Here is a 57,671-nt window from a genome sequence, read left to right on the forward strand (position 1 = left end):
AGGCTGAGGTTTTGCCATTAAACTACACCCGCAATATATAATGATTGGAATTGATTTGGTGCGGCCGAGAGGACTTGAACCTCCACGGGATTTCTCCCACTAGGCCCTCAACCTAGCGCGTCTGCCATTCCGCCACGACCGCTGGCAAAACGCAATAATCTATTGATTATCGAGAACAGTATTTATTGTAAATGATTTGTAATAAAAAGTCAATAACTTTTTAATATTATTTTAAACAAATTTACTATTTTTTAATGTTTACGTCATTCATTAATACAACGATAACTATAATACATACTTTTTAAACATAAGTCAATAGTTTTTATTAAAAAGTTTAAAAACCTACAACATTGTAGGTTTTTAAAGGACATTGTTATATTAGTAAAGTCTTATTGTTCATATTTAAATTTATTTATAAATACATCTTTAATTTCAATTTACTTCCACATTTACCACATCTCATTTTATCAGTATTAACTTTTCTAATTCTTAGATATGTAGTTTTACATTTACAACATTGATATATATAATTTGCTCTTTCTTCATAGCTTTGAATCGGCTGACAAAATCTTGGTGCTTGAACTTTATTGCTTAGCATTTTAAAGTCATGATCCTTATGTTGATAACCTTTTCCGGATAAATGTAAATGATAATGACATAGTTCATGCTTTATGATATTTATTAAAGCCTCTTTTCCAAAACGAGAAAATTGCTTCGGATTAATCTCAATATGGTGTGTAGATAATACATATCGTCCGCCTGTTGTTCGTAATCGAGAATTAAAATACGCTTTATGTTTAAAAGGTTGTTTAAAATACTCAAGTGAAGTTGTTTCTACTAACTTTTGAAGCATTTTATTATTCATTAGGATTAATCATAGTCAATGATACTTTTTCTTTATTTTTATCAATATTTAAAATCCAAACATCAACTATATCTCCTACACTAATAACATCCATAGGATTTTTAACATATTTCTTTGATAATTTTGAAATGTGAACTAAACCATCTTGTTTAACACCTATATCTACAAATGCTCCAAAATCTACTACATTTCTAACCGTTCCACTTAACTTCATACCTTTAGACAAGTCTTCGATTGATAATATGTCAGATTTTAACTGTGGTGTTTCATAGCTATCACGAGGATCACGATTTGGCGCTTTAAGAGATTTTATAATATCTTCTAGTGTTGGTTTGCCTATTCCAATTTCGTTTGATTTTTCTTCAATATTAATATCGCTAAGTGTTTGTTTAAGTTTATCTGAACCTAAATCATCAATTGATAGTTGTAAACTTTCTAAAAACTGATATGTCGCTTGATAACTTTCTGGATGAATAGATGTATTATCTAATGGTTCTTTACCATTAACTATTCTTAAAAATCCGATACTTTGTTCAAACGTTTTACTACCCAAACGTTTTACTTTGCTTATTTCGGAATGATGCTTTATAGATCCATTTTCTTCACGATAATCAATTATATTTTGAGCAATGGTACTTGATAATCCCGAAACATATTGAAGTAAAGATTTTGAAGCGGTATTTACATCTACACCTACTTGGTTAACTGCAGTTTCTACGACAAATGTGAGAGCTTGTTCAAGTTCTTTTTGGTTTACATCATGTTGATACTGTCCTACTCCAATAGATTTAGGATCAATTTTCACTAATTCACTAAGCGGATCTTGCACACGTCTACCAATAGACACTGCACTTCGTTCTTCAACTTGAAACTCTGGAAATTCATTTCTTGCTATTTCAGAAGCAGAATATACAGAAGCTCCTGCTTCATTTACGATAATAAATTGAGCATTTAGTTGATATTTTTTTATTACATTTGCTACAAATTGTTCCGTTTCACGACTTGCTGTACCATTACCAATTGCAATTAATTCAACATTATTTTCAGTTATCATTCTAACTAATTCTTTTTCTGCCAATTCTATTTTAGATTTTGGAGGATGAGGATATATAACACTTTTAGCAATAAATGTTCCAAAAGGATTAATAACAGCTAATTTACATCCAGTTCTAAATGCTGGATCGACACCTAAAATTTGTTTACCTTTCATAGGAGGCTGTAATAATAAATGTTTTAAATTTTCACTAAACACTTCTATAGCGTGATGCTCTGCTTTTTCAGTTAAATCATTTCGAATTTCTCTTTCAATTGAAGGCAAGATTAAACGTTTTAAACTGTCTTTAATTGCAGACTCAATATATTCAACTAGTTGATGAGCTTTTTTTACTTCTTGCGATTGTATAAATGTTTCTATTGAAGTAGTATCAAATTCAATTTTAATTGACAATACTTTTTCTTTTTCTCCACGATTCATTGCTAAAATTCGATGATTAACTATTCTTTTTATAGGCTCAGAATAATCATAGTACATACTAAATATCTCTTTTTCATCATTTGCTTGTTTTTTCTTTGTTGTCACAATCTTTCCTTGATAATAAACGTCTTTAAGTAAACGTTGTCGATACTTAGGATTATCCGAAATACGTTCAGCAATAATATCTTGAGCACCTTGAATTGCCTCATCAACTGTTTTAACTTCTTCACTTAAATATTTTCTAGCTTCTTCATTTACATTCATACTTTGTCCTTCTATTAAAAAATGAGCTAATGGTGCTAATCCTTTTCGTTTTGCTTCAGTTGCTCTAGTTTTCTTTTTTTGTTTAAAAGGACGATATAAATCTTCTACACGTTGTAATTTTGTTTGTTGAAGAATGTCTTGCTTTAATTCATCAGTAAGTAAACCTTGTTGTTCAATATTATGTATAACTTCTTCTTTACGTTTTTGAAGATGCGCTACATATTGATATTCATCAGATATTTGTTTAATTTGAACCTCATCTAAACCACCAGTTGCTTCTTTTCGATATCTGGCAATAAAAGGTACTGTGTTATTTTCCTCTAATAGATTTAATACAGCTATGACTTGTTTTTCTAAAAATTGATATTTTTTTACAATATCATTAATTAATGTCTTTTCCATGTTATAACCACTCTTTGTATATAAATTCTCTTTAATTTTAACATATCTTTATTTTTACATAACATTTTTAACAATAAAAGGAGCGCCATAGAATTCAATATGAACTCATTGGTCGCTCCTCAATTTCATTGCTTAGCAGCTTGTTGTAATTTTCGTATTGCAGTTCGTTGTAATCTAGATACATGCATTTGACTAAGTCCAATACGTTCACCAGTTTCCTTTTGACTTAATCCTTCAATGAAAGTACATTGAATAATTTCTCTTTCTCTATCAGATAAGATTGGTAAAATACGTTCAAGAATCATTCGTTTTTCAGTAAGGTCGTAATTATCATCTTGTTGACCCATAATATCTAACAATGTAACTGTAGATCCATCCTTATCTGCTTCAATTGAATGATCTACGCTAAGTGCGTTATAGCTTTGACCCATTTCCATGGCTTCTAATACTTCTTCTTCATTTACTTCTAAACGGTTCGCAATTTCTAAAATTGAAGGAGAACGTCCGAGTTCATTCGTAAGTTCATCGCCCACTTTTTTTATTCTTGGACCAATTTCTTTAATTCTTCTAGGAACATGAACGCTCCATGTCTTATCTCGTAAATATCTTTTAATCTCACCAATAACAGTTGGCACTAAGAATGCTTCAAATTTGCGATCGAAAGATATATCAAATCTGTTAATAGCACCTATTAAACCAACCATACCCACTTGAACTAAATCTTCATGATGTGATTGTCCTTTTGAATACTTATATGCTAATGATTCAATTAGTTTGCGATAATGTTTAACTAATTTATCTTGCGCATGAGGATTTATATTGTCTTGGTGTTCTTTAATCCATTGGTTAATTTGTTCAGGTGATATCTCATTAACTGATTTCGACTCTTTCGTCATTATTTGGCACCTGCTCTTTTTTTATATACTTAATCATACTAATTGTTACACCAGACTCTTTTGAAACTTTTACTTCATCCATTAATGATTCAATCAAAAATAGCCCTAGCCCACCTTCACGTAAGAAATCGATATTTTCGTTTTCTTGGTAAGGCCCTAATTTTGATTTTGTAGATTCGTAGTCAAAACTTTCACCTTGATCTGAAATAATAATCTTAATTTTGTCATCAAATAATTCAAAACAAATATTAATCATACCATTTTGTTCACTATGTTTATACGCATGTTTGACAGCATTAGTAACCGCTTCACTTACTGCAATTTTTGAATCTTCAATATCATCGTATGAAGCACCTGCTCTTGTAAATACTCCTGATAAGGTAAGGCGAATTAAACTTACATATTCTGCTGAGGCAGGTAACTTCATTTCAATATAATCATTTTTGAGTGACAAATTACTCTACCTCCGTTCCTTCATTAACGTGCATTAAATCTTTTAAACCAGTAATATCAAATAATCTACTAATTCTATCTGTGACACCTAAAATATATAATTCTTTATCATTTTGATTTAGAGCCTTTAATGTTCCTACAAATAAGCCTAAACCCGTTGAATCCATATAACTTACATTTGCTAAGTTCACGTGAATATCATGATTTCCTTCTTGGCGCATAGGCACAAGTACTTCTTCTAACTCGGGTACTGTATATACGTCTAACTCTCCACCAACAATAACTTCATAATAATCATCATGGGTTATCGTTTCTATATTAAGATTCATTTACTTACACTCCTAATCTTTTTCGATATGTATACTATAGCAACTATACCCATTATTATTATAATATAATCAAAAAATTAAATAATTAATTCACTCTTTTTATTACTAAAATTGTCATGTCATCTCTTTTTTGCGTATTTTGTATTTTTAAAATGGCTTCATATAAGATTTGAACAATATCTTGGGGATGCATATGCTTATATTTTCTAATTAAATTAAGAACAGTATCTTTTGCAATAAACTCCCCCTTTTTATTTCTAGCTTCTGTTACACCATCAGTAAAAATAATAATTAAATCATCTAAATATATTGGAATTTCTTGTTGACTATATCGCGTATGTTGACTTACACCAAGTACTCTTCCTCGAACTTCAATTTCTTCAAATGTTTCAGTTTCAGCTCTATAAATGTATCCTGGTTCATGACCTGCTGAACTACAATATAATAAGTGATTCATTTCTTCATATAGTCCATAAAACATCGTGACGAACATATTTTGATTAACATTTTTTTCTACCACACGATTGAGTCGTTTTAAACCATCACTTGGTAATTGTGAATGACCATAGGAATCCATTCCAAATTTAATCATACTCATTGCTAATGCTGCTGGAATCCCTTTCCCTATAACATCTGCTACAGCAAAACTCATCGTACCATCTCTATGATCAATTAAATTAAAATAGTCTCCACTTACTTTTTGAGCAGCTACTGAAATAACACCTATTTGTATACTATCAAACTGTGGAATGTCTGTTTTTAACATCGTTTGTTGAAGTCTAGAGGCTAAGTCAATTTCTTTATCGTGGAATTGCATTTTATCAACTAAATTTTGATAATCTCTATAGCTATATCCAAAGCCTTTTACTACTTCTTCTAATACATCTAATGTATCTAAGATTTGAGATGTTTTTAAATTTAAAGAAGCAATATACGTTTTATGTAAATCAACAACATCTTCTGGTAGAATATCCTTTTTGATTACTTCTTCAGTGAATTCATCGCACTTCTTTAAAAATTGTTCTTTATTTTTAGTAACCAAGCTCTCATCTATAAGTTGCTTATAGTTTTTTTTAAATTCTTCCACGAATTTTGCCTCCTTACTTCATAGCTGATTAAAATATGTTTAAATATTGTCTGACACAATACAACATTTTAAATTTATTCATTAATATCAAATGTATATTATTCTAAAATAACTCTTCTACTTAAAAAGGGAGCAAGACAGTATTCATTTTGTGAATATGCTGTCTTACCCCCGCAAGGTTAATTGAAATTGAAAACTTGAGTTAAATATTTTCAATTCAGTTAACTACTGCGATATCTCTAAATAGTCATAAACTTACTCAATACTATCATTGAATTCAACTGAATTTAGTCTAATTAAAACTTTTCAAAAGTACAATTGATTTATTTCAAAAGTTTATTTCATATTTTTTGGATTATACATATAAAATACTAATTTTTTTGAGGACGAACATCGTGTAAACCTAAACTGATATCCAATGCATCGTCAACTTCTTTCATTTTATCTTCTGATAAATATGTAAGTTTCTCTTTCAATCTTTTTTTATCTAATGTTCGTATTTGTTCTAAAAGAATGACTGAATCTTTATCTAAACGATATTTTTTCTTTTCTATTTCTACATGTGTTGGTATTTTCGCTTTATTAATCCTACCAGTAATCGCAGCAACGATTACTGTAGGACTATATTTATTACCAGTATCATTTTGAATGATAACTACAGGTCTTACTCCCCCTTGTTCAGACCCTTGAACTGGTGATAAATCAGCTAAATATACATCGCCTCTTCTAATCATTCACTTTTATAATTAGATGTAAGATATGATTCGTTACAATCACAAGCTTCACATTCTAATGGAAATGCTTCTGTTGCTAGGGAGAGGTTTAAATCGGCCATTTGGACATAGCCCTCTTTTAATGATTGTTCAAGACTATGGCTTCTATTCTGATTAAAAGTTAACATACTATGAACCTCCAATTGATACAAACAAGACATTATAAACTTTAATTTAGTTTTATAATAACAAATTTTGTAACAAGTGACTATACTAATTTAATAATTCATTTGTAACTTCAAATTTTTTATTTAAATAATATATTCTTGGAAGTCTGCGTCCTAAATTACATAAAACTTCATAATTAATTGTATTTTGTTTTACAGCTAATGCCTCTACTGCTTGTGAAGAATTTAAATTGTTATCTATTAAAATAACCTCATCTCCTTCTTTCACATCATCTGGTACACTAATAATCATTTGATCCATGCATACTCTTCCAATGATTTCACATTGCTGTTGATTGACATTTACGGCAAATCCTTGCATAGATCTTAAGAAACCATCTGCATATCCAATTGGTAAAACCGCTATTTTCATTTTTTCAGTTGCAGTGAATGTACTTCCATAACTTACAGAGTCTCCAGGATTTAAATATTTAGTTTGAACAACTTGAGTTATTAATTTAGCACTTGGTTTTAATTGAACATCAACTTCATTTCTAACATATTCAGAAGGATAATAACCATATAGTGAAATTCCAAGTCTTAACGCATTGCATAATTTACAATTTGCTAATAAAGCGCCCGCTGAGTTTTGAGCATGTATATATTTTGGTCGCTCTGCTTTTGTTACCAACTCTTCAAAAAATGCATATTGCTGTTTCATTGAATCACCAGGTTCATCTGCATTGGCAAAGTGAGTAAAAACGCCGTCAAAAATAAGATTTGGATGTTCTTTAATAAGATTAATGACTAACTGATACTCTTCAAGCGTTTTAATCCCTAGTCTTCCCATTCCTGTATCTAATTTCACGTGAAGATATACATGATCTGAGTTATCTTCTATATAATGAATCGCTCGTTCTAACCAAAACTGTGAAGGCACAGTTAAGGTAATGTCATATTGAATCGCTTTATTTATATCTTTCGGTGATATCGCACCTAAAACTAATAGTTTAGCATTTATATTATGTAAGCGTAATTCAATGGCTTCATCTAAAGTAGCAACTGCAAAAAATTGAGCCCCATTATTTTCTAAAATTTCTGCTATTTTTACACTTCCTAATCCATATCCATTCGCTTTAATTACAGGAATCACCAACTTATCACTTTGAAGTGTTTTAAAAATATTATAATTGTATAGAATGGCATCAAGATCTACATTTAAATATGTCGGTCTATAAGCAACATCTGACATATGAAGTCCTCCTTATTTAAACTTATAAAAAATTGATATGATTTACTTTTCTAATATTACTTCACTCATTGCGTAATGTTGTGTATGCGTAATCGAGACATGAACAATAAAACCAGGATATTCGATGCAAGGTTTCCCCTTTTCATCGTTATAACAATCAATATCATTAAATGCTACCGTTTTTCCTAACCCTGTTCCTAATGCTTTACTAAATGCTTCTTTAGTTGCAAATCGTCCTGCTAAAAATTCTAATTTTCTTTTATCATTTTTAAAAGAGTTAAATTTTTGCTGTTCTTGCTCTGTTAGTATTCTATGTATTAATTTATCACTTTGTTTAATATACACGTCTTTTATTCGGTCAATTTCAATTAAATCAATACCAATACCATGTATCATATCCACACCTCACTTAATTATCCTTTATCATTCATATAGTTCGTGTTTTCTATTTTGAATCATTTGTTTTAAATAAATCGCTTCTTTTTTTGCAATTAGTTCTATATTGCATTCTCCACCTGCAGTAGATAAATGAAGATGTGCTAATTTATATTTTCTCATTATGAATCCTTCTATGACTTCTATATTTTGTATTCTATAAAACGGTATCATATCTGTTTCAACAGTTATGATACCTTTTCTAATATGAATCTCGTTTTCATCATAGTAATAACTGAAATAATGATATCTCAGAAGCGGAATAACAATAATAAATAGTATGATATAAAGCAATATAATGACTATAGAAATAATGATATTAATTGAAAGTTTTGATATATGAGTAAAATAAACATCTATCATATTGAGTAGAAATAAAAAAACAGTAATAATTATAAGCCCTATCAATGATGTGATTCTCATCACCTTTAGACCACTCGTGTTCATAAAACTATGTTCATTCAATCTTAGACCCTCCTAAATAGGTCTCAATATTTAATTGAAACTGTTTTTCAGAAGCATATTTAAGCTTAATATCTTCATTTACCGCACCCTTAGCTATAATAAAATGTAAATGTGCTAAATGGCTCTTTTCTAACAATGGATTTTGATTAACATTCATACCAATAATTTTATCCTTTTTAAAATAATAAGAATTAATATGCATGATACTTACTTGACGAAGTGCAATTTCATTTTTTCTATTGCATAATCCAGAAACAGATATATACACATACGCATGAATTGCCATAAAGATAATCATAATTATCGCTATCATATAACTCCATATACTCCAATAGTAAGCACCTATAGTTGCACCAAGAATTAATATGATACTAGGTATAAAAAAATGTCGATGATATCCTCGTTTTGGTACATTTTCAGTAATAGAGTTAAATTGCATTTCAGGAATTAATTTTCTAATAATAGAATATGCCTCTTTTTTATTAATAAATGGAAGAATCATAATTTTTCCATTTTCACTTACATCTTCATTAGATTTAACTTCTAAATCACTTGTAATAATAAAGTATATAGAGGTATATCCAAATAACTTTCTAATAAATGACTGTTTTTCTATAACTGCTTGTAATCGTTCAGTAGGCACTGTGATATTTTTTACATTTAGTAATCCATAAGTAATTTTCAACTCATTATCACGTTGTGTGATTGTATAGTTATAATAACGGAGAAAAACAATTAGAGTACCTATAACATAACAAAATATAAGTACAGTCAATATAATAATAGTCACTAAAAACGTCACTGACTGTATCCATTGAAAAAGACGAGACGTCCATTTTTCCCACGGGATAACATCTTCAAATGCACCTATAATAGGGGAAATAGTGGCGAATGCTACACCTATAACGCCACTGGTCAATGACATAAAAATCAACAGTTTATTAGACATTTTAAAAATTACTTTATTATTACTATTATCTTCAGATATTAATTCTTGTTCGCTATTATTGGGCTTATGATTAGTCTCTATTTCTTGACTATCTAACTGAAGTTGTCTTTTTTTAATTGTACGTTCAATCAATTCACTTTGTTGTTTCGAAATCGTTTCAAGTTCAATACCATCACTCGGCGTTTTAATTTGTAGTCGTACTCCACCTACTAATTGATTAATCAGTCCTTGTGTGGTATCTAAGGATTGAATTCGATTCAAATTTAATTCTTTGCGTTTTTTATTTAACCATCCAGATGTGACTATAAATTGATCATTTTCTATCCAATAACGCGTTAGACGTACTTTTTGAAATTGATTAATCATAGAAAAAAGAATAATCAATAAAAAGATACCTGGTCCAATATAATGTCTGATATTTGTAAAATCAAAATTCCATATATTAAATCCAATAAACACGATAATGACAAAAATGTTTTGCTTTATAACATTTATTAGACCCGTGAAATAAGAAATCGGATGTAGTTTTTGAGGTTTAAATATCATCATTACTACCTCGCATTTGTGATAAGATATGTAATATTAATCGTTCTGCTTCTTTATTAGAAACAACAGGTGTTGTGAGTTCATGACCTGCAGTTACAACAATGATTCTCTTAAGATTAAACTGTTTCAATAACGGATTTGTTTTAACCTTTAAAAGTTGTAACCTTTCAATTTTTGTTGTTTTGTACCTTTTAAAAATAAAAGTATTTAAAATTTCTATGTTCTTATTTTCTATATTATAAAATCTATAAGAGTATCTATTGATAGGTTGGAGAATAAAACGAATAAGAGAACAAATAGTTAACACAAGTAGAATATAAAAAATAAAATGTGGCCAGTGAAATGCTTTCCAACAACACAACCCACCACCCAAAATAATGAGCTCTATTAGTAACGTGACTCCACTTACTAACCAATGATATAAAAATGCGGATTTAGGACTTTTATGAAAAGAGTGATGTAATTGCACAATAAACTCCTTAACAATTTTTTTATATTATATCATACTATTTTTTAAAAATAATATGATAGATATTAATGTAAAAACCAAAACTGAATACTATCTATTTAAATACGATCAATTATCCTCTTTTTCTTTAAAATAATATTAGTATAAGCATTTATAAATTTAATAGGTAACTTATAATCAAAAAGAGCTTGAGACATATGTTTATACCTCAAGCTCAATCAAGCAAATTTATTCTTATCTATAACAACTATTTTTGTAAATCAGCAAACGTACGACCTTTGATAGATGTTTTTCTTTTATCTTGTCTATCTCGACGATCTTGTTTTTTACCTTTTTTCTTGTTGAAATTACCTTTTGATCGTTTATTTTTGTTATCAAATTTATTATTTCGTTTACCACCACGTCTTGATTGATTACCTTTATTATTACGACTCTTTCTTGCAAGTGGCTTTTCGAAAGTTAATTGAACTTCAACTTCATCGTTTGCTTCGACAAGTTCTTGTAATAATGAAGCTACTAATTCAGTACTATCATATTCTTCTAATAATTCACTAGAAATACGTTTTAAACGATCTTCACTCTCACGTGACATCCAGTTTTTAACTTTGTCTTTAATATCTTCTTCACGTGCTTTAAGCACTTCTTTACGATGAGGTGGTCTTAAAGCTTTCATTCTTCTGTCATTTACTTCTTCAATTTGACGAATGTAATCCATTTCAATTGGGTTAACAAACGTAACAGCAATTCCTTCTTTACCTGCACGACCTGTACGTCCAATTCTATGTGTATAACTTTCAGTATCTTGAGGTATATCAAAATTATATACGTGACTTACACCTGAAATATCAAGACCACGTGCTGCAACGTCTGTGGCAACTAATATATCAATTTGATCGTTTTTGAATTTTTTAAGTACTTCTAAACGTTTGGCTTGTGTAATGTCTCCATGTAATCCTTCTGCTTTGTAACCCTTAGTAAGCAATGCACTTGTTAACTCATCCACACGACGTTTAGTTCTACCAAATACAATAGCTAACTCAGGTTGATGTACATCTAAGAAATTAGTAAATGTATCAAATTTTTCTAACTCTTTAACAATTGTATAGTATTCGTCGATTTGAGGATCAGACATTTCATTGTTTATTGTTTTAACAATTTGTGGTGACTTCATAAATTGTTGTACTAATGTCTGAATAGCTTTAGGCATTGTCGCTGAAAATAACATTGTTTGTCGTTGTTCAGCAGGGATTTTATCCATAATAAATCTCATATCATCAATGAAGCCCATGTTCATCATTTCGTCCGCTTCATCTAAAATTAAAGTATGAATATCATTCGTTTTTAATGTACGACGATTTAAATGATCGATAACACGTCCTGGTGTTCCTACTACAATTTGAGGCCCACGTTTTAACGCTTTAATTTGTCTATCAATTGGCATACCACCAAAGACAGTAACAACTTGAATATTTTGTCCACGACTGAATTCGCGTAATTGTTCAGCAACTTGCATTGCTAATTCTCTTGTAGGTGCTAAAATTAAAGCTTGAACGCCTGATTTTCCAACAACTTTTTCTATTAAAGGGATACCAAAAGCTCCTGTTTTACCCGTACCTGTCTGAGCTTGACCAAGGATATCTTTTCCTTCTAATGTATAAGGGATACTTTCTTTTTGGATCGGTGTTGGTTCTTTAAAACCCATTTCTTCTAGGGTTTTTACCGTTTTATCCGAAATCCCTAATTCTTTAAAATTTTGCAATATAATTCTCCTTTTAATTCTTTTATTTATCAATATACGTTTTTGTATATAAGGTCTTCTTATTACGTCAACTTCTATATAGTACCACCTAAAAATAGTTATAGCAATAAAGCAATTTTCATATCTACAGCAAATAACATTTTTAAGTAGAGTATTGGTTCTATTAAAATAATAAAAAGAAGTTGCTTTGAAACCTTTCATTTCTAAGCAACTCTTAATTATTATTAATAATTAAATTAAAGCATTTACTACTTCTTCAAGTTTATTACCACGTGACCCTTTAATTAACACTTTGTCATCAGGTTGTAAAATAGACTTTAAATAATGAGTCAGTTCATTTTTATCTGAAAAATAAGCTACATCTTCCACAAACTGGCCACCTGTACGACTTATAAACTTAGCATCATTACCGTAAGTAAGTAACGTATGAATACCTTTATTGTCCAAATAAGCACCTACATCTTCATGCATACGTTGACTATTTTCACCTAATTCTAAAGAATCAGCGAGTACAATGATTTTACGTCCATTCATATTACTTAATGTATCAATAGCAGCTTTCATACTTGTTGGACTTGCATTGTAAGCATCATTAATAACCGTAATTTGATTATTAGTAACATGTCGTTCCATACGCATACCTGTGAGTTGTACATTACTTATATTCTTTTGAATTGTGTCGTAATCTAAACCAAGTTCATGTCCAATTGCAATAGCGATAGTAGCATTTTTCATGTTGTGAATACCTAAAATTGGTAATTCATAATGTTCCTTGTTATTTATCGTAAATGCTATACCATCATTTTTACTATTTTCCACTTTACATACTAATGTATTGTCATGATTTAAACCAACACTAACAAGTTTAGCATCTTTCACATTTTCAACATGCGGTTTTAGAAGTGGTTCATCTCCATCATATATAAATGTGCCATCAGATTTAAGACCAATAGTAATTTCAGATTTGGCTTTAGCAATACCTTCTCTAGAACCTAAATCTTGCATGTGAGATTCACCAATATTTGTGATAACCGCAATATCAGGTTCCGCAATTTTAGATAACAATTCAATTTCATGGAATCCTGACATACCCATTTCCAAAATAGAAATTTCTGTGTCTTTGTCTAATTGAAGAATGGTTAAAGGTAAACCAATTTCATTGTTATAGTTACCTTGTGTTTTTTTGACTCTAAATTCGGTATGTAACACACTTTCAATCATATCTTTTGTTGTGGTTTTACCATTAGAGCCGGTCACTCCAATTACTTTTGGATTAACATGCTTTAAGTACGCTTTAGCTAATTGTTGTAAAGCAGTTAATGTATCATCTACCCATATAATAGGTCCTTGAATTGAATCGCTAATATCCTGTCCTTTTTCATAAAATGAAGCACCAGCACCATCTTTTAGTGCTTGTTCTACAAAACGATGACCGTCTACATTTTCACCTTTAAATGGAACAAATAACATCTCTTTTTCTACATGACGAGAATCGATAGTGACTCCTTTAATTTGATGTTCTAAATATGCTTCATCAATATCGCAAGATATCCATTTTTGAATTTGTTTTAAAGAAACTTCAATCATACTTAGGCTCCTCGCTTAATCGATAGTATATTTATTTTTCTTTTTATCTTCGTAACGTTCTTTAGCTAAATCAATTAGTTTAGTGATTAAATCAGAGTATGATAATCCCATATTTTCCCATAAACTTGGATACATGCTAAATGCTGTAAAACCAGGCATCGCATTTGTTTCATTAATGTAGATTTGATTATCTTCCGTCACAAAGAAATCGGCACGTACTAATCCAGAACAATCTGTAGCTTTAAATGCTTCTAATGCCATATTACGTAACGTCATTTGAACCTCTTCATCTAAATCTGCTGGAATTTGTAAACTGATTTTACCGTCTTTATATTTTGACTTATAGTCATAAAATTGAACATCTTTAATTACTTCTCCAGGCCATGTTGTTTCAGGATAATCATTACCTAAAACTGCGACTTCCACTTCACGTGCAATAATACCTTGTTCAATCACTAACTTACGATCAAATTGAAATGCTTCTTCAATCCCTTTTTTAAGTTCATCTTCATTATTACATTTACTAATACCCACACTAGATCCAAGGTTAGCAGGTTTTACAAATACTGGGTATGTTAATTTATCATTAACGAGTTTAATAATATTACCTTCATATTTTTCATATTCACTTCTTAAAAAACTAATATAAGGTAGTTGTGGTAAACCGCGATGTTCAAACAATTGTTTCATTACTAATTTATCCATCGAACTTGATGCAGCTAATACACCATTTCCTACATATGGTAAATCTAGCACTTCAAATAAACCTTGAATGGTACCATCTTCACCATTTGGTCCATGTAATAATGGGAAAATAGCATCATATTTACTTCCTTCCCCATTTTCTTTTAAAAGTAATGTAATTTCTCCAGGACTTATGTCTTCTAAATGTAATTCTTCAACAGTTTTAATATTTTTTGTAATATTTTCTTTTTTCTTCCATTGACCATCATTTGTAATATATATAATATCTACAAGATACTTGTCTTTATTAATCGCATTTAATACATTTTGTGCTGTTAAAATTGATACATCATGCTCAGCACTTTTACCACCATATACGATACAAATATTTTCTTTTACCATGTTTTATATCCTCCATCGAGAAAAATAATGACAAAAGCCATTTATAAATTGAAGTTTAATTACGCTTTTGTTTCTCTCATCATAATTATAATACTATAATGTATTAAGTTTAAATTGTTAATTATACTTTTCATTAACGATATGTAATTTAAATTATTCTTTCTAAATGTCCATATTATCACAGTATCAGTGTTTTTTGCATTTACCAATAAATAAAAATATGTATATTTCTTAAAGAATAGTCCATTCATGTTAATTGTTATTTTTTAGATTAAACTGCTTCGACTTTATATCATCTTCTATATTTTGTAGCATAATCATATAAAGTCATGTAAAATCTATATATACTATTCCATAGAATTTAAGGAGTTTTTTATGAAATATTCATCCCGTCAACAGCCTACAACACATTGGCTTCGAAAAATTGACTGGATACTTATAGCATTAATAATGATTTTAGCCATCATTAGTGTGACTACAATCAGTTCTGCTATGGGTGGCGGCCAATATAGTGCCAATTTTGGTATTCGTCAAATTATCTATTATATTTTAGGAGCAATACTAGCACTTATTGTGATGATTTTTTCTCCCAAAAAAATAAAAAATAATACATATATATGGTATATCTTCTTTTGTATCTTACTACTAGGTTTATTAATCATTCCTGAAACACCTATTACGCCTATTATTAATGGCGCTAAAAGTTGGTATGCTTTTGGTCCAATTAGTATTCAACCTTCAGAATTTATGAAGATTATTTTGATACTTGCATTGGCTAAAATCGTTTCTAATCATAATCGATTTACATTTAATAAATCTTTTCGTACTGATTTAATCTTATTTTTTAAAATCATTGGCATATCCCTGGTACCTATGATATTAATTTTACTTCAGAATGATTTAGGAACTACATTGGTTCTGTGTGCCATTATTGTTGGAATCATGCTAGTGAGTAGTATTACATGGCGCATTCTTGCTCCTATCTTTATTACTGTAGCAGTATTAGGAAGTAGCATTATTTTAGCCATTATATATAAACCCTCTCTGATTGAGAAAACGTTACATATCAAAATGTACCAAATGGGTCGAATCAATTCATGGTTAAATCCTTATGCTTATAGTAATGGAGATGGCTACCATTTAACGGAATCGTTAAAAGCTATAGGATCCGGTCAATTATTTGGTAAAGGTTATAATCACGGAGAAGTATACATTCCAGAAAACCATACCGATTTTATTTTTTCTGTCATTGGAGAAGAAATTGGATTTATTGGAGCAGTGATATTACTTCTTATATTCCTAGCTTTAATTTTCCATCTTATCCGTTTAGCCATAAAAACAACTTCATCATTTAATAAGGTATTTTTAATTGGTTATATTTCTTTACTCGTCTTCCATATTTTGCAAAATATTGGTATGACAATCCAACTTTTACCTATTACAGGTATACCACTACCGTTTATTAGTTATGGTGGTAGCGCATTATGGAGTTTAATGCTAGGTATTGGTGTTATACTTTCTATTTATTACCATCAAAAGCCAGCGTCCAAAGATGCTTAGTAATAAATATATTTTAATTCAGTTAATAACATGAAAATAGTATAAAAGAGAATGAGACAAAACTCATTTTGACATTATCGTTCCACTTCGATAATGTATCTCCAACATATAAAAAAGTCTGAGACAACTAATAATGTCTCAGACTTTTTTCAATCACATATTATTTAAGTTCTTGAGTAACGGTTTTTGTGGTAGGCAAAGTATTAATAATGTCGAAACGAGATTTTGTTTTTTTGATATTGACGCCTAAAGATGATAATAATTTGACTACATTTTGTAACTTATCTGATTTGTTCATGGTATCTCACCTCGTTTTTTGACCTTCACTGATATACTACCCTAATTAGTCATGCTTTACTACCATATTTGAAAATTATTTTAAATTATTTAAGTTACACTAAAGCTTTTTATTATGAAAGTACTTTAAATCCAGCGTCATAAATTTCTTTTTCAATACTATTTAAATTAGTAGGTGTTTCATATTCAACATTAACCATATTTCTTTCTATATCGATTGATACCGTATGTACTCCAATCATATTTAACAAACGTTCATTTAACATTTGTGCTTGTTCCTTTGTTTCAATGTTATCTATAAATACAATATTACGGTTTAACATATTACAATCTCCTAACTAATCTTTCACTAGTTTTTGAAATGTCACTAGTAGTTCTTCCATTGCTTCTTCTTCAGTACCTTGATTTATTTTTTCCATAATACAACTTTTCATGTGATGTTCTAGTAACTTAGTAGCAACACTATTAAGTGCTGAACGTGTTGCTCTTATCTGAGTTAATACATCATCACAGTAGACGTCTTCATCAATCATTCTATTAATTGCTTTAACTTGTCCTTCTATTCGATTTAATCGAGATTTTAAATTTAATTTAACTTGCTCAGAATGATGGGCATGATTTTGATTTTCCAACTAATTCACCCTTTCAATAGCTTCTATATCATCGTATAATCTCCTCTTTATTACGTCAATTATACATTTTTATTTTAAAAATTAATCATACCATTTATTATAGTGCATGGTACAATATTTGTTAGTACATTAATTTTAAACGATTTAGGAGGTTCAATTAATATGGTAGAGATCGTGCAATTATCTTTCTCATATTCTTCTTTAATTATTAACATCATATTAATCACTGCCTTTATATTAAACTTGATTTTCGCATTTATCATTATCTTCATGGAACGTCGTAGTGCAGGTTCAATTTGGGCGTGGCTTTTAGTTCTTGTATTTCTACCGATAGTAGGATTTATTTTATATCTATTATTAGGGCGTCAAATACAACGCAAAAATATTTTTAAATTAAAAAAAGAAGATCGTAAAGGTTTAGCTATGATAGTTGATGAGCAATTAAATGCGCTTGAAAAAGATGATTTTTCTAAAGGTAATCATCAAATTGTTAAGTTTAAAGAAATGGTGCACATGTTACTCTATAATAATGTTGCATTCTTAACTACTGATAACAGTATAAAAATCTTTACAGATGGTCATGCTAAATTTGACGCATTAATTGAAGATATTCAGAATGCTAAAGATTATATACATATTCAATACTATATTTTCAAAAGTGATGGTCTTTGACGTCGTATTTTAAAGGCACTCGAAGACAGACTTGAAGATGGTATAGAAGTTAAAATGTTATATGATGATATGGGTTCAAGAACATTACGCAAGAAAGATTTGAAACAGTTTAAAGACAAAGGTGGACACGCAGAAGCCTTCTTCCCTTCCAAATTGCCCTTAATCAATTTAAGAATGAATAACCGTAATCATAGAAAAATTGTAATTATAGATGGCAAGATTGGCTATGTTGGGGGTTTTAATGTTGGTGATGAATACCTTGGTAAAGATAAAAAATTTGGTTATTGGAGAGATACTCATTTAAGACTTGAAGGTGATTCTGTCAATGCATTAGAATTAAGATTCATCTTAGATTGGAATTCACAATCAACACGTGACAATATCAGATATGAAGATAGATATTTTCCTGATGTAGATTCAGGCGGCGAGATTGGTGTTCAAATCGCTTCAAGTGGTCCTGATGAAGACTGGGAACAAATTAAATATGGCTATTTAAAAATGATTATGTCAGCAAAACATTCTATTTATATTCAATCACCTTATTTTATTCCTGATCAAGCTTTTATTGATGCCATAAAAATTGCCGCTTTAGGTGGAGTTGAAGTTAATTTAATGATTCCTTGTAAACCCGATCATCCTTTTGTTTATTGGGCTACATTAAAAAATGCCGCTTCTTTATTAGACGCAGGTGTTAAAATTTATCAATATAATAATGGATTTCTACATTCAAAAACACTCATTGTCGATGATGAAATCGCTACTGTAGGTACAGCAAATATGGATAATCGTAGTTTTACATTAAATTTCGAAGTGAATGCGTTCATTTATGACGAAGATATTTCTCTTCAACTTAAAAAAGCATTTATTAAAGATATGAAGGTCTCATATGAGTTGACTAAAGAATTATATAATCAACGTAGTACTTGGATTAAGTTTAAAGAAGGCATATCTCAATTATTATCACCAATTCTTTAAACTCATTCAATACATGTTTTTAAAGGAGTAGTTTATGAATCAAGCAGAACAAATATTATTAGCTAAAGAATATATGTACCAATTTCATAAAAATGATTACTCTGGACATGATATTGCACATATTGAACGTGTCACATTATTAGCTAAATATATTGCCAAACAAGAACATCAAGGCGATTTTCTTACAATAGTATTGTCAGCTCTATTGCATGACGTCATAGATGATAAATTGACTGATAAACACCATGCTTTAAGCGAATTACATCAATTTTTTAAAAAAATAGAATTGGATGATACTGTTCAAAAGAATATTATTTTTATTATCAAACATTTGAGTTATCGAAATGGTAGAAATAACGATGTTACACTTCCAATCGAAGGACAAATCGTTAGAGATGCTGATCGCTTAGATGCAATTGGTGCTATAGGTATCGCAAGAACGTTTCAATTTTCTGGACATTTCAATGAGCCAATGTGGACAGAATCTCCCTATCACTCAATTCCTTCAGAAAAAGATATGGTTGATTTACCTCCTTCTGCTATTAGACACTTCTATGATAAGTTATTAAAATTAAAAAAATTAATGCACACACAAACAGGATCTCAACTAGCTGAAGAACGTCATCAATTTATGAAACTATTTTTATCTCAATTTTATAGCGAGTGGCACTTAGAAGAATAAAAAAAGTAGGAAAAGATAGATGATCTTTTCCTACTTTTTTATCGTATTATACTTATATTATTTTTTCTTCTTATTATTTTTAGAAACGACTTGCGTATTTTTACCTTTTTTATTTGAATTATTTTCTTTATGTGCCTCAACCATAGGTCCAATTTCTTGTTTTGCAACTTTTTCATAATGTTTATTTGCAAAGAATGTTTGAATAATTAAGAATGCCGCACTGACAGACCAATATAAACCTAGTGCCGAAGCTGAACTTAATGAAATCCAAATAATCATAATAGGTGAAACGATCATCATCATATAAGTCATTTGACGTTGTTCTTCAGGCATTTGTTTACTTGACACCCATGCTTGGATAAAGTATAACACACCGGCAATAATAGTAATCCAAATATCAGGATGTACTAAATTAAACCATAAGAAATGTGGATGTTCTGTAATACCGCCACCAATACGATAACGCAATACGAAATATAATCCCATAACGATAGGCATTTGAATTAAAACAGGTAAACAACCTAAAGCACTCTTCATAGGATTGATGTCATATTTTTTATAAACTTCCATCATTTCCTGATTAGCTGCCATTTTTTCTTCTTGAGTACGTGCACGTTTCACTTTTTCTTGTACACCTTCTACTTCAGGTTTAGCAATTTTCATTTTTTCACGCATCATATGACTATTTTTATAGTTTGATAGCATGAAAGGCAATAAGATAATACGAATAACTAATACTAAAACGATGATTGCAATACCATAATCATCATGAAAAACAGAATGGCCTAACCAATGTAGAATTTTAGCCATTGGTTCAACGAATGTATTGTAGAAAAATCCATTTCTATTACTAGATTTGGAATAGTCACATCCAGCTAAAAAGACCATTACCCCTAATAACAAAGGTAGTAGCACTTTCTTCTTCATTTTTACACCTCTATTGATATATTCACATAGAAATAATTTTATCATAGATAGGGTGTACTAGAAAACAAAAACTGAAAAAAAAGAGATATTTATTTGAAATAGTGCTTTAATTTATTAACAGTCTTGTCAATATTTTGACTATGTGTAATGACCGAAATAACTGACACACCATCAGCGCCTTCTTTAGCTATAGGCTCACAATTATCTTCAGTAATACCACCTATAGCAACCATAGGTAAGCTTGGATTAATATTTTTTAATGTTGAAATCATTTCAGGGCCTACAGGGGCACTTGCATCAGATTTTGAAGATGTCTTATACATTGGACCTACGCCTATATAATCTACGTGTTCTAAATCTGATTGTTGATATTCCTTTACGTTTCCTACACTTAATCCTATAATTTTATTTTTAAAACGATTAGCAAAAGAAGCAATTATTTCGTCATCTTGACCTACATGTATACCATCTGCATCAATCTTTTCAGCTAAATCCACATCATCATTAATGAGAAAAGGTACTTTATACTCATGGCAAAGTGTTTTCAATTCCTTAGCTAAGGCTTCTTTTTCATCCCCTACTAAAGCATTTGGTCCTTTTTCACGAAATTGAAATAAAGTAATTCCTGATTCTAATGCTGCTTTTAAAACATCTTTAATGTTTTGATCACCGATGATGTCTTGTGTTCCACATATAAAATAAACTTGTAAACTTTTTGAATCAAACATATTTAAACCTCTTCACGTTTTACAAATTGTTTATAAGTATCATAGTTAAGTTGATACATTTCATCAAGTAATTGAGATAAGAATGTTCCAGGTCCATTAACCTTTTCACTTTTTTCAGCAATCTCTGCGGCGATATTATAATAACTTACTGATTCTTCTAATACTTGTAATGATGGATGTGTATTTCTAAATAAAAATCCAGCAACTAAACCGCCTAATAAACAACCAGCGCCTGTGATTTTTGCCAGTAATGGAGAACCATTTGATAGTTTGACAATTTGATTATCTTGAATAATAACATCTTCTCTACCTGTAATAACAATTGCTGTTTGATATTTTTCATAAGCTTTTTTAGCAATTGTCACTACATCTAAGTCTGTTTCCCCATCAGTGCCTTTCATTGTAGTATTTGAATCTACTAAAGTAAGAATTTCAGATGCATTTCCTTTAATCACAGAAACATTTATTTCAGAAAGAAAAGTTTCACAGAATTGTTTACGATATGTTGATGCGCCTACAGCAACTGGATCAAATACAATGGGTGTACCTTGTTGATTAGCAATTTTTCCAATTTCTAAAATATCTTTCTCATTTGCTTTAGTTAATGTTCCAATATTTATAAGTAGTGCCCCTGCTACTTTATAGAACTCTTCTGCTTCTTCTGGAGCTTCACTCATTGCTGGACTTGCACCAATACTCAAGAGTCCATTCGCAGTGAAGTTTTTAACCACATCATTGGTATAACAGACTACTAGTGGATTCTCTTGTCTTATCTTTTCTAAACTATTCATCGTCTAAACCTACTTTCTTCATATAAGCAAAATGGTTTACCGGGCCGCGTCCTTGACCGATTTCAGGTGTATGTTCAATACTTAATGAAATAAATTTTTTAGCTTTTTTTACAGCTTCATAAATTGTTTTACCTTTAGCTAGTTCGGCTGTGATAACAGCTGAAAATGTGCAACCTGTACCATGAGTATGTGGCGTATTAAATCGCTTCTCTTCAAAAGTATAGACATCATCTTTAGTAAATAAAAAGTCTTTAGCATTATTTAAATCAGCAGAATGACCGCCTTTAATTACTACACCTTTACTTCCTATTTCATTTATAAATATATGACCTGCTTTACGAATATTATCTTCAGTATCAATTTTCAAGCCAGTAATTTCTTCAGCTTCTGGAATGTTAGGAGTAACGACATCCGCTAATGGTAAGAGCGTTTTCTGAAGATGTTTTTTTGTTTCATCATCCATTAAGGAATCACCACTTTTTGCTAGCATAACTGGATCGATAACATAGGGAATATTGCTATGATTTTTTAAATACGTTTGAATCAGTTCCATCGTTTCATGTGTAGCAATCATTCCAGTCTTAATTGCGTGAGGTAATTCATCATCAAATACGCTATCTAATTGTTCTTTAACCCAACTAGTTTCTAGATTATGGATATGTTGAACTCCTTTAGTATTTTGAGCCACAATACTTGTAATAGCAGCCATTCCATATACGCCACAAGCATGGAATGATTTTAAATCTGCCATAACTCCTGCGCCACCAGAAGGGTCAGTACCAGCAATTGTTAACGCAATCTTAGGTTTATTCATGATTTGCTCCTCCAAAATCCCATTCTTCATCAATGTATGCCATATTAAAGAAGTGACGTTCATGTACAGTACTTTGTAAAAATGCTTCTTTAATTTCTCTTTTTTCCTGTTCGGTACAATGTTCTGTAAGTTCATTTAACAAACGGTCAAATACTTCAATTAAAGGTGCCATTTCAGTGCTATAAAAATCAAACCACTTAGCAGTAAGTGCATCTCTATTAAGATTTGAATCTTCTAATCCCCATTTAGCAACCACTTCATATACGTAAGGACATGGTGCCATTGCAGCTATAGTGTATGCAGCATTTTCGTGTGTATAAGCATGATAATACATATGTTTAATGTAATGATCTCCACTAGGTGGCCACACTTTTTCTTTTACAATTTCTTCATAAGGTTCATTAATATAGTCCGCTAAAATTTCATGGGCTTCTACTTCGCCGTCTAACATAAATTCAATTTGCTCTACTAAGAATTTCACTTCTTTCATAGTAGGTGCTTTAGGAATAAGTAAAGCATATAAATTAGTAAATTCTTTTAAATAAGAAGCATCAGCACGTAAGTATTGGCGTACTGCTTGTTTTGATAATTTTCCCTTTAATAAATCTTGAATAAAACCATCATTATAAATCTCTTCAATAATTGGCTTTGACGCTTGCTTTAATTCATCTGAAAAACTCATTAACTATTCCTCCTTAAATAAAAAAACTACATTTCAACGTAGAAATGTAGTCAATATTCAAAAAAATAGAATGAATGAATATGTATTACTACTTTCCTACGTTGGCATTAACCAAATCAGGTTATAAGGGTCTGAATGCTTCATCTCAGCCATGTTCCATGGCTCCCCTAGTAGTCTTTAGTTTAATTTAACCATAACAAAACCATTGTTATAATTCAAATAAAAAAGATATTCATTGAAATAAGTTTAATTCATACAACTATTATTATAAATATAATAAATAAAGAATAGTACAGAAATCTTTCTAAATTCAGTCATTACTATCAATATATATAAAAATGCCTAAGACAACTCATATTGTCTCAGGCACTAGTAAATTATTTATTAAGTTTTACGCTGTAACCCATTGAGATGGACCTGCAGTATTATAAAGTTTTACTGCCGCAGCATCTTGAACACTTTCAGGTGCTTGTGCTGGTGATACACCTTTATATTGTGCTGGTGCTACTGAATCCCAAGTAGATTGTAAGAATTGATATTTACCTGCTGCACCAGAAGAAGGGTTGATGGCATGAATATCTCCACCTGATTCGCGTTGAGCGATTTGTTGTAAATGACTATTTACATTTACAGATGAACCACTTGTTGATTGTTTAGGTTGATTTGTAGTTGCATTAGCAGGTGCTTGTTGTGTTTGAGTTGCTTGTTTAGTTTGTGTTGTTTTTGGTGCTTGTTGTGTTTGAGCTTCATTTGCATAGTGTTGACTTACATTTGAAGTTGAAGCTGATTGATTTATATGATTATAATTATTATTTTGGAAAGATACATTTTGTGCTGATTGAGTTGAAGCTACATTTTGATTAGCACTATTTACAGTTGAACCGTTTGATGGATAATATTCCCATTTAAAATATGTTCCATCTGACCAAAAATGATAAGTTTTACCATTTAAATTAAATTGGTAATTATAAGCTCCTTCTTGAATAGGATGTTGATTTAATGATTGATCGTTAGATTCCGCTAATTGAGCTAATTTTTCTTTATTAATTTGATTTTCACTTGCATCAGCATGACTTACGTTTCCTGCTACTAATCCTAAGCCTACTGCTAATGAAGATGCAATAATTGTCTTTTTCATAATAGTATAATCCTCCTAAGTCATTTGTTTTCTTAAATATTTTACGGATACTACTCTAACATCTAAAAAAGCTTAGCAGGTTACAGTGAAATAAAAAAAATATACTTATTTTACATTAAAATTACATAGATTTGTAAATAATTTTTCTTATATATATACTATAAACACTTTAATGGCAGTGTTTATTAGATATATAATAAAAGAACCAACTGTAATTACTTTGTAATATTTCAGAAAAATACACTGTCTTTTTTATCATTCAATGAATGAGTTGTATCTAATGTCTTATACATAGTTAAAGAGGTCGGAATATTTATACCGACCTCTTGAGTATATTTGAGTATAATTGAAAGACTTATTTTATATTAATTGGAAAGGTTTGGAGTATTAAAAATAGAGAGTTTTATTTTATATTCATTAATTCGAGATTATCAAATGGATAAGTGTCTGTATTTAGTGAGCTATCTGAGAGTTTTTCATTATTTAATTTAGGGGACATAAATTTAATTGTTTCAACATATAATTCTGTGACAAAGTGAGTTTGTTTTTCCTTTTCATATTTACGAGAACGCATTTGGCCAGTAATACCTACTAAAGATCCTTGAGAAGTATATTTTTCAATGTTGCTGGCCATCTTACCAAATGCTTTACAAAATATATAATCACACGCTATTTCATCATTTTCATCTTTATAATTACGTTCAGTAGCCACACTAAACGTTGCGATTTTCACCTCCTCATTATCATAAATTTTTGCATCTTTAGTCATACGACCAACGATTACTATCTTATTTAACATGTGTCACCTCCTTATATCGTTATATTAAATAGAATTGAATATAACGTCAAAAAGCTATTTTTTTAGATTTCTTCCCTTTTTAGTATTAATATCTGATATATTTAAGAAAAATATTAAGATATGAGACGACTTATTTAACAAAAAAACAATAATCATATAATTTAAAAATGTTTAAGAGTATGGGAGACATGTTATGAAGACTTTTAAAGCAGTTCGATTCCAAATAGTAAGCGATGATAACAGGATTTCAGAATTTGAACTTTATGATGGTGTTATTATAAATAAAGAGAATAGTGGTACAGGTTGGCTCCTAGAAATTGTAATTTCAGATACACATTATGATATCATGCAAAAATTTTATGAATCACAAACAGTATTAGATATCAGAGTAGTGATTACTAGACCTTCTAACGATCCAGCATTGTTTGATGCAACAATAAAACATATCTCTCTATTTGAAAGGAAAATATCAATTATTTTCGAGTGTCATATTTATACACACCGTCAGGTATACGCAGAAACACTATTAGAACAACTTATTGATGAAGGATTATCTGGAGAAGAATTAAAAATTACATTTAACAGAATGATGCAATCTAAACCGAAATTAAAAGAAGAAAAATTTGAAAGATAAAAATAGAGTAGTAACGAAATGAATGATTTCGCTACTACTCTTATTTTAATTACGCATCTTGAATAGCAAAAGTAAGTTCACAACTACAAGCAAGTTGTCCATCAACAGTAGCTTTTGCTGTACCTTTTCCAATAGGACCTTTAATTTTTGTAATTTCAACTTCTAACATTAAAGTATCACCAGGTGTCACTTGTTTTTTAAATCTACATTTATCAATCCCAGCAAATAATGCAATTTTACCTTTATTTTCTTCACTATTTAACATAGCTACCGCTCCAGTTTGTGCCAAAGCTTCTGTAATGAGAACACCAGGCATAACTGCATAATCAGGAAAATGTCCTTGGAAAAACGGTTCGTTTCCTGAAACTTGTTTTAAACCTACACAACGCTTTCCTTCTTCATATTCAACAATACGATCAATAAGTAAAAAAGGTTGTCTATGAGGAATGATTTTTTTTATTTCATTATAATCAAAAATTGTTTCCATAACTATTACCTCAAATCTATTTAAAAATTAGTCATCGACTCTTTTGATATCTGCACCAAGTGATTTTAACTTCTCATGGAAATTAACATAACCACGATCTAAGTGTTTAAGTTCTGTCACTTGAGTTGTACCTTCTGCCACTAAACCAGCCAAAATAAGAGCTGCGGCTGCTCTTAAATCCGTAGCTTTTACTTGAGCACCTTGTAGTTGACTTTTACCTTCTATTTTAGCACTTCTACCTTCTACATTAATATTAGCATTCATTCTTCTAAATTCTGCAACATGCATAAATCTATTTTCAAATACTGTTTCAGTTACCACTTTATGGCCTTCAGCTGTTAATAATAATGCCATCATTTGTGATTGCATATCTGTAGGGAAACCTGGATGAGGCAGTGTTTTAATATCTACAGGTTGAAGTTCACCATTTGTAGTAACATGTACACCTTCCTCATTAAAATCGAGGTTAACTCCCATTTCTTCTAATTTATAAATTAAACTTGTCATATGTTCTTTAACAGCACCTTTTACAAAAACATCTCCTCTTGTAATTGCTGCTGCGATAATAAGTGTACCTGCTTCAATACGATCAGGTATAATTGCATGTTCAACGCCCGTTAATTTTTCAACACCATGGATAGTAATGGTATCTGTACCAGCACCAACAACGTTACCACCCATTTCATTGATATAATTAGCTAAATCTACAATTTCAGGTTCTTTAGCTACATTTTCGATAACTGTTTTTCCTTGTGCTAAAGAAGCACCCATTATAATATTTTGAGTTGCACCTACACTTGGAAAATCTAGATGAATATTTGCACCTTTCAATCCCTCTTTAGTGCTTGCGTATATATTTCCGTTTTCTAAATGAATTTCTGCACCTAAGGCTTCAAAACCTTTGATATGTTGTTCAATTGGACGAGCACCAATTGCACAGCCACCTGGTAATGCAACGATTGCATGACCTAAACGTGCTAATAAAGGTCCCATTACTAACACACTTGCTCTCATTTTACTCACATATTCATAAGGCGCTTCTTCATTTAGTGTAGCAGAAGCATCAACTGTAACTGATCCGTTTTCTTTATCATAATCCACTTTAGCATTTAAAGTAGATAAAACATTATTGATAGTAACAACATCACTTAAATCTGGCACATTGGTTAATTTACTTTGTCCTTCAGACGCTAATAACGATGCTGTAAGGACAGGTAATACAGCATTTTTAGCTCCTTCTACTTGAACTTCACCAGTAAGGCGATTGCCTCCATTTATAATTATCTTATCCATATTAATCCTCCACATTAAACTCCTATTTCTTATAACATTTCCCATTTTGAATTACTTATTTAATTAGTATATCTACATTTTTAGTTAATTAGTAGAAATTCATTTTTTAAAATAAATATTTAATTTGTGTAGAATACTGTAATAAATCCACGATAAAGTTACTTACTGCAGTACCCATTAAAATTGCTAAGAAAATCATACACACTTGCAGTTGTGTTGAATATCCTTTTTTAAAAAATTGATCTAATCTGAGAGAATGTAATGCCCAGTACGCAATACATATACATATTACATGTAAAAATAGATGTATTATTGCAAATTGCCCAACATATTCCATTCTTTTCTCTCCTTAAAGATTTCTGTAATATATTGTACATTAAAAAAGTTAATAATGATACATAAGAACGTTACGATATTTAATAAAAGTAACTAAAATAAAAATTTAAAGTTATTATCATTCTAAGTTCTTTTATTTACAATAAAAAAAGAGCTTGAAACACCATTAAATGTCTCAAACTCTTTTAATATATTAAGAATAATTAACTAAACCAATAATATTTTAATATCTGTTACTTTTTCATTAACCATTCTCACTAAATTGAGATAATATATTCATCATAAATATTATCCCACATCATTTAATTTAATCATTATTTTAATTTAATCATTATTTTAATTCAGCTACACGCAGACGGTTTTCCGCTCTAGCTAATGCGCGTTTAGCTCGGTTAATGTCACTGTTATCCTCTTCATCTAAATGAGACTGAGCTCTTTGACGAGCCAACTTAGCTCTTTCTACATCAATCTCACTAGCTGTTTCAGCTGTTTGAACAATGACAGATACTTTATGTTGTCTAATTTCAACAAAGCCACCACTAACAGCTATATACTCAGTACCATTCTTAAACTTAACTTTAATATGGCCTATCTTTAATGCGGCAACTGTCGGAATATGTCCACTCATGATACCTATTTCGCCCGCAGTAGTTTGAAATACAACGAGTTCAACATCATCTTTTTCGTAGACTGAACCATTAGGAGTGACAATATCAAGATTTACTGTGTTCATTATCTTTACCTCCTAATTAGTTTAAACTTCAACACCCATATCTTTAGCTTTAGCAATAACATCATCCATACTTCCAACTAAACGGAACGCATCCTCAGGAATATGATCATATTTACCATTTAAGATATCTTTAAAGTCCGCTACAGTTGTTTTAACTGGAACATAAGAACCTTTTTGACCAGTAAATTGTTCAGCCACATGGAAGTTTTGTGATAAGAAGAATTGAATTCTACGCGCGCGTTCTACTGTTAATTTATCTTCTTCAGATAATTCATCCATACCTAAAATTGCAATGATATCTTGTAATTCTCTGTATTTTTGTAATGTAGATTGAACTTCACGTGCAACTTCATAATGTTCTTGTCCAACAATAGATGGTTCTAAAGCTCTAGAAGTTGAAGCTAATGGGTCTACCGCAGGATAAATACCCATTTCAGTTAATTTACGTTCTAAGTTTGTTGTTGCATCTAAATGCGCGAACGCAGTTGCTGGTGCTGGGTCAGTATAGTCATCGGCAGGAACGAATACTGCTTGAATTGAAGTGACTGAACCTTTATTAGTAGATGTAATACGTTCTTGTAATTGACCCATTTCAGTTGCTAATGTTGGTTGATAACCTACAGCTGAAGGCATACGTCCTAATAATGCTGAAACTTCAGAACCAGCTTGAGTAAAGCGGAAAATATTGTCAATGAATAAAAGTACATCTTGACCTTGTTCATCACGGAAATATTCAGCCATTGTCAATGCAGATAAAGCAACACGCATACGCGCACCTGGTGGCTCATTCATTTGTCCAAATACCATGGCAGTTTTATTGATAACGCCACTATCGCTCATTTCATAGTATAAGTCGTTACCTTCACGAGTACGTTCACCTACACCAGCGAATACAGAAATACCACCATGTTCTTGAGCGATATTATTGATTAATTCTTGAATTAATACAGTTTTACCTACACCGGCACCACCGAATAAACCAATCTTACCACCCTTAATATAAGGTGCTAATAAGTCTACAACTTTGATACCTGTTTCAAGGATTTCTACTTCAGTAGACAATTCATCAAAATTAGGTTGACGACGATGAATTGGATCACGTCTAACAGAACTATCTATTTTTTCATTTAAATCTATTGTTTCTCCTAAAACGTTAAACACACGTCCAAGTGTTTCTTCACCTACAGGAACACTAATATCTTTACCAGTATTCACAACTTGCATACCACGTTGAACACCATCAGTTGAATCCATTGCAATAGTACGAACAACATCATCACCTAATTGCAATGCAACTTCTAATGTTAATTTGAATGTGCCATCATTTTTAGGGACTTCAATAATTAGGGCATTATTAATTTCAGGGACTTCATTATGTTCGAATCGAACATCAATTACAGGACCCATAACCTGAGTTACACGGCCATTACCCATGTTGTTTCCTCCTTTAAAATATTATTCAAGTGCGGCAGAACCACCAACAATTTCTGTAATTTGTTGAGTGATTTCAGCTTGTCTCGCTCTATTATATTGTAATGATAAGTCATCAATAAGTTCAGTTGCATTATCAGATGCATTTTTCATTGCAGTCATACGTGCTGCATGTTCACTAGCCTTAGCATCAAGAATCGTTCCATAGATTAAACTTTCAACGTATTGTGGAAGAATAACTCTTAAGATTGAGTCTTTATCTGGTTCAAATTCATATGACGACATTTGACCTTGGCCTTGACTAGAATCTTCTTGAGATAATGGTAGAACTTGTTTAACAGAAGGTTTATTTTCAAGAACACTAACATAGTGGCTATAATAAATCTTAAGTTCATCAATATGTTCTTCACTGAATAAGTCAATCGCATGCTTAGCGATAGCTTGTATTGATTTAAATGAAGGTTGATCAGGTACATCAACAAGTGAACTTTCAACTTCATAACCTCTATTTTTAAGGAAATCAACACCGGATTGACCTAAAACAATAATGCTATATTCATCACTATTTGTATGTTTTTCTTTAATGTCATTGACTAGTCGTTTAAGCACATTCGAACTATAAGCACCCGCTAATCCTTTGTCACTTGTAATAACCAGGTAACCACTACGTTGAATGTGTCTTGGTCTTAACATTGGATGACTTGAATTTTTACTTGCGCCTGCAATAGCAGTTATCGCATCTTGCATTTTTTCCATATAAGGTTCGAATTGCTTAGTATTTTTTTCAGCTCGACGTAATTTAGAACTTGAAACCATGTTCATCGCTTTAGTAATCTGTTTCATTTTTTTCGTCGATTTAATACGACTATCTATCTCTTTAAGAGAAGCCATTATCTCACCACCTTTTTGATTTAAAGTTTAGTTATTCAGACTTGCTAAAACTTTTCTTAAATTCATTAATAGCTGATTCAAATTTAGCATCATCAGGAAGGTTACCAGTTTCTCTGATTTCTCCTAATAATTCTGAAGCATTTGATTTAGACCAACTATTTAATTCATCTTCAAAACGTGTAATGTCTTCTACAGGAATGTCATCTAAATAACCTTTTGTTAAGGCATAAATAATTAACACTTGATTTTCAACAGGAAGTGGTTTGTTTTGATCTTGTTTTAAAACTTCAACCGTACGTTTACCACGTTCTAATTTTCTAGCAGTATATTCGTCTAAATCAGAACCAAATTGTGCAAATGATTCTAACTCACGATAAGATGCTAAATCTAAACGTAATGTACCGGCAACTTTTTTCATTGCTTTAATTTGTGCTGAACCACCAACACGTGATACAGACTGACCGGCATTGATCGCAGGTCGTACACCTGAGAAGAATAAATCAGATTGTAAGAAAATTTGTCCGTCAGTAATTGAAATTACGTTAGTTGGAACATATGCAGAGATATCTCCAGCTTGTGTTTCAATGATAGGTAAAGCTGTAATTGAACCGCCACCTAATGCATCGCTTAATTTAGCTGCTCTTTCTAACAATCTACTGTGTAAGTAGAAGACGTCCCCTGGATATGCTTCACGACCTGGAGGTCTGCGTAATAATAATGATAATTCACGATAAGCTGCTGCTTGTTTAGTTAAATCATCATATACAACAAGTACATTTTTTCCATTAAACATGAACTCTTCACCCATTGTTACTCCTGAATAAGGGGCAATGTATAATAATGGTGCTGGTTCCGCTGCTGATGCAGATACAACAATTGTGTAGTCTAAAGCACCAGCTTGACGTAATTTTTCAACGTTTGCACGTACTGTTGAATCTTTTTGACCAATAGCTACATAAATACAAATTGTATCTAAACCTTTTTGGTTTAAAATTGTATCAATACCAATCGTTGTTTTACCTGTTTGTCTATCACCAATGATTAACTCACGTTGTCCACGACCAATTGGTACTAATGCGTCAATCGCTTTAATACCAGTTTGTAATGGTTCATCAACTGATTTACGATCCATAACACCTGTTGCTTTTTGCTCAACAGGGCGTGTCTTAGTTGAATTGATAGGACCTTGTCCATCAATTGGTTGACCAAGTGGATTTACAACACGTCCGATAAGTTCTTCACCTACTGGCACTTCCATGATACGGCCAGTACGTTTAACTTCGTCGCCTTCTCTAATTTCACTATAAGGTCCTAAGATTACGACACCCACATTTGATTCTTCAAGGTTTTGTGCTAAACCAAGCACTCCATTTGAAAACTCTACAAGCTCACCAGCCATACAATCATTTAATCCGTGAATTAATGCAATACCATCACCAATTTGAAGGACGGTACCTACATCATCAACAGACATTTCTGACTCATAGTTTTCAATTTGTGAGCGAAGTAATGCACTGATTTCTTCAGCTTTGATGGCCATCTATGTCACTCCTCTTTTTTAATTAACTCTTTTAAATTTACGCTCTATTTGTTCTAAATCATTTTTTATACTGCCATCTAATACAGTAGTCCCAACTTTTGCTCTAAAACCGCCAATTAAGTTAGGATTTATTTTAGTTGTAATATGTACTTTAGACAATTTAGTTTTGTTAAGAATTACACTTTCAATACGAGATAATTCTTCTTCATTCAATTGATATACAGATTCAACCAAAGCATCACCTTGATTATAATGATGGTCATACAAATGTTTAAATTCTTTAAAGATAGAATGGATAAGCGCTAAATGACGATTATTTGCTAAAATCATTAGCATATTTTTTAAGTAATAGTTCGCATCCCCAAATACAATACCTGCGAATTTACGTCGTTCAGAAGCAGGCTGATTAGGATTTGAATCAATTGCTTTTAAATCATCAATGTAATTTAAAGTTGCATGACTAACTTCTTGTAATTCTTCATACATTAAATCTAATCGATCTTTATCTATAGAGACATCAAATAAAGCTTTAGCATATTTTTTTGCTACTCTGCCATTATTTATCGCCTGCCTCTTTAAGATACTTATCAACGAGACCTTTTTGATCTTGTTCTGAAATTTCTTTTTGTAAAACTTTAGAAGCTATTAAAACAGATAACTCAGAAACTTGATTATTAATATCTGCAAGAGCGCGTTCTTTTTCACTGTTGATTTCACTTTGTGCTGTTTCAATCATACCGTTTGCACGTTCATGTGCATCTTTAATAATTTCTTCATGTTGTTTACGTGCTTGAATTCTTGCATCTTCAAGAATATGATGAACTTCATCTTGTGTTTCTTTAAGTGTCTTTTTATTTTCTTCTTCAAGTTTTTGTGCATTCAATTTTGCTTCTTCAGCTTCGTCAATATCTCTATTGATATCGCGTTCACGTTTATCCATTACTTCTTTTAATGGACCCCAAGCAAATTTTTTCAATAACGCTAATAGGATTATAAATGTAATAAATGTAACAATTGTTGTTCCCCATTCAACGCCACCTGTAGTTGCACCTAAAACAAATGAATTAGTTAATGCGTTCACTGGCATTTGACACTCCTTTCATTATTAATCATCACTTTGCCACTAAATAAAACGAATGGCGAAGATCAAAGAGACTTCGCCTCGAACATTTCTTATCTGAATAATGTCATGAATGAGATAACAACGCCGATGATTGGTAATGCTTCAACTAAACCAATACCAATGAACATAATACTCATTAATTGACCACGTGCTTCTGGTTGACGTGCTACACCTTCAACTGTTCTAGAAACAATAAGACCGTTACCGATACCAGCACCTAATGCTGATAAACCGATTGCAATTGCTGCTGCGATTAAACCCATATTAATAATTCCTCCTAAAATGTTTGTTTATGTTAATGTGCGTCCGCAACTTTATGGGACATGTAAACCATAGATAGCATAATAAAGATATATGCTTGGATTGTACCGACAAAGATTGAGAATCCTTGCCATATAATTAAGCCAGGAATACTAATTATCCAGCCCCAGCCGTTTTGGAAAAACAGGCCAGCTAATAGTGATAATAGTAACTCACCAGCAAAAATATTACCGTAAAGACGTAAACCTAGTGTTAATGTTGAAGAGAATTCTTCAAAGACATTAATAATTGCTAATGGCCAGAAAGGTTTAAAGTAATTACCAACATATGCTTTTGTTCCACGCATTTTAACACCATAGTAATGTGTTAATAAAATCATCATCGTAGATAACGTCAACGTTACAGTCGCGTCAGCAGTTGGAGATTTCCACCATAAATAATGATCATGTGTAACAATTGCAAATGGTAAACCTAGCATATTGGCAACAAAAATAAATAAAATTAATGTTACCGCCAAGAAGTGAAATTGACCACCTTTTTTCCAAGCCATGTTACTCTCAATAATGCCTCTTACAAAATCGAAAATCCATTCGATAAAGTTTTGTTTGCCACTAGGTCTTTTCTTAAGATTACGCGTACAAACAATAGCTATTATAAAAACAATAATAGCAGTAATAATAAGCATCATAATACTTGCTAAGTTGAAAACAATATCAAATCCAAACACATTCCAACTTACGAGTGGGGATTTGTGATCCATGTACTCACCTCTTTCTGTATATAGTTTACTATTTTAGCAAGAGAGGGCGAAAAATGATTAATACATAAGAAATCATAAGGCCTATCATTATACCAATGATATTTACATTCTCTTTAAAGACAACCCATACTATACATGCAATAATTGCGACTAAGTATCTCCATACATTACCTGTAGAAATATGTATATTATCTGGTTGTTTTGCCCTAGAAAGATATATCTCAAAAATGTATGTGTTGATTAGAGACCCAAGTGTCCCAATTATTAAGCCTAATAAAAAAGAATTAGATTTAATAAAATACAAAATACTTAACAATATTAAAAAATAAATGTAATATTGAATGAATTGTCTAAATATGATGCTGAACCGTTTCATTCTTTGTGCCTCCAAAACTTATGACAATCATGGAAACCGTTCCACTCATACAATTTCAATAATAATATAGGGTAATTTATGTGTCAATTCTATTCAAATTGTTGTTTAATTTAACACCAATATTGTCATAAAATGTTCACAAATAAATCAACAATTTTTTAACTTTTCAAATTCTTTAGGTATTTCTTCAGTTAATCCTAAATAGTATTTAATACTATCACATATACGTTCAGATGCCTTTCCATCTCCATAAGGATTTTGAGCATAGGCCATATTATTATAAACTTGTTTGTTCTTTAATAATTTTCTTATTTCTTGATACACATGTGTATACTCTGTTCCAATTACTTTTAATGTTCCAGCTTCTACACCTTCAGGTCTTTCAGTTACATCTCTAAGAACTAAAACTGGTTTATTTAATGATGGTGCTTCTTCTTGAATGCCTCCAGAATCAGTCAAAATTAAATAAGCATGATTAGCAAAATTATGAAAATCGACAACATCTAATGGTTCAATAAGCTCTATCCTTGGATGATTTTCTAAATAAGCGTATGATAGTTTTCTAACTTCGGGATTCATATGTAAAGGAAAAACTACTACAACGTCTTCAATATCTTCAACGATATCTCTAACTGCTTTGAAAATGTGTTCCATAGGTTTTCCAATATTCTCTCTACGATGAACGGTCAGCAATACAATTTTTTTATTTTTATGCTTTTCTATCAACTCAGAAGTATAATTTTTATTAATTGTAAAATTTAGTGTATCAATGGCAGTATTGCCAGTAATCACTATAGATGTCTTATCTTTATTTTCTTGAATTAGATTGCGTTTTGCACCAATAGTAGGAGCAAAGTGTAAATCGGCAATATTACTAACCATCTGCCGATTTATTTCTTCTGGAAAAGGCGCATATTTATTCCCACTTCTAAGACCAGCTTCTACGTGGCCTACAGATGTATGATTATAAAAAGCTGCTAATGCGCCAGAAAAAGTAGTTGTTGTATCACCATGAACAAGTACCATATCTGGACATTCTTTTTTCATAATTTGCTCAAGTTGAATAATAGATTTAGCTGTTATTTCTGAAAGAGTTTGCCCTTTTTTCATGATATTCAAATCATAATGTGGTTTTATGTTGAATGTTTTTAAAACTGAATCAAGCATTTCTCTATGTTGAGCAGTTACAACAATAATTGGTTCTAGCATTGAATCTTTTTCAAGTGCTTTAACTAAAGGTGCCATTTTAATTGCTTCCGGTCTTGTACCAAAGACTGTCATAATCTTTCTCATAATATTTACTCCTATAGTACTATTTAGTACCAAATAATCTATCCCCAGCATCTCCTAAACCAGGTGTAATATATGCTTTTTCATTAAGTTTTTCATCTAAAGCTGCAATATAGATATCAACATCTTCATGAGCTTCTTGCATTTTTTCAACACCCTCAGGTGCGGCAATTAAACACATAAAACGAATATTCTTTGCACCTCGATTTTTTAGTGAATTGATTGCTTCGATTGCTGAAGCGCCTGTAGCTAACATTGGATCAACTACTATAATTTCACGTTCATCGATATCTTGAGGTAATTTAGCAAAATATTCTACTGCTTTTAATGTTTTAGGATCACGATACAAACCAATATGTCCTACACGAGCAGCTGGAACTAAGTTTAATACACCATCTGTCATCCCTAATCCTGCTCTTAAAATAGGTACAATTGCTAATTTTTTTCCAGCTAATCGTTTTGCTGTCATAGTTGTTACAGGTGTTTCAATTTCTACATCTTGCAATTGTAAATCTCTTGTAACTTCATATGCCATTAGCATACCTACTTCATCAACAAGCTCTCTAAATTCTTTTGTTCCAGTATTTTTATCACGAATGTAACTCAATTTATGTTGAATGAGTGGGTGATCAAATACATGTACTTTACTCATAATTCATTTCCTCCATTTATGTTGTTATTCATATAGCGGATATTGGTGAGTCAATTGTTTTACTCTATCACTAGCTTCTTTCAATTTTGCTTGGTCAGTTGAATTTTTTAATGCTGTACTGATAATTAAAGCTACTTCTTTAAATGCTACTTCATCAAAACCACGCGTCGTTGCAGCAGGAGTGCCTAGTCTAATTCCACTTGTAACGAATGGTTTCTCCTGATCAAAAGGTATTGTATTTTTATTACATGTAATACCAATTGAATCTAATGTTTCTTCAGCCTGTTTACCCGTTAAATTAACTGATTGTTTCACATCTACTGAAATTAGATGATTATCTGTACCTCCTGAAACAATTCTAAATCCTTCATTTTGAAGTGTTTCAGCTAAAGTTTTAGCATTTTTAATGACTTGTTCTTGATACACTTTGAAATCTGGTTCTAAAGCTTCTCCAAAAGCAACAGCTTTTGCAGCAATCACATGTTCTAGTGGTCCACCTTGAATTCCAGGAAATATTGTCTTATCTATCTCTTTTTTATACTTTTCCTTGCAAAGAATCAGGCCTCCACGTGGTCCTCTCAACGTTTTATGAGTTGTACTGGTAACAAAGTCAGCATATTCTACAGGATTAGGATGTAATCCAGTTGCTACTAAACCTGCAATGTGTGCCATATCAACCATTAATTTAGCACCAACTTCATCAGCAATTTCTTTAAATTTCTTAAAATCTAATTGTCTAGAATACGCTGACGTACCAGCTACAATTAATTTAGGCTTATGTTTCTGTGCCAATTCACGAATTTCATCATAATTAATTCTTTCAGTTTCTTTATCCACGCCATAATCGATAAAGTTATAAAACTTACCACTAAAATTAACTGAAGCACCGTGAGTTAAATGACCACCATGACTTAAATTCATTCCAAGCACAGTATCTCCCATCTCTAAAGCAACTAAATACACTGCCATATTAGCTTGAGAACCTGAATGGGGTTGTACATTTGCATGTTCAGCTCCGAATAAAGCTTTGATACGTTCAATAGCTATTGTTTCCGTAACATCAACATATTCACAACCACCATAGTAACGACGACCTGGATAGCCTTCTGCATATTTATTTGTCATTACAGATCCTTGCGCTTCCATTACCGCTTCTGAAACGAAGTTCTCTGAAGCAATGAGCTCAATATTATTGTTTTGACGGTTGTATTCATTTTGAATCGCTTCATAAATAATGTGATCTTGTTCTTTAATATAAGACATATATTCCCCTTCTTCCTTTAGAACTTATTCATATTTAGCTCTTTCTCCACCAATTTTTTTTGGTCTTGAAGTAGCGATTGTAACTGTAGCTTCACCAACTTTTTTAACGCTTGTTCTCAACGGAACACAAACATGATTAATGTGCATTCCAATAAGCGTTTGACCAATATCAATACCTTTAGGCACTTTTATATATTCAATGACTATTGGATCTTTCATATGTTGATAGGCATATGTAGCAAGACTTCCTCCTGCATGAACATCTGGTACAACAGTTACTTCTTCCATAGTAAATGGATTATAATCTTCACGCTCAATTGTAATCGCCCTATTAATATGTTCACAACCTTGAAACGCAAATGAAACGCCCGTTTCACGTTTTATACGTTCCAATTCATTAAAAATAGTTTCAGCAACTTCCATTGAACCAACTGACCCAATTTTTTCCCCAATTACTTCAGAAGTTGAACATCCTATCACACAAATCTCATCTTTTTTGAAAAACGATTGAGTTTTCAATTCATCCAGTAAAGTTGTAAGTTCTTGCATATTATTTCACCTCACTTGCAAAGATAAAAAGAAGCATAGCTGACAAGCTATACTTCTTTATTATAACTTATTTATTACTCAACTTATACTATTAGCGTAATATTTCTCTTTATTCTTCGTGTTTCAATTTGCTAATAAGAGAATATAATTGATTAAATGTGTGACGATAGGTATCTATGCTACCGCCAAATGGATCATCTATTTCACCTGTTTCTGATACATACTCACATAATGTATAAATAGGATATTCTGTCCCAAATTGACTGATTAACTGTCGTTTATGACTATTGGTCATCGTTAAAATTAAATCACTTTTTAAGTCATCTTGACTGAATATTTGAGATACAGAGGGTTCTGGTAAATTATTTTCTAAAATAACTTCTAATGCTTCAGGAGTAATGGATTGTCCATTCATTGCAAATAATCCACGTGATTGAATAGAATCGTTAGGTAGAAGCGCTGTAGCTATACTTTCAGCAATAGGACTTCTACAAGTATTTCCAGTACATACAAATATTATCTTCATAATTCTCTTCCTTTAACTATTTGATTTCCCGTTGCTTTTAGCATACGATTCATAACTGCTTCAGAACCTTCAATATTATCAAAAGTATAAATAAATGCTTTTTTTATTCGTTCATCATCATCAATGTCATGTAAAATTTTATATAAGTTATGATTAGCCCCTTTAACATCTCTTTGATTTTCACAAAGAGAGATAAATATACCATCTTTAGGTACATACTTTTTCATACTAGAAGGTAAAACAAATGCTAACCCTGATTCATTTAACTCAGAAATAGGTTGTGTCAATTCAGTTAACATATATACAGGTGTTTTAGGTGCATAGTGTTTATATTTCATACCTGGTGCTATGGGACGTTCTAATTGATTATAATCATATTGAATGACGCTGTGAGGTACCACCTGATTAAGCATTGTTTGAGTAATTGATCCTGGTCTTGCTATTCTAAAAGGAAATTGGGTACAATCTAAAACTGTACTCTCCAAGCCTTCTTCACTTTGATCGCCATTCACAATACCATCTATTTTTCCATTTAAATCATTATAAACATGTTGAAATGTCGTTGGAGAAGGTCTTCCACTTATATTTGCACTGGGTGCTGCGATTGGTAAATCAACATATTCTAATATTGCTCTTCCAATTGGATGACTTGGCATTCTTACAGCAATAGAATTAAGACCACCTGTCACTTTCTCACATAAATATCCTTGTTTTAAAGGAAGAATAAACGAGATTGGGCCAGGCCAAAATGCATTCATTAATTTCTTAGCTTCCTTAGGGATAGTTGATACAAATGCATCCATTTGTGATTGCTTGTAAATATGAACAATCAGTGGGTTATCAGACGGGCGTCCTTTGGCTTTATAAATGTTTTCTACTGCCTGTTCATTTTTAGCATTGGCACCTAAACCGTACACTGTTTCAGTAGGTATCGCAATTAGGCCACCATTTTCATAAATAGTTTTTATTTCTGCTAATTGAGAAAACGTGTGGGGATCTTGACTATAATCTTTCATATTCCATATATTTGTTTTCACTTTGATCACACCTTTCACATATGTGAAATTATTAAAGAAAAAGAAGTGGGTTAGAAAATAATACATTTCTTTCCCACTCCACTATTACCACTTAAATGAAATCATTCTATTTAATCCGTTAATATCTTTCAAGAGATTTACATTCACATGCGGATATTTATTTATAATACGTGCTTTTAATATTTCTCCTTGATTATATCCAATTTCAAAAGTTACATAAGCCCCTTTATTAAGTACTTTTGGTAAATCATCTAGAATCATCTCATAAATTTCATACCCTTCATCCTCAGCAAATAACGCGATATGAGGTTCATACTTTACTACCGTATCTTCCATATCTTTCATCTCAGTTTGATCAATATAAGGAGGGTTTGAAATTAAGCCATCTAATTTAATATTTTCTTTAATAAGTGGTTTAAGGGCGTTACCTTTTAGAAATCTGATATCCGTTTTTAATTGATGTGCATTATCAGATGCTACCTCTAGAGTATCTTCAATAAGATCTGTGGCTATTACATTTAAGGTTGGATTTAGTTTTTTAAGTACAATTGCAATCGCTCCACTGCCTGTTCCTATATCAGCAATTGTACTTCCATCTTTACAATGCTCTAAAAAATGAAGCATAACTTCTTCTGTTTCTGGACGTGGAATAAGACATTGAGAATTTACTTGTAATTGATATCCATAAAATGATTGAAAACCAACAATATATTGAATAGGCTCTCCTAATAACATACGGTCTAATGCAAGTGAAAATTTTGCTTCTTCAGCTTGAGACATCTCATCATACATATGCATTAAATAATCAGTCCTAGACCATTTAAATAAGTCTAACATCAGCCATTCCGCTCTAGATTGCTCAAATCCTTTTTCTTTTGTTAATTCAATCGCTTCTTGTAAGGTATCTTTAAAGCTCGCCATTATTTAGTTCTTTCAGTTTTTCAGTTTGCTCAGAAAGTGTTAATGCATCAATAATTTCATCCAATTTACCTTCCATAATTTGGTCGAGCTTTTGTAAAGTTAAACCAATTCGATGATCTGTCACACGACTTTGAGGATAATTATAAGTTCGTACACGTTCAGAACGATCTCCTGTCCCTACAGCTGATTTACGTTGAGCTGCATACTTTTGTTGTTCTTCTTGTAATTTCATATCATATAATCGTGCTTTTAATACTTTTAATGCTTTTTCACGGTTTTGAATTTGTGATTTTTCTGAAGACGTTGCAATAATACCGGTTGGAATATGTGTAATACGCACAGCAGAGTCTGTAGTATTAACGTGTTGACCACCAGCACCACTTGAACGATACGTATCAATTTTCAAATCTTCATTACGCACTTCAATTTCTACATCTTCAACTTCAGGTAATACAGCTACAGTCGCTGTAGATGTATGAATACGTCCTCCAGATTCTGTTTCGGGCACACGTTGTACACGATGAGCACCATTTTCAAATTTCAACTTACTATAGGCACCACTACCTGAAACTGAAAAACTGATTTCTTTATATCCACCATGATCACTTTCTGCCGCTTCAACAATTTCAGTTTTAAAATTTTGAGATTCCGCATATTTTGTATACATTCTTAATAAATCGCCTGCGAAAATAGCTGCTTCATCTCCACCAGCTGCTGCTCTAATTTCGACAATAACGTCTTTTTCATCGTTTGGATCTTTAGGAATTAACAAGAATTTAAGTTGTTCTTCTAATTCAGGAAGTTCACTTTTTAATCCAGATGCTTCTTCTTTTAACATTTCAATTTCTTCTTTATCATCTGTTTCAGTTAGCATTTCATCTATTTCTGCTACTTCTTCTTTTTTACTTTTGTAATCTCTATAAACATCTACTGTTTTCTGTAAATCAGCTTGCTCTTTAGAATATTTTCGTAATTTATCTGGATCGTTGACGATTTCGGGATCACTTAACATTTCATTTAACTGTTCATATCTTTCTTCAACAATATCTAATTGATCAAACACTATATTTCCTCCTTGTCATTGATGCTAGGTGCTACAATATGATGTGCTCTGCATCTTGGCTCATAACTTTCATTTGCTCCTACTAATATAATTGGGTCATCAATTCTTGCTGGTTGTCCATCGATTAAACGTTGCGTCCGACTTGATGACGAACCACATACTGCACAAACGGCTTGTAATTTGGTCACTTGTTCACTTACAGCCATAATTTGAGGCATGGGGTCAAAAGGTTCACCTCTAAAGTCCATGTCTAAACCTGCTACTACAACTCTATGACCCTCTTCAGCTAGCTTTTCTACTATATGTACAATTTCATTATCAAAAAATTGAATTTCATCTATCCCTATGACATCAAATTGAGATAAATTTTGTAATAGTATTTCTCTAGCTGTTGAAATATTAATGGCTTCTAGTTCATTACCATCATGTGATACAACTTTTTCTTTATGATACCGGTCATCAATAGCCGGTTTAAATACGATTACTTTTTGTTTAGCATAAATTCCTCTTCTTAATCGACGAATTAATTCTTCCGATTTACCACTAAACATACTTCCAGTAATGCATTCAATCCAACCAGAATGGTAAGTTTCATACATTATAAGTTCCACCTTTTTCAAAACATAATCGCTTAATTATATCATATTTTCGTTTATTATAAATGAGTTTATTACTGGGTTATCATTGAACAAATGAATAAAATAGTTTAGAAATAAAAAAATACCTGCTTAATTCTATACATAATAGATTAGGCAGGCATTTTAAGTTCAAAATTAATTGTTGTTTGATTTGAGACCAAACTTTTTGTTGAAACGTTCCACACGACCATCCGCAGCAGCGAATTTTTGACGTCCTGTGTAGAATGGATGTGAATCAGATGATACATCTAAGCGAATAACTGGGTATTCGTTACCATCTTCCCATTCCATTGTTTCTGAAGAAGTTTTAGTAGAACCACTTAAGAATTTAAAGTTAGTTGTTGTATCTAAAAAGATGACTTTGTGGTAATCAGGATGAATTCCTTGTTTCATTTTTTTCAGCTCCTTTGCCCTGAACCATCTGGAACAGAGTTATTTGTGAGTTTTTACCCAATACTGTGTAATTATAATAGTTATTGAAGGAAAACGCAACCCTCAATCATATATTTTAGATAATTGGTTTTCCTGTTTTTGTACTTTCAGCGGCTGCCTTTTGCAATTGTTCAAAAAATTCTTTGTTATTTTCTGAACGTTTTAATTTTCTTATAAAACGCTCTGTAAAATCGGTAGAATCAGTAAACATATTTCTAAGTTGCCATAATGAATCTAATTCGGACTTGCTAATTAATAATTCTTCTTTACGTGTAGAACTACGTCCAATATCAATAGCTGGGAATATTCGACGTTCGGATAATTTACGATCAAGATGAAGTTCCATATTACCTGTACCTTTGAACTCTTCATAAATCATATCATCCATACGTGAACCTGTATCTACTAAAGCTGTTGCTAAAATAGTTAGGCTACCACCTGCTTCAATATTACGCGCAGCACCGAAAAATGCTTTAGGCTTATGTAAGGATGCTGGATCCAAACCACCTGACAATGTTCTACCACTAGGCGGGATAACAAGATTATATGCTCTTGCTAAACGCGTAATAGAGTCCATCAAGATAATGACATCTTGTCCTATCTCTACAAGACGTTTTGCTCTTTCTAGTAATAACTCTGCTACCTTAACGTGGTGTTGAGGAGGTTCATCAAAAGTGGAATGTACTACTTCTGCTGACTCTACTGAACGCTCTATATCAGTTACCTCTTCAGGTCGTTCACCTACTAATAATATAAATAATTTAGCATCTGGTTTATTTGTACTAATTGCATTTGCAATTTCTTTAAGTAATGACGTTTTACCAGCTTTAGGAGGAGCAACAATAAGACCACGTTGACCTAAACCAATTGGAGTAACTAAATCCATAATTCGAGTAGAATAGTTTTGAGGCTCTGTTTCAAGAATAATTCTTTCCTCTGGGTATAACGGAGTAAGTGCTTGGAAATGAGGACGTTTTTTTACAACTTCTGCATTTTCATCATTAACAAAGTCAACTTGTAGAAGTCCATAGTATTTTTCATTGTCTTTAGGCTTTCGTACTTTTCCAGTTACTTTATCGCCTCGTTTAATTTCAAAACGTCTAATTTGACTCGCTGATATATATATATCTTTTTCACCTTTAGAATAATTAACGGTTCTTAAGAAACCATATCCATCAGGTTGTATATCATCTAAAACACCCTCCATATAGTAATTTCCATCTTTTTCCATTTGAGCTTCCATAATTGCCAAGACAAGCTCACTTTTATTCAATTTACTATAATTAGTTAGTTTTAATGATTTTGCTTTTTGCGTAAGTTCTTTTGTCGTATAATTTTTATACAATTCATGAAAAGATTCATATTGTGGTGATGTTCGTTCTCTTTCAGGCATAAATTGCACCCATTTCTTATATTTTTATAAAAATCATCTAGCTACTAGCATTGTCAAATCATCTAAATGATTATAACTTAAATGTTTTAAACGTTAGCATCTCAAATACTAGAATTAATATAGCAAATTTTTAATTTAATTACAAAATGATTTTATTAAATTTCAAAAAATAAAACAGCTCATGGAACTAAAACAATTCCATGAACTGTATTTATATTAAAATATTTCATTATACTTAATTATTTAAAATAACCAGCAATTGATTTTACTTCTAAGAACTCTTCAATTCCGTAGTCGCCCCATTCACGACCGATACCAGATTGTTTATAACCACCAAATGGTAAATAAGGTTCGTTTGGAGATTCATTAATTTGAATTCTACCTGCCTCAATTGAACGTGCTACTTTTTGAAGTGTTTCTTTATCTTTACCAATTACATATCCTGCTAAACCATATTTAGTATCATTAGCAATTTCGATTGCTTCGTCTAAATCATTATATGTGATTACTGAAACAACTGGACCAAAAATTTCTTCTTGTGCAATAGTCATATCATTTTTAACATTTACAAAAATAGTTGGTCTAGCAAAATAACCTGTATCTAATCCTTCTGGTTTACCTGGACCGCCATATAATAATTCAGCGCCTTCTTCAATACCTTTATCAATATAAGATTGTACTGTGTCGAATTGTTTTTTACTAATGATTGGTCCTACTTGAGTATTTTTATCAAGTGGATCGCCAACTTTAACATTACTAAACTCTTCTTTTAAGGCAGTTAAGAATTCTTGTTTAATACTTTCTGGAACTAAGATTCTTGTTCCTGCAGTACATACTTGACCAGTATTATTAACAACCTTTCCAGTTGTAGCTTTTGCAGCTTCTTTAATATCTACATCGTCAAGTACGATATATGGTGATTTGCCACCTAATTCAAGAGATACTTTTTTGATATCTTTAGCTGCTTTTTCCATAATTTTAGAACCTGTAGCTCCAGAACCAGTGAATGACATCATTCTAACTTTAGGATGTTCGCTTAATGGATTACCTACACCTTCACCATCACCATTAACTAAGTTAAATACACCTTTAGGAACGCCTGCTTTTTCAAAGATTTCAGCTAAAATTATTGCAGCAAATGGTGTTTCTTCAGAAGGTTTTAACACAACTGGACTACCTGCAGCAAATGCTGCTGCTAATTTAAGAGATGTTTGATTAGTTGGGAAATTCCATGGTGTAACTAATCCAGAAACGCCAATCGCTTCTTTAGTTACCAAATCATCTCCACGACGTTCTTCAAATTCAAATGAATCTAAAGCTCTACGTGCTTCTGAAAAGTGTTGTAAACCCATTTGATAATGAACATTTTCTGAAACAGTTAGTGGAGCACCTAACTCTGCTGTAATTGTTTCAATAATATCTTGTTTTCTATTTTTATATTCTTCTACTATTCTATCTAGTAGTTGTTTTCTTTCTTCAACTGAACTATGGCGAAATTCTAAATATACGTCATGAGCAGCTTGAACCGCTTTTTCTACGTCTTTTTCATTACCTTTTGCAACTTTTCCAATAACTTCTTCTGTTGCTGGATTAATTACATCAATTGTTTCGTTACTTTCACTATCAATCCATTCACCATTAATATATTGTTGAGTATAATTTCTCATCAATGATTCACTCCTTAAGAATGTGTATGTCTAATATATATCCGATTTGATGTTATTTAAACATAATTAAAAGGTTAAAGTTTATATAAACTCCAACCTTTTAACTATATTATTTAACTGAATCGTTATGTTCTAATGTGACGTAATCTCTAGCCCATGCTTCAATTGGTCTTAAAGCCTCAGCAAGTGCTTTTCCTTTATCGGTTAACTCATAAACGATAGAAACAGGACGTGTAGAAATGACTTTTTTGTCTACTAATTCCCACTCACCTAATTCTGTAAGCTTAATACTTAATGCACGTGGAGTAATTGTTTTTAAATCCCTTTTCATATCGGAAAAGTGTGCAGTATAATCAGCGCATCGAGATAGGTAATTAATGATTAAACCGTTCCAACTTCTACCAACAATTTTAAAGGTTTCTTCGAGATATGGACAGATTTCCATTGTCTTCACCTCTATTCAAAACTTCTTAAACATTGCAGGTATTTAATATACTTCAGCAATTAATATATTTAAGTATATCAAAAATAATTAAACTTGTTCAGTCCAAATATCCGCACCTAAATCTTTAAGATGTTTAACGATATCTGTATATCCTCTATAAATATGTTTAACATTATAAATTGTTGTAACACCTTCTGCTAGTAATCCAGCAATAATCAAGCAAGCTCCTGCACGTAGATCACTCGCATATACTTTGGCACCTTGAAGTTTAGAAGGTTTAATTGTTGCAGTACCAGTAGACGTATCTGCTTCAATACTAGCTCCCATATTTTTGAGCTCTTCTACATGGCGGAAACGAGCTGGATATATCGTTTCTATAACGAAAGATGGACCATCTGTCATAAATAATAAAGGCGTAATAGGTTGTTGTAAGTCAGTAGCAAATCCAGGATATACTAATGTTTTAATATCTACATTTTTATATGATGATTTACCTTTAATTACTATTTGTTCTTTATCATCATCGATATCAATATCAACACCTAATTCATTTAGTTTAACTGTGAGCGCTTCTAAATGTTTAGGTACAATATTTTTAATTGTTACTTCGTCACCACAAGCAGCGGCAATACACATATACGTTCCCGCTTCAATTCTATCAGGAATCACTTGATATTCAGCTCCATGTAACTCTTCAACACCACTGATTTTTAGAGTACTCGTACCGGCGCCTTTGATATTTGCGCCTAAGCTATTTAAAAAGTTTGCTACATCTACTACTTCTGGTTCTTTGGCAGCATTTTCAATCGTTGTTTGCCCTTTTGCATGAACAGCTGCAAGCATAATGTTGATGGTTGCACCAACACTTACCATATCTAAAAAGATGTTGGCTCCGTGCAATTCTTTTGCTTCTATTTTCATTGATGTATCACTTGATTCATCAATTTCAGCACCTAAAGCTTTAAATCCTTTAATGTGTTGATCAATTGGACGTGGGCCCAATGGACAACCACCTGGTAAACCAATCACACATTTTTTAAAGCGACCTAACATGGCTCCCATCATGTAATAAGAAGCACGTAAAGATTCAACTTTGTTATTTGGTAACGGTGCATTTTTAATGTCTGTTGTATCAACTTCTAATGTTTTACCATTAAGATTTGTTTTAATATTTAAATCTTCTAATAAACTCACTAGTGTTTCAACATCTGAGATTTGCGGTAAACCGTCAATTTTCACTTGTCCTTGCGCTAATAGAGTAGCTGGAATAATAGCTACGGCACTATTTTTTGCACCACTAATTGTAACTTCACCCTTTAGTGGTTGACCACCTTGGATTTTAATTACTTCTTGACTCATTTATTTTTTCTCCTTTATTCGCCTTTTGTAAAATTATACATAATTCGCATTATAAATTATATATTATTTATTTGTAAAACACTAACTTTTAAAAAAACTTAGCAATTATAATATTAATATCCAAAAATCTAATATTTCATATAACGGATTGATAACACTATTATAAATCAATTTATACAATTATTTAATTCTGTTTTTCATAAATTTTAAAAAGAGATAATTTATTTTTTATAAATCATGAGTCAGTAATTGATTAACACTCAGCATGACTAACTTTATACAAATACTTTAATAATATATCGTAAAATTTTTGTATAAAATAAAAAAACTGTCAACAAAGCGAACACTTTGCTGACAGTTCAGGTTGCCTTAACCTTTAATAATAATTATTTTACTTAGCGCGATTAGACGTACCAAACTCTCTAATTTTGCCTTTTACTGTTTCTTTAATAGCTTCACGTGCTGGACCTAAGTATTTGCGAGGATCGTAAACTTCTTTATCATTGTTCAATACATCTCTAACAGCTTTAGCTGAAGCAATTTGATTTTCAGTATTTACATTAATTTTTGCAGTACCATAAGGGATTGCTTTTTGAATATCTTTAGTTGGAATACCTGTACCACCATGTAAAACAAGTGGTAATCCAGTTGATGCACCAATTTCTTCCATTTCTTTGAAGCCTAATTTAGGTTCGCCTTTATAAGGACCATGTACCGAACCTAATGCTGGTGCTAAAGTATCAATACCAGTTCTTTCGACTAATTCTTGACATTCTTTAGGATCAGCATAGATGATACCGCCTACAACATCATCTTCTTGTCCACCCACTGTTCCTAATTCAGCTTCAACTGACACGCCATGTTGATGTGCATATTCTACTACTTTAGAAGTAATTTCAATATTTTCTTCAAATGGGCTATGTGAAGCATCAATCATTACTGAAGTAAATCCAGCATCAATAGCTTCTTTACATTTTTCAAAACTTGAACCATGATCTAGGTGGATAGCTACTGGTATAGTAATGTTTAAATCATGCATTAAACCTTCTACCATTTTAACTACTGTATAAAAACCACTCATATAACGTGCAGCACCTTCGGAAACACCTAAGATCACTGGCGCGTTCTCTTCTTGAGAAGCTTCTAAAATAGCTTGTGTAAATTCTAAGTTATTTAAGTTGTATTGACCAACCGCATAACCATTTTCTTTCGCATCGATTAACATTTCTTTCATTGAAACTAATGGCATGAAAGTTCCTCCTTGTATCCAATTACATAAATTTTCAAAAATTATTATAGCAGATAATATTTTTTATTGCATGCTTAATTTAAAAATAATTGATAACTTTTGAAGCTTCATTGCATAAAATATTATATTTCATTACAATACTAATGAAATGGAGGATAATCATGTCAAAGATACTACAAACACAATTAACGGGTATATTTAATCGTTTAGAAGACCAAGCGTTAGACATACAAATGGCTGCTCAATGTTTAATCCAAGCTATTGGTGGAGAAGGATATGTATATATTAATGGTTATGGAGATTTAAAATTTTTTGAAACTTTTATATTAGAAAGTGATGAAAAATTAAATTCTAGTAAAAAATTGAGTGAATTAAACAGTTTAAATGATTTAGACACAACTGATCGTGTATTTTTATTCTCTCCTTTTTATACTAAGGAGGTTGCTCAAGATGTTCAACAATTAATAGACAAAGATATTGATTTTGTATTAGTATGCAATCGTCCTAAACAAGAAGATTTCCCTGAACATCTTATGCATTTTGTAAACTTATCAACTCCGCGTCCGATTGTATATACTGAGGATTACGATAAAATTGTACAACCTCATACAATGGCGTTTAATTACATTTACTATGATATATATACACAAATGATTGAAATGACTAGAGACTTGGAATTATAAATTAACTTTATAATCATTAGCGCCTAACATGTACAACCTTTATCTTCTATATAAATTGATATAAATGAAGCGGAATAGACTACTTTTAAAGTCTATTCCGCTTCTATTTTGATATTTTAATTTTGTTGGTGTTTATAAGCAGCTTCTACAAAAGCTTTGAAAATTGGCTGTGGTCTATTAGGTCTAGATAAGAATTCCGGATGGAATTGACAAGCAATGAAGAAATCATTTTCTGGAATTTCTACCATTTCCACTAAACGACCATCTGGACTAGTACCAGAAAAGACCATTCCTTTATCTTCTAATTGTTCTCTATAAGCATTATTAAATTCATAACGATGACGATGACGCTCTTCAATATTTGTTTCATTATAAATGTCATGTGCCAAAGTATGATCTTTAATAGTACATGGATAAAGACCTAAACGTAATGTGCCACCTAAATCTTCGATATCTTTTTGTTCAGGTAACAAATCAATAATTGGATATGGTGTATTTGGATCAAGTTCTGCTGAATGAGCATCTTTAAGTCCTACAACATTTCTTGCAAATTCGACAGTTGCTAATTGCATTCCTAAGCAAATACCAAAATAAGGTATATTATTTTCCCTTGCATATTTGATAGCTGAAATTTTACCTTCACTTGCTCTAAAACCAAAGCCACCAGGAACTAAAATTCCATCAACATCACTTAAATAACTCTCTACATTTTCGTCTGTCACTTCACTTGAATCAATCCATTTTACTACAACATCTTTTTTCAATGGATAACCTGCATGTTTTAGTGATTCCACCACTGACAAGTATGCATCTTGTAAACTTACATATTTACCAACTAAGCCAATAGTAATCGTACCATCTAATGAATTAACGGTATCTAATAAATATTGCCATTCATCTAATTGTGTATCGTATTTAGCATCTAAATCTAAGCGTTTAATTACAATATCGTCCATATTTTGAGCACTTAATTGTAATGGGATTTCATATAATGACGATGCATCTCTACATTCAATAACACTTTCTTTATCTATATCACAGAATAAAGCAATTTTATCTTTTAAATCTTGAGTCATTTCATATTCTGTTCGAACAACAATTAAATCAGGTTGAATACCTAAACCACGTAATTCTTTTACACTATGTTGTGTTGGTTTAGTTTTCATTTCTCCAGCTGCTTTAATGTATGGAAGTAATGTACAATGAACATACATAACATTCTCACGGCCAAGGTCACTTCTAATTTGGCGAATAGCTTCAATAAATGGAAGAGATTCAATATCACCTGTTGTACCGCCTATTTCAGTAATGACCACATCCGCATTTGTACTTTCTCCAGCCAATAATAAGCGTTCTTTAATTTCATTTGTAATGTGTGGAATCACTTGAACTGTTCCACCTAAATAATCTCCACGACGTTCTTTTTTTAGCACATGTGAATATACTTTTCCCGCAGTGACATTAGAATATTTATTTAAATTGATATCTATAAAACGTTCATAATGTCCTAAGTCCAAGTCAGTTTCAGCGCCATCATCTGTAACAAATACCTCTCCATGTTGATAAGGACTCATTGTACCAGGATCAACATTTAAATATGGATCAAATTTTTGAATTGTTACTTTAAGTCCTCTGTCTTTTAACAATCTTCCTAGAGAAGCGGCTGTGATACCTTTACCTAAAGATGAAACTACTCCGCCGGTTACAAAGATAAATTTTGTCATTGTCTGACCTCCTAATTTATTAAGGGTTGCTTCCTTACTCTATCTCTACAAAATTTAAACATTTCCTAAAAATAAAAAAATCGCTCCCTCTCACATATTTGTAAGGGGAGCGTATAACATTTATACACGTGTCCTAATTAAAGGAGCCCGAATAAAATTTTAACATTTTTCATTCAAAAGTCAATTAAAACTAATATTTAGTCATTAAAATCTTCTGCATCTTCAAATGCTTCTTCTTCACCTTCAGCGATGTCATCATCTTCATCTTCTTCAATAACGATATCTGAACCGTCAATATCTTCTTCATTATCATCAGAATCATCTAATGTTTCTTGATCATCCGTTTGAGCTGGAATATCATCGTCATCATCCATTTCATCGTCGCCAAGTAACTTAAGATTTTCATCTTCTTCATCATCGTCATCAAGAATATCAAATTTTTGAATTGTTGGTGCAATTTTTTCTTCAATATCATCTACTGAATACCAATCACGTAATCCCCATTGATTTTCACCAACATTTAAGAAACGTCCATCTGTATTTAAGTCAGTATAAAATTGTACAATACGATTTTCAATTTCATCATATTCATAATTACCGAGACTTTTAAATTCGTCAATAATATCATAGAGATTCATTGTTGACCCTTTATCGTGTAATAAAGTATAAGCCATATCGATAAATGATTTTTCATCAACCATTTCTTTAGTATAATCTTGAATTTTCATTATAACTAAACTTCCTTTCAAAGGATTTTATTATCTTTACATTGCTTTTATTAATAGTAACAAAGATAAATTATAAATGACATTTTATGATTTCGCAATTGCTATTCAATTAGTAATTAATATATTTTTTGAAAATAACTAAGTCATCTGATTGATCTGTCTCAACAAAGCCGCTACTAATACATAATGGCTTAAGTTCATTATTTTCCCCAAATAATGTAATACCTATACTTCTTATTTCTTTAAAATGTTTACGTACATATGTAGGAAGTTGTCTTAAAGCACTCCCAGCAATCCCCTTTTTTCTTTGATCTTTATAGACTTCTATTGCAGCGATGTTTAGATGAGTATCTAGATGTTCGAGTGCAATAAATCCAATTTTTTGATCATCTTTTAATAAATCAATAATTTGATACATTGCAATATTTGAATTTTTATTCTCAACTAATTTCAATGACGATACATGTTTAGAATCCAAATCTAAATAGTATAAACGTTCTTTACCGATGGGTCCTTCTTCTTTAGTAGCAGTATGCATGAATCCAGCACGTTCATATACATTCCATGCCCCTTCATTTTCAGTATCAACAACTAAATATAAATGATTGAAATCTGGAAATAATAGTTGAACATATTGAGGTAAATACATCATCATAGTTGTACCATAGCCTTGTCCTTGAAATTTTTCATTAATAGACAATGATCGAACATAAACGACATGCTCAGGTGTATCATATCCTTCATGTTGATAATACTGATGAAGTATGAAGAATCCTACTACATCTCCATTTTCATTAATGGCAATATTAGCTACTCGATTTTCATCTTTTAAAGCATCTTCTAATACAGATTTAGGTAATGATGAATAAATTTGTTGTCGTTCGCTTAATTCAAAGTTTAAGACATCATCGCGATATTGTTCTTCAAATTCCTGAATTGTAATATTTTCAAATTGCTTTACTATACTCATAAAATTAACCCCTATATCTCAAAGTTGTTTTAATAATATCATATATAACCTTTAAATCTTATAAAATAATCTATTTACTCTAATATTTACTATTTATTTTATAATATTGTAAAATAATTGCAATTCGTCAAAATTATTATAGTATTAACATGTCATATATTAATTTTAGAGGTGAAAAAAATGAGAGTAGGTATCGATGCCGGCGGTACATTAATTAAAATAGCAATGGAAGATGATACACACCGTACATTGTCAACTGAATTAACAACAGATATAAATAAAGTCATTCAATGGTTAAACCAAAATGAATTCGAAAAAATCAATTTAACAGGTGGTAACGCAGGCGTTATTGCTGAAAACATCAAACAATCATCCCAAATATTTGTTGAATTTGATGCTGCTTCAAAGGGATTAGGTATTTTACTTAAGGAGCAAGGCCATCATATTAATCAATACATATTTGCAAACATAGGTACTGGTACATCTTTACACTATTATAATGGTCACCATCAAGAACGTGTAGGCGGAATTGGTACGGGTGGCGGAATGATTCGAGGTTTAGGTTATTTATTGACTGAAATATCTGATTATGAAACACTTACAAATCTCGCTCAATCTGGAAATAGAGATATTATCGATTTAAAAGTTAAACATATATATAAAGATTCTGAACCGCCTATTCCTGGTGAACTCACTGCTGCAAACTTTGGCAATGTACTAAATAATATGAATGAACATTTTACTAACTCAGATAAATTAGCATCTGTCGTGGGTGTCGTTGGAGAAGTGATTACAACGATGGCGATTACAGTAGCTCGTGAATGTCAAACAAAAAATGTTGTTTATATTGGGTCTTCTTTTAATAATAATCCCTTACTACGAAAAGTTATTGAGGATTATACTGTTTTACGAGGATGTCATCCTTTTTATATTGAAAATGGTGCATTTTCAGGTGCAATCGGTGTCCTTCATTTAAGCTAATTCAAACTAAAAACATTAACATAAAAATCCCAATAGATTTCTTAAAAAAGAAACCTATTGGGATTTGATTTAAAATGATAATTCATTAGATACTTTTTGTGGAGAAACAATGGTGCCTACGACTCCAGGTTTTAAGTCTACTGCGACAGCTTGATCATTATCTCTTAATTTATCAAGCCATTCACTAAATACACTACCTTCAATTTCGATTAAATCACATTCTTCAAAATCTTTATCACGAACTTTTCGTGCCCGATTTTTAATACTCCATACAGGCATAATATTAGGTTTTTGATTTTCTTTATCACTAATAAGAATAAATCTTTTTTCCCCTTTACGTGTTAAGCCAAAAACATGATTTTCTTTTGAAATATCTTTTGCAAATTCTTTAAGACGAATTTTGTCTAATTCAGACATGAGTTCATTCATCATGTCTACAACTTTGACAATATGTCCCTCTTCTTTACTTGAAGTATTGATTAAAATTTTATCACTTTCATCAAACAATTCATCCATATCATACGTAACGAACGTATCAATATCAATATTTAATAGTCGATCAAATTGAATGTCTGAGTGATTTAAATACTCTTTTGCAATGTCTTCATTCGTCCACATTCCTGTGTAATCACCATCTTCATGATGAATACGAATTAATTTTTTATTTTTACTAGCCAAAATAATGACTTCATTAATTAATATCTCTTTGAAATAGTCATTATGCTTATATTCCATTACAAACCCTCTCTCTTAATATACTAATTAAATGTTAAATTATATTAAAATTAACGTCAAACATCCATATTTTTTTTTATAATTAATTTAACCTATACTCTAACTTAATTAGTATCATCAAGTTCACTAATAAATGCTTGTTCTAATTGTTCAACTTCTTCTTTAGAATCAGCATTCCATATACATCCAAAGCGAGAATTCACTTCATCTTTACCAAACCAATCACCGTCATAATACGAAAGAGGATAAAGCACGCCTTGTTTAACATATTTTAAAATAACATTGAAGAAACGAGTATTATCTCCTCTTGAAAAATAACTATAAAATTTTTGATAGTTAGGATTTAATTCATCTTGTAATAGTAGCATGCTTGTCGAACCATTTTGTCTAAAATTCAAATCTATAGCAAATACATTATCATTTTCATCTAATAATAAATCAAATCCTGCCACACCAATAAAGCCTAAGTTCACTCCATTTTGCATAATTTCACGACCAGCTTGAATCACTTTTTCTGGAACATCATGCACATTTTCATTTCCTGCGTATAGACCATATTTATCAGTAATTTGATGGGCAGTACCTAGATAGGTGATACCTATTTCTTTAGAATATGCAAATTGGACACAATAATTTTTAACTGCTTCTATTTTTTGTTCAATGATTAAATTATCGGTAGCATGGGCCGCTTCAAATATTCGTTGAGTTGCTTTTTCTAAGTCTTCGTCGTTATAGCAAATCATTACGCCATAACCACCTGCAGTTGGTAATTCATCTCCTGGCTTAATTACAAAAGGATAATCCCAATCTTTGATACGACCTTTGAAATCTCTAATTGACACAATTTCACGGTCTGGTAAATATTTATGATTTGTCCATTCAGGAATACGTGATTTATTATTTAAAGCTACAAAAACGTCTTTATCAATGGCATACGCTTCGTCATCTACTATGTCATTGTTTTCGATATATTGAAAATATATTTTTTTCCCTTCTTTATTGATAATCTCTTGTAACAAGCGTTCATACGTTTCACGATCTCTAAATGTATAAAGATGCTCCGGTATTTTTTTACCAATAAAATCAAATAGTTGTTGTAACTTATCTGTAATACTCGCTTCGTGTACAACAATCGGCATATCCTTAGCGATAATCATTTCACGACCAGTCAAAAAATTAGACTGATGCTCTTCTGTTGTGAGCCAAGGATTCAATGCATAAGAAGGCCTTGAATTATATACAATATTTTCATTATACAAATCACTTAACGTTAACTTTGGAACACTATATTCATTTTTCATTTATTTACCCCTTTATTTGAGAATGTTGCTCTACAACCTCATCAAATAGTTTTTTATTTTCAATTAATTCTAGTCCCATAAGAGCAATAATTTTTGCGCCTCGAATCAAAGCTTGATCACCATGAACACTTGCAGCTGCTTCTCTAAAACGGTGTGTATGACCTACTAAATTTCTTGAGCCAATTTTAACATGTGGATGAATCGTAGGAACTATATGACTAACATTTCCTGTATCTGTCGAACCAAAACCAAAATCATCATAACTTACTTCTTCGCCAACTTCTATGGCGTATTTTTCAAATAAT

At 31.4% G+C, this 57,671-nt stretch carries 64 protein-coding genes, 1 tRNA gene, 1 pseudogene and 1 riboswitch (1 of these 67 running past the window's edge); of the genes and pseudogenes, 6 read left to right on the plus strand and 60 right to left on the minus strand.

The window, feature by feature from the left end; all coding sequences use genetic code 11:
• Positions 1-56 precede the first annotated feature (56 nt).
• From HMPREF3131_RS05380 to HMPREF3131_RS05460, 17 genes are all read right to left on the minus strand, one after another.
• Positions 57-142: transfer RNA gene (locus tag HMPREF3131_RS05380), tRNA-Leu, on the minus strand.
• Positions 143-412: 270 nt separating this feature from the next.
• Positions 413-865: a SprT family protein gene (locus HMPREF3131_RS05385; RefSeq protein WP_017174802.1), complete on the minus strand. Its 453-nt coding sequence runs from the start codon at positions 863-865 to the stop codon at positions 413-415.
• Positions 858-3,005 carry a Tex family protein gene (locus tag HMPREF3131_RS05390; protein ID WP_017174801.1) on the minus strand — a complete coding sequence of 716 codons (2,148 nt, stop codon included), beginning with the start codon at positions 3,003-3,005 and terminating at the stop codon, positions 858-860. Before HMPREF3131_RS05390 ends, HMPREF3131_RS05385 begins: the two co-directional genes overlap by 8 nt.
• A 125-nt stretch (positions 3,006-3,130) precedes the next feature.
• The gene (sigB, locus tag HMPREF3131_RS05395; RefSeq protein ID WP_017174800.1) at positions 3,131-3,901 is read right to left on the minus strand and encodes an RNA polymerase sigma factor SigB; all 771 of its coding nucleotides are present in this window, start codon (positions 3,899-3,901) and stop codon (positions 3,131-3,133) included.
• A complete protein-coding gene (rsbW, locus tag HMPREF3131_RS05400; protein ID WP_049335593.1) occupies positions 3,876-4,328 on the minus strand; it encodes an anti-sigma B factor RsbW in 453 nt (150 codons plus the stop codon). The genes sigB and rsbW overlap by 26 nt, the downstream gene beginning before the upstream one ends.
• A 28-nt stretch (positions 4,329-4,356) precedes the next feature.
• Complete coding sequence (locus HMPREF3131_RS05405; protein WP_002448686.1) at positions 4,357-4,683, minus strand: anti-sigma factor antagonist; 327 nt, start codon at positions 4,681-4,683, stop codon at positions 4,357-4,359.
• Positions 4,684-4,768: 85 nt separating this feature from the next.
• The gene (locus tag HMPREF3131_RS05410; protein ID WP_017174799.1) at positions 4,769-5,770 is read right to left on the minus strand and encodes a SpoIIE family protein phosphatase; all 1,002 of its coding nucleotides are present in this window, start codon (positions 5,768-5,770) and stop codon (positions 4,769-4,771) included.
• Between the two features lie 371 nt (positions 5,771-6,141).
• A complete protein-coding gene (locus HMPREF3131_RS05415) occupies positions 6,142-6,504 on the minus strand; it encodes a type II toxin-antitoxin system PemK/MazF family toxin (RefSeq protein ID WP_017174798.1) in 363 nt (120 codons plus the stop codon).
• The gene (mazE, locus tag HMPREF3131_RS05420) at positions 6,501-6,671 is read right to left on the minus strand and encodes a type II toxin-antitoxin system antitoxin MazE (protein WP_002448681.1); all 171 of its coding nucleotides are present in this window, start codon (positions 6,669-6,671) and stop codon (positions 6,501-6,503) included. Before mazE ends, HMPREF3131_RS05415 begins: the two co-directional genes overlap by 4 nt.
• Before the next feature lie 85 nt (positions 6,672-6,756).
• Entirely contained in the window at positions 6,757-7,902 is a 1,146-nt protein-coding gene (alr, locus tag HMPREF3131_RS05425; RefSeq protein ID WP_017174797.1) for an alanine racemase, read from the minus strand.
• Between the two features lie 42 nt (positions 7,903-7,944).
• The gene (acpS, locus tag HMPREF3131_RS05430) at positions 7,945-8,298 is read right to left on the minus strand and encodes a holo-ACP synthase (RefSeq protein ID WP_017174796.1); all 354 of its coding nucleotides are present in this window, start codon (positions 8,296-8,298) and stop codon (positions 7,945-7,947) included.
• A gap of 27 nt (positions 8,299-8,325) precedes the next feature.
• Positions 8,326-8,784 (minus strand): PH domain-containing protein, encoded by a 459-nt coding sequence (locus HMPREF3131_RS05435; protein WP_308737048.1) that lies wholly within the window; start codon positions 8,782-8,784, stop codon positions 8,326-8,328.
• Positions 8,785-8,794: 10 nt separating this feature from the next.
• On the minus strand, positions 8,795-10,297 hold the full coding sequence (locus HMPREF3131_RS05440; RefSeq protein ID WP_070436516.1) for a PH domain-containing protein: 1,503 nt from the start codon (positions 10,295-10,297) through the stop codon (positions 8,795-8,797).
• Positions 10,287-10,766 carry a PH domain-containing protein gene (locus tag HMPREF3131_RS05445; RefSeq protein ID WP_017174793.1) on the minus strand — a complete coding sequence of 160 codons (480 nt, stop codon included), beginning with the start codon at positions 10,764-10,766 and terminating at the stop codon, positions 10,287-10,289. Before HMPREF3131_RS05445 ends, HMPREF3131_RS05440 begins: the two co-directional genes overlap by 11 nt.
• Before the next feature lie 247 nt (positions 10,767-11,013).
• A complete protein-coding gene (locus tag HMPREF3131_RS05450) occupies positions 11,014-12,525 on the minus strand; it encodes a degradosome RNA helicase CshA (protein WP_017174792.1) in 1,512 nt (503 codons plus the stop codon).
• Between the two features lie 231 nt (positions 12,526-12,756).
• Entirely contained in the window at positions 12,757-14,112 is a 1,356-nt protein-coding gene (gene murF, locus HMPREF3131_RS05455; RefSeq protein ID WP_017174791.1) for a UDP-N-acetylmuramoyl-tripeptide--D-alanyl-D-alanine ligase, read from the minus strand.
• Positions 14,113-14,127: 15 nt separating this feature from the next.
• Complete coding sequence (locus HMPREF3131_RS05460; protein WP_017174790.1) at positions 14,128-15,198, minus strand: D-alanine--D-alanine ligase; 1,071 nt, start codon at positions 15,196-15,198, stop codon at positions 14,128-14,130.
• A gap of 375 nt (positions 15,199-15,573) precedes the next feature.
• Here HMPREF3131_RS05460 and HMPREF3131_RS05465 point away from each other — a divergent pair, with 375 nt between their 5' ends.
• Positions 15,574-16,758: an FtsW/RodA/SpoVE family cell cycle protein gene (locus HMPREF3131_RS05465; protein WP_048787782.1), complete on the plus strand. Its 1,185-nt coding sequence runs from the start codon at positions 15,574-15,576 to the stop codon at positions 16,756-16,758.
• A 160-nt stretch (positions 16,759-16,918) separates the two neighbouring features.
• Here HMPREF3131_RS05465 and HMPREF3131_RS11160 read toward each other — a convergent pair whose 3' ends face one another.
• From HMPREF3131_RS11160 to csoR, 3 genes are all read right to left on the minus strand, one after another.
• Positions 16,919-17,056 (minus strand): Lmo0850 family protein, encoded by a 138-nt coding sequence (locus HMPREF3131_RS11160; protein ID WP_002437525.1) that lies wholly within the window; start codon positions 17,054-17,056, stop codon positions 16,919-16,921.
• A 112-nt stretch (positions 17,057-17,168) separates the two neighbouring features.
• On the minus strand, positions 17,169-17,378 hold the full coding sequence (locus tag HMPREF3131_RS05470) for a putative copper chaperone CsoZ (protein WP_017174788.1): 210 nt from the start codon (positions 17,376-17,378) through the stop codon (positions 17,169-17,171).
• 15 nt (positions 17,379-17,393) lie between these two features.
• Positions 17,394-17,687 (minus strand): copper-sensing transcriptional repressor CsoR, encoded by a 294-nt coding sequence (csoR, locus tag HMPREF3131_RS05475; RefSeq protein WP_002437530.1) that lies wholly within the window; start codon positions 17,685-17,687, stop codon positions 17,394-17,396.
• A gap of 162 nt (positions 17,688-17,849) precedes the next feature.
• Here csoR and cls point away from each other — a divergent pair.
• A pseudogene (gene cls / locus HMPREF3131_RS05480) lies at positions 17,850-19,334 on the plus strand (cardiolipin synthase).
• Between the two features lie 34 nt (positions 19,335-19,368).
• Positions 19,369-20,016 carry an HD domain-containing protein gene (locus HMPREF3131_RS05485; RefSeq protein WP_017174786.1) on the plus strand — a complete coding sequence of 216 codons (648 nt, stop codon included), beginning with the start codon at positions 19,369-19,371 and terminating at the stop codon, positions 20,014-20,016.
• A gap of 57 nt (positions 20,017-20,073) precedes the next feature.
• Here HMPREF3131_RS05485 and yidC read toward each other — a convergent pair whose 3' ends face one another.
• The 7 genes from yidC to HMPREF3131_RS05520 all read right to left on the minus strand — a co-directional run bounded on the left by yidC (position 20,074) and on the right by HMPREF3131_RS05520 (position 25,895).
• The gene (gene yidC, locus HMPREF3131_RS05490; RefSeq protein WP_049382316.1) at positions 20,074-20,943 is read right to left on the minus strand and encodes a membrane protein insertase YidC; all 870 of its coding nucleotides are present in this window, start codon (positions 20,941-20,943) and stop codon (positions 20,074-20,076) included.
• An 89-nt stretch (positions 20,944-21,032) separates the two neighbouring features.
• Positions 21,033-21,671 (minus strand): thiamine phosphate synthase, encoded by a 639-nt coding sequence (thiE, locus tag HMPREF3131_RS05495; RefSeq protein ID WP_049382315.1) that lies wholly within the window; start codon positions 21,669-21,671, stop codon positions 21,033-21,035.
• A 2-nt stretch (positions 21,672-21,673) separates the two neighbouring features.
• Positions 21,674-22,462, minus strand: a complete 789-nt coding sequence (gene thiM, locus HMPREF3131_RS05500; protein WP_017175143.1) for a hydroxyethylthiazole kinase — start codon at positions 22,460-22,462, stop codon at positions 21,674-21,676.
• Positions 22,455-23,276 (minus strand): bifunctional hydroxymethylpyrimidine kinase/phosphomethylpyrimidine kinase, encoded by an 822-nt coding sequence (thiD, locus tag HMPREF3131_RS05505; RefSeq protein WP_017175142.1) that lies wholly within the window; start codon positions 23,274-23,276, stop codon positions 22,455-22,457. The genes thiM and thiD overlap by 8 nt, the downstream gene beginning before the upstream one ends.
• On the minus strand, positions 23,269-23,958 hold the full coding sequence (gene tenA / locus HMPREF3131_RS05510; protein WP_019835613.1) for a thiaminase II: 690 nt from the start codon (positions 23,956-23,958) through the stop codon (positions 23,269-23,271). The genes thiD and tenA overlap by 8 nt, the downstream gene beginning before the upstream one ends.
• A gap of 76 nt (positions 23,959-24,034) precedes the next feature.
• Positions 24,035-24,137, minus strand: a riboswitch (TPP riboswitch).
• A 212-nt stretch (positions 24,138-24,349) separates the two neighbouring features.
• Entirely contained in the window at positions 24,350-25,096 is a 747-nt protein-coding gene (locus HMPREF3131_RS05515; protein WP_017175140.1) for a transglycosylase family protein, read from the minus strand.
• Positions 25,097-25,499: 403 nt separating this feature from the next.
• A complete protein-coding gene (locus HMPREF3131_RS05520; RefSeq protein ID WP_017175139.1) occupies positions 25,500-25,895 on the minus strand; it encodes a single-stranded DNA-binding protein in 396 nt (131 codons plus the stop codon).
• Positions 25,896-26,088: 193 nt separating this feature from the next.
• Here HMPREF3131_RS05520 and HMPREF3131_RS05525 point away from each other — a divergent pair, with 193 nt between their 5' ends.
• Positions 26,089-26,529 carry a YwpF-like family protein gene (locus HMPREF3131_RS05525; protein WP_017175138.1) on the plus strand — a complete coding sequence of 147 codons (441 nt, stop codon included), beginning with the start codon at positions 26,089-26,091 and terminating at the stop codon, positions 26,527-26,529.
• Positions 26,530-26,578: 49 nt separating this feature from the next.
• Here the strand turns inward: HMPREF3131_RS05525 and fabZ are convergent, their stop codons facing one another.
• The 27 genes from fabZ to fdaB form a co-directional block, all read right to left on the minus strand.
• A complete protein-coding gene (gene fabZ / locus HMPREF3131_RS05530) occupies positions 26,579-27,016 on the minus strand; it encodes a 3-hydroxyacyl-ACP dehydratase FabZ (protein ID WP_002448673.1) in 438 nt (145 codons plus the stop codon).
• Positions 27,017-27,043: 27 nt separating this feature from the next.
• The gene (gene murA / locus HMPREF3131_RS05535) at positions 27,044-28,309 is read right to left on the minus strand and encodes a UDP-N-acetylglucosamine 1-carboxyvinyltransferase (protein WP_017175137.1); all 1,266 of its coding nucleotides are present in this window, start codon (positions 28,307-28,309) and stop codon (positions 27,044-27,046) included.
• A gap of 106 nt (positions 28,310-28,415) precedes the next feature.
• Complete coding sequence (locus HMPREF3131_RS05540; protein WP_017175136.1) at positions 28,416-28,646, minus strand: DUF1146 family protein; 231 nt, start codon at positions 28,644-28,646, stop codon at positions 28,416-28,418.
• 330 nt (positions 28,647-28,976) lie between these two features.
• Complete coding sequence (locus tag HMPREF3131_RS05545; protein ID WP_002448708.1) at positions 28,977-29,378, minus strand: F0F1 ATP synthase subunit epsilon; 402 nt, start codon at positions 29,376-29,378, stop codon at positions 28,977-28,979.
• 21 nt (positions 29,379-29,399) lie between these two features.
• Positions 29,400-30,812: a F0F1 ATP synthase subunit beta gene (gene atpD / locus HMPREF3131_RS05550; RefSeq protein WP_017175135.1), complete on the minus strand. Its 1,413-nt coding sequence runs from the start codon at positions 30,810-30,812 to the stop codon at positions 29,400-29,402.
• Between the two features lie 21 nt (positions 30,813-30,833).
• The gene (atpG, locus tag HMPREF3131_RS05555) at positions 30,834-31,700 is read right to left on the minus strand and encodes an ATP synthase F1 subunit gamma (protein ID WP_017175134.1); all 867 of its coding nucleotides are present in this window, start codon (positions 31,698-31,700) and stop codon (positions 30,834-30,836) included.
• Between the two features lie 31 nt (positions 31,701-31,731).
• Positions 31,732-33,240, minus strand: a complete 1,509-nt coding sequence (atpA, locus tag HMPREF3131_RS05560) for a F0F1 ATP synthase subunit alpha (protein WP_017175133.1) — start codon at positions 33,238-33,240, stop codon at positions 31,732-31,734.
• Positions 33,241-33,258: 18 nt separating this feature from the next.
• Entirely contained in the window at positions 33,259-33,804 is a 546-nt protein-coding gene (locus tag HMPREF3131_RS05565) for a F0F1 ATP synthase subunit delta (RefSeq protein ID WP_070436522.1), read from the minus strand.
• On the minus strand, positions 33,797-34,327 hold the full coding sequence (locus HMPREF3131_RS05570) for a F0F1 ATP synthase subunit B (RefSeq protein WP_049382313.1): 531 nt from the start codon (positions 34,325-34,327) through the stop codon (positions 33,797-33,799). Before HMPREF3131_RS05570 ends, HMPREF3131_RS05565 begins: the two co-directional genes overlap by 8 nt.
• 86 nt (positions 34,328-34,413) lie before the next feature.
• Positions 34,414-34,626 (minus strand): F0F1 ATP synthase subunit C, encoded by a 213-nt coding sequence (gene atpE, locus HMPREF3131_RS05575; RefSeq protein WP_002448651.1) that lies wholly within the window; start codon positions 34,624-34,626, stop codon positions 34,414-34,416.
• Positions 34,627-34,658: 32 nt separating this feature from the next.
• Complete coding sequence (gene atpB, locus HMPREF3131_RS05580; protein ID WP_002448665.1) at positions 34,659-35,384, minus strand: F0F1 ATP synthase subunit A; 726 nt, start codon at positions 35,382-35,384, stop codon at positions 34,659-34,661.
• A gap of 28 nt (positions 35,385-35,412) precedes the next feature.
• On the minus strand, positions 35,413-35,760 hold the full coding sequence (locus HMPREF3131_RS05585) for an ATP synthase subunit I (protein ID WP_017175130.1): 348 nt from the start codon (positions 35,758-35,760) through the stop codon (positions 35,413-35,415).
• Between the two features lie 147 nt (positions 35,761-35,907).
• Positions 35,908-37,053, minus strand: coding sequence for a non-hydrolyzing UDP-N-acetylglucosamine 2-epimerase (gene wecB, locus HMPREF3131_RS05590; protein ID WP_017175129.1), 1,146 nt, complete (start codon positions 37,051-37,053; stop codon positions 35,908-35,910).
• 19 nt (positions 37,054-37,072) lie between these two features.
• Positions 37,073-37,702, minus strand: a complete 630-nt coding sequence (gene upp / locus HMPREF3131_RS05595) for a uracil phosphoribosyltransferase (RefSeq protein ID WP_054105567.1) — start codon at positions 37,700-37,702, stop codon at positions 37,073-37,075.
• Between the two features lie 24 nt (positions 37,703-37,726).
• Positions 37,727-38,965, minus strand: a complete 1,239-nt coding sequence (gene glyA / locus HMPREF3131_RS05600; RefSeq protein WP_070436517.1) for a serine hydroxymethyltransferase — start codon at positions 38,963-38,965, stop codon at positions 37,727-37,729.
• A 24-nt stretch (positions 38,966-38,989) separates the two neighbouring features.
• On the minus strand, positions 38,990-39,514 hold the full coding sequence (locus HMPREF3131_RS05605) for a TIGR01440 family protein (protein WP_019835610.1): 525 nt from the start codon (positions 39,512-39,514) through the stop codon (positions 38,990-38,992).
• 109 nt (positions 39,515-39,623) lie between these two features.
• Positions 39,624-40,040: a low molecular weight protein arginine phosphatase gene (locus tag HMPREF3131_RS05610; RefSeq protein WP_017175125.1), complete on the minus strand. Its 417-nt coding sequence runs from the start codon at positions 40,038-40,040 to the stop codon at positions 39,624-39,626.
• On the minus strand, positions 40,037-41,077 hold the full coding sequence (locus HMPREF3131_RS05615) for an L-threonylcarbamoyladenylate synthase (protein WP_019835609.1): 1,041 nt from the start codon (positions 41,075-41,077) through the stop codon (positions 40,037-40,039). The genes HMPREF3131_RS05610 and HMPREF3131_RS05615 overlap by 4 nt, the downstream gene beginning before the upstream one ends.
• Positions 41,078-41,161: 84 nt before the next feature.
• Positions 41,162-41,998, minus strand: a complete 837-nt coding sequence (prmC, locus tag HMPREF3131_RS05620) for a peptide chain release factor N(5)-glutamine methyltransferase (protein ID WP_070436518.1) — start codon at positions 41,996-41,998, stop codon at positions 41,162-41,164.
• Positions 41,985-43,061, minus strand: coding sequence for a peptide chain release factor 1 (gene prfA / locus HMPREF3131_RS05625; protein ID WP_017175122.1), 1,077 nt, complete (start codon positions 43,059-43,061; stop codon positions 41,985-41,987). The genes prmC and prfA overlap by 14 nt, the downstream gene beginning before the upstream one ends.
• Positions 43,061-43,660: a thymidine kinase gene (locus HMPREF3131_RS05630; protein WP_017175121.1), complete on the minus strand. Its 600-nt coding sequence runs from the start codon at positions 43,658-43,660 to the stop codon at positions 43,061-43,063. Before HMPREF3131_RS05630 ends, prfA begins: the two co-directional genes overlap by 1 nt.
• A 174-nt stretch (positions 43,661-43,834) precedes the next feature.
• On the minus strand, positions 43,835-44,092 hold the full coding sequence (locus HMPREF3131_RS05635) for a type B 50S ribosomal protein L31 (protein ID WP_002448672.1): 258 nt from the start codon (positions 44,090-44,092) through the stop codon (positions 43,835-43,837).
• A gap of 115 nt (positions 44,093-44,207) precedes the next feature.
• Positions 44,208-45,524 carry a transcription termination factor Rho gene (rho, locus tag HMPREF3131_RS05640; RefSeq protein ID WP_017175120.1) on the minus strand — a complete coding sequence of 439 codons (1,317 nt, stop codon included), beginning with the start codon at positions 45,522-45,524 and terminating at the stop codon, positions 44,208-44,210.
• Positions 45,525-45,763: 239 nt separating this feature from the next.
• The gene (locus HMPREF3131_RS05645) at positions 45,764-47,191 is read right to left on the minus strand and encodes an aldehyde dehydrogenase family protein (RefSeq protein WP_049382309.1); all 1,428 of its coding nucleotides are present in this window, start codon (positions 47,189-47,191) and stop codon (positions 45,764-45,766) included.
• A gap of 109 nt (positions 47,192-47,300) precedes the next feature.
• The gene (locus HMPREF3131_RS05650) at positions 47,301-47,636 is read right to left on the minus strand and encodes a winged helix-turn-helix transcriptional regulator (RefSeq protein ID WP_002488141.1); all 336 of its coding nucleotides are present in this window, start codon (positions 47,634-47,636) and stop codon (positions 47,301-47,303) included.
• Between the two features lie 87 nt (positions 47,637-47,723).
• The gene (locus HMPREF3131_RS05655) at positions 47,724-48,995 is read right to left on the minus strand and encodes a UDP-N-acetylglucosamine 1-carboxyvinyltransferase (RefSeq protein WP_070436519.1); all 1,272 of its coding nucleotides are present in this window, start codon (positions 48,993-48,995) and stop codon (positions 47,724-47,726) included.
• A 391-nt stretch (positions 48,996-49,386) separates the two neighbouring features.
• Positions 49,387-50,244, minus strand: a complete 858-nt coding sequence (fdaB, locus tag HMPREF3131_RS05660) for a class IIb fructose-bisphosphate aldolase FdaB (protein ID WP_002448638.1) — start codon at positions 50,242-50,244, stop codon at positions 49,387-49,389.
• Between the two features lie 161 nt (positions 50,245-50,405).
• Here fdaB and HMPREF3131_RS05665 point away from each other — a divergent pair, with 161 nt between their 5' ends.
• Positions 50,406-50,927 carry a DUF2529 domain-containing protein gene (locus tag HMPREF3131_RS05665; RefSeq protein WP_019835604.1) on the plus strand — a complete coding sequence of 174 codons (522 nt, stop codon included), beginning with the start codon at positions 50,406-50,408 and terminating at the stop codon, positions 50,925-50,927.
• A 116-nt stretch (positions 50,928-51,043) separates the two neighbouring features.
• Here the strand turns inward: HMPREF3131_RS05665 and HMPREF3131_RS05670 are convergent, their stop codons facing one another.
• From HMPREF3131_RS05670 to HMPREF3131_RS05680, 3 genes are all read right to left on the minus strand, one after another.
• A complete protein-coding gene (locus HMPREF3131_RS05670; protein WP_019835603.1) occupies positions 51,044-52,651 on the minus strand; it encodes a CTP synthase in 1,608 nt (535 codons plus the stop codon).
• A 197-nt stretch (positions 52,652-52,848) separates the two neighbouring features.
• On the minus strand, positions 52,849-53,379 hold the full coding sequence (gene rpoE / locus HMPREF3131_RS05675; protein WP_049379480.1) for a DNA-directed RNA polymerase subunit delta: 531 nt from the start codon (positions 53,377-53,379) through the stop codon (positions 52,849-52,851).
• A gap of 109 nt (positions 53,380-53,488) precedes the next feature.
• Complete coding sequence (locus HMPREF3131_RS05680; RefSeq protein ID WP_070436520.1) at positions 53,489-54,349, minus strand: GNAT family N-acetyltransferase; 861 nt, start codon at positions 54,347-54,349, stop codon at positions 53,489-53,491.
• 180 nt (positions 54,350-54,529) lie between these two features.
• Between HMPREF3131_RS05680 and coaW the strand changes: the two genes are divergently transcribed.
• Positions 54,530-55,330 (plus strand): type II pantothenate kinase, encoded by an 801-nt coding sequence (gene coaW / locus HMPREF3131_RS05685; RefSeq protein ID WP_017175114.1) that lies wholly within the window; start codon positions 54,530-54,532, stop codon positions 55,328-55,330.
• Between the two features lie 69 nt (positions 55,331-55,399).
• Here the strand turns inward: coaW and HMPREF3131_RS05690 are convergent, their stop codons facing one another.
• From HMPREF3131_RS05690 to HMPREF3131_RS05700, 3 genes are all read right to left on the minus strand, one after another.
• Entirely contained in the window at positions 55,400-56,065 is a 666-nt protein-coding gene (locus HMPREF3131_RS05690; protein ID WP_017175113.1) for a DUF2750 domain-containing protein, read from the minus strand.
• 104 nt (positions 56,066-56,169) lie between these two features.
• A complete protein-coding gene (locus HMPREF3131_RS05695; protein WP_019835601.1) occupies positions 56,170-57,366 on the minus strand; it encodes an L-aspartate--L-methionine ligase LdmS in 1,197 nt (398 codons plus the stop codon).
• A 4-nt stretch (positions 57,367-57,370) separates the two neighbouring features.
• Positions 57,371-57,671, minus strand: the 3' portion of a protein-coding gene (locus HMPREF3131_RS05700) for a M20 family metallopeptidase (RefSeq protein WP_070436521.1). 875 nt of this gene lie beyond the right edge of the window; the window shows 301 of its 1,176 coding nt (coding positions 876-1,176); the start codon falls outside the window, past its right edge; it ends in the stop codon at positions 57,371-57,373.

This window comes from Staphylococcus sp. HMSC14C01 (assembly GCF_001808085.1).
Taxonomy (GTDB): domain Bacteria; phylum Bacillota; class Bacilli; order Staphylococcales; family Staphylococcaceae; genus Staphylococcus; species Staphylococcus hominis.

Bases quoted from the DNA above. Each gene is read 5' to 3' on its own strand.
- HMPREF3131_RS05385 (WP_017174802.1), bottom strand. From the start codon at position 865: ATGAATAATAAAATGCTTCAAAAGTTAGTAGAAACAACTTCACTTGAG.
- HMPREF3131_RS05390 (WP_017174801.1), bottom strand. From the start codon at position 3,005: ATGGAAAAGACATTAATTAATGATATTGTAAAAAAATATCAATTTTTA.
- sigB (WP_017174800.1), bottom strand. From the start codon at position 3,901: ATGACGAAAGAGTCGAAATCAGTTAATGAGATATCACCTGAACAAATT.
- rsbW (WP_049335593.1), bottom strand. From the start codon at position 4,328: ATGAAGTTACCTGCCTCAGCAGAATATGTAAGTTTAATTCGCCTTACC.
- HMPREF3131_RS05405 (WP_002448686.1), bottom strand. From the start codon at position 4,683: ATGAATCTTAATATAGAAACGATAACCCATGATGATTATTATGAAGTT.
- HMPREF3131_RS05415 (WP_017174798.1), bottom strand. From the start codon at position 6,504: ATGATTAGAAGAGGCGATGTATATTTAGCTGATTTATCACCAGTTCAA.
- mazE (WP_002448681.1), bottom strand. From the start codon at position 6,671: ATGTTAACTTTTAATCAGAATAGAAGCCATAGTCTTGAACAATCATTA.
- alr (WP_017174797.1), bottom strand. From the start codon at position 7,902: ATGTCAGATGTTGCTTATAGACCGACATATTTAAATGTAGATCTTGAT.
- acpS (WP_017174796.1), bottom strand. From the start codon at position 8,298: ATGATACATGGTATTGGTATTGATTTAATTGAAATTGACCGAATAAAA.
- HMPREF3131_RS05435 (WP_308737048.1), bottom strand. From the start codon at position 8,784: ATGAACACGAGTGGTCTAAAGGTGATGAGAATCACATCATTGATAGGG.
- HMPREF3131_RS05440 (WP_070436516.1), bottom strand. From the start codon at position 10,297: ATGATATTTAAACCTCAAAAACTACATCCGATTTCTTATTTCACGGGT.
- murF (WP_017174791.1), bottom strand. From the start codon at position 14,112: ATGATTGAAGTTTCTTTAAAACAAATTCAAAAATGGATATCTTGCGAT.
- HMPREF3131_RS05460 (WP_017174790.1), bottom strand. From the start codon at position 15,198: ATGGTAAAAGAAAATATTTGTATCGTATATGGTGGTAAAAGTGCTGAG.
- HMPREF3131_RS05465 (WP_048787782.1), top strand. From the start codon at position 15,574: ATGAAATATTCATCCCGTCAACAGCCTACAACACATTGGCTTCGAAAA.
- HMPREF3131_RS11160 (WP_002437525.1), bottom strand. From the start codon at position 17,056: ATGAACAAATCAGATAAGTTACAAAATGTAGTCAAATTATTATCATCT.
- HMPREF3131_RS05470 (WP_017174788.1), bottom strand. From the start codon at position 17,378: ATGTTAAACCGTAATATTGTATTTATAGATAACATTGAAACAAAGGAA.
- HMPREF3131_RS05485 (WP_017174786.1), top strand. From the start codon at position 19,369: ATGAATCAAGCAGAACAAATATTATTAGCTAAAGAATATATGTACCAA.
- yidC (WP_049382316.1), bottom strand. From the start codon at position 20,943: ATGAAGAAGAAAGTGCTACTACCTTTGTTATTAGGGGTAATGGTCTTT.
- thiE (WP_049382315.1), bottom strand. From the start codon at position 21,671: ATGTTTGATTCAAAAAGTTTACAAGTTTATTTTATATGTGGAACACAA.
- thiM (WP_017175143.1), bottom strand. From the start codon at position 22,462: ATGAATAGTTTAGAAAAGATAAGACAAGAGAATCCACTAGTAGTCTGT.
- thiD (WP_017175142.1), bottom strand. From the start codon at position 23,276: ATGAATAAACCTAAGATTGCGTTAACAATTGCTGGTACTGACCCTTCT.
- tenA (WP_019835613.1), bottom strand. From the start codon at position 23,958: ATGAGTTTTTCAGATGAATTAAAGCAAGCGTCAAAGCCAATTATTGAA.
- HMPREF3131_RS05515 (WP_017175140.1), bottom strand. From the start codon at position 25,096: ATGAAAAAGACAATTATTGCATCTTCATTAGCAGTAGGCTTAGGATTA.
- HMPREF3131_RS05520 (WP_017175139.1), bottom strand. From the start codon at position 25,895: ATGTTAAATAAGATAGTAATCGTTGGTCGTATGACTAAAGATGCAAAA.
- HMPREF3131_RS05525 (WP_017175138.1), top strand. From the start codon at position 26,089: ATGAAGACTTTTAAAGCAGTTCGATTCCAAATAGTAAGCGATGATAAC.
- fabZ (WP_002448673.1), bottom strand. From the start codon at position 27,016: ATGGAAACAATTTTTGATTATAATGAAATAAAAAAAATCATTCCTCAT.
- murA (WP_017175137.1), bottom strand. From the start codon at position 28,309: ATGGATAAGATAATTATAAATGGAGGCAATCGCCTTACTGGTGAAGTT.
- HMPREF3131_RS05540 (WP_017175136.1), bottom strand. From the start codon at position 28,646: ATGGAATATGTTGGGCAATTTGCAATAATACATCTATTTTTACATGTA.
- HMPREF3131_RS05545 (WP_002448708.1), bottom strand. From the start codon at position 29,378: ATGAACACAGTAAATCTTGATATTGTCACTCCTAATGGTTCAGTCTAC.
- atpD (WP_017175135.1), bottom strand. From the start codon at position 30,812: ATGGGTAATGGCCGTGTAACTCAGGTTATGGGTCCTGTAATTGATGTT.
- atpG (WP_017175134.1), bottom strand. From the start codon at position 31,700: ATGGCTTCTCTTAAAGAGATAGATAGTCGTATTAAATCGACGAAAAAA.
- atpA (WP_017175133.1), bottom strand. From the start codon at position 33,240: ATGGCCATCAAAGCTGAAGAAATCAGTGCATTACTTCGCTCACAAATT.
- HMPREF3131_RS05570 (WP_049382313.1), bottom strand. From the start codon at position 34,327: ATGCCAGTGAACGCATTAACTAATTCATTTGTTTTAGGTGCAACTACA.
- atpE (WP_002448651.1), bottom strand. From the start codon at position 34,626: ATGGGTTTAATCGCAGCAGCAATTGCAATCGGTTTATCAGCATTAGGT.
- atpB (WP_002448665.1), bottom strand. From the start codon at position 35,384: ATGGATCACAAATCCCCACTCGTAAGTTGGAATGTGTTTGGATTTGAT.
- HMPREF3131_RS05585 (WP_017175130.1), bottom strand. From the start codon at position 35,760: ATGAAACGGTTCAGCATCATATTTAGACAATTCATTCAATATTACATT.
- wecB (WP_017175129.1), bottom strand. From the start codon at position 37,053: ATGAGAAAGATTATGACAGTCTTTGGTACAAGACCGGAAGCAATTAAA.
- upp (WP_054105567.1), bottom strand. From the start codon at position 37,702: ATGAGTAAAGTACATGTATTTGATCACCCACTCATTCAACATAAATTG.
- glyA (WP_070436517.1), bottom strand. From the start codon at position 38,965: ATGTCTTATATTAAAGAACAAGATCACATTATTTATGAAGCGATTCAA.
- HMPREF3131_RS05605 (WP_019835610.1), bottom strand. From the start codon at position 39,514: ATGCAAGAACTTACAACTTTACTGGATGAATTGAAAACTCAATCGTTT.
- HMPREF3131_RS05610 (WP_017175125.1), bottom strand. From the start codon at position 40,040: ATGAAGATAATATTTGTATGTACTGGAAATACTTGTAGAAGTCCTATT.
- prmC (WP_070436518.1), bottom strand. From the start codon at position 41,998: ATGGCGAGCTTTAAAGATACCTTACAAGAAGCGATTGAATTAACAAAA.
- HMPREF3131_RS05630 (WP_017175121.1), bottom strand. From the start codon at position 43,660: ATGTATGAAACTTACCATTCTGGTTGGATTGAATGCATTACTGGAAGT.
- HMPREF3131_RS05635 (WP_002448672.1), bottom strand. From the start codon at position 44,092: ATGAAACAAGGAATTCATCCTGATTACCACAAAGTCATCTTTTTAGAT.
- rho (WP_017175120.1), bottom strand. From the start codon at position 45,524: ATGCCTGAAAGAGAACGAACATCACCACAATATGAATCTTTTCATGAA.
- HMPREF3131_RS05645 (WP_049382309.1), bottom strand. From the start codon at position 47,191: ATGAGAAATTATACTCAACAATATATTAATGGTGAATGGATTGATAGT.
- HMPREF3131_RS05650 (WP_002488141.1), bottom strand. From the start codon at position 47,636: ATGGAAATCTGTCCATATCTCGAAGAAACCTTTAAAATTGTTGGTAGA.
- HMPREF3131_RS05655 (WP_070436519.1), bottom strand. From the start codon at position 48,995: ATGAGTCAAGAAGTAATTAAAATCCAAGGTGGTCAACCACTAAAGGGT.
- fdaB (WP_002448638.1), bottom strand. From the start codon at position 50,244: ATGCCATTAGTTTCAATGAAAGAAATGTTAATCGATGCGAAAGAAAAT.
- HMPREF3131_RS05665 (WP_019835604.1), top strand. From the start codon at position 50,406: ATGTCAAAGATACTACAAACACAATTAACGGGTATATTTAATCGTTTA.
- HMPREF3131_RS05670 (WP_019835603.1), bottom strand. From the start codon at position 52,651: ATGACAAAATTTATCTTTGTAACCGGCGGAGTAGTTTCATCTTTAGGT.
- rpoE (WP_049379480.1), bottom strand. From the start codon at position 53,379: ATGAAAATTCAAGATTATACTAAAGAAATGGTTGATGAAAAATCATTT.
- HMPREF3131_RS05680 (WP_070436520.1), bottom strand. From the start codon at position 54,349: ATGAGTATAGTAAAGCAATTTGAAAATATTACAATTCAGGAATTTGAA.
- coaW (WP_017175114.1), top strand. From the start codon at position 54,530: ATGAGAGTAGGTATCGATGCCGGCGGTACATTAATTAAAATAGCAATG.
- HMPREF3131_RS05690 (WP_017175113.1), bottom strand. From the start codon at position 56,065: ATGGAATATAAGCATAATGACTATTTCAAAGAGATATTAATTAATGAA.
- HMPREF3131_RS05695 (WP_019835601.1), bottom strand. From the start codon at position 57,366: ATGAAAAATGAATATAGTGTTCCAAAGTTAACGTTAAGTGATTTGTAT.